General features: G+C 73.9%; 53 protein-coding genes and 1 pseudogene (1 of these 54 only partly in view). 21 read left to right on the top strand and 33 right to left on the bottom strand.

Annotated elements, in window-relative coordinates; genetic code table 11:
* The 5 genes from ACGFIR_RS12040 to ligA form a co-directional block, all read right to left on the bottom strand.
* Window positions 1–497, bottom strand: a 497-nt coding sequence (locus ACGFIR_RS12040) for a putative Ig domain-containing protein (protein ID WP_393144618.1), incomplete at its 3' end; no start/stop codon positions are given.
* A 251-nt stretch (window positions 498–748) separates the two neighbouring features.
* Entirely contained in the window at window positions 749–2,224 is a 1,476-nt protein-coding gene (gene gatA / locus ACGFIR_RS12045; RefSeq protein ID WP_393144620.1) for an Asp-tRNA(Asn)/Glu-tRNA(Gln) amidotransferase subunit GatA, read from the bottom strand.
* 67 nt (window positions 2,225–2,291) lie between these two features.
* Window positions 2,292–2,597, bottom strand: a complete 306-nt coding sequence (gene gatC, locus ACGFIR_RS12050; protein WP_350926882.1) for an Asp-tRNA(Asn)/Glu-tRNA(Gln) amidotransferase subunit GatC — start codon at window positions 2,595–2,597, stop codon at window positions 2,292–2,294.
* A gap of 189 nt (window positions 2,598–2,786) precedes the next feature.
* Window positions 2,787–5,612 carry an EAL domain-containing protein gene (locus ACGFIR_RS12055; protein ID WP_393144622.1) on the bottom strand — a complete coding sequence of 942 codons (2,826 nt, stop codon included), beginning with the start codon at window positions 5,610–5,612 and terminating at the stop codon, window positions 2,787–2,789.
* A 175-nt stretch (window positions 5,613–5,787) separates the two neighbouring features.
* Window positions 5,788–7,923 carry an NAD-dependent DNA ligase LigA gene (gene ligA, locus ACGFIR_RS12060; protein ID WP_393004586.1) on the bottom strand — a complete coding sequence of 712 codons (2,136 nt, stop codon included), beginning with the start codon at window positions 7,921–7,923 and terminating at the stop codon, window positions 5,788–5,790.
* A 199-nt stretch (window positions 7,924–8,122) separates the two neighbouring features.
* Between ligA and ACGFIR_RS12065 the strand changes: the two genes are divergently transcribed.
* Entirely contained in the window at window positions 8,123–8,641 is a 519-nt protein-coding gene (locus tag ACGFIR_RS12065; RefSeq protein WP_393144624.1) for a type II toxin-antitoxin system PemK/MazF family toxin, read from the top strand.
* Window positions 8,642–8,882: 241 nt separating this feature from the next.
* Here the strand turns inward: ACGFIR_RS12065 and ACGFIR_RS12070 are convergent, their stop codons facing one another.
* The 8 genes from ACGFIR_RS12070 to ACGFIR_RS12105 all read right to left on the bottom strand — a co-directional run bounded on the left by ACGFIR_RS12070 (window position 8,883) and on the right by ACGFIR_RS12105 (window position 16,987).
* Window positions 8,883–9,884 carry an ADP-ribosylglycohydrolase family protein gene (locus ACGFIR_RS12070; RefSeq protein ID WP_393144626.1) on the bottom strand — a complete coding sequence of 334 codons (1,002 nt, stop codon included), beginning with the start codon at window positions 9,882–9,884 and terminating at the stop codon, window positions 8,883–8,885.
* A 182-nt stretch (window positions 9,885–10,066) separates the two neighbouring features.
* Window positions 10,067–11,275 (bottom strand): RNA-guided endonuclease InsQ/TnpB family protein, encoded by a 1,209-nt coding sequence (locus ACGFIR_RS12075; protein WP_393144628.1) that lies wholly within the window; start codon window positions 11,273–11,275, stop codon window positions 10,067–10,069.
* 56 nt (window positions 11,276–11,331) lie between these two features.
* Window positions 11,332–11,562: a VOC family protein gene (locus ACGFIR_RS12080; RefSeq protein WP_393144630.1), complete on the bottom strand. Its 231-nt coding sequence runs from the start codon at window positions 11,560–11,562 to the stop codon at window positions 11,332–11,334.
* Window positions 11,563–11,597: 35 nt separating this feature from the next.
* Window positions 11,598–12,602: a methionine synthase gene (locus ACGFIR_RS12085; protein ID WP_393144632.1), complete on the bottom strand. Its 1,005-nt coding sequence runs from the start codon at window positions 12,600–12,602 to the stop codon at window positions 11,598–11,600.
* A gap of 64 nt (window positions 12,603–12,666) precedes the next feature.
* Complete coding sequence (gene mnmA, locus ACGFIR_RS12090) at window positions 12,667–13,740, bottom strand: tRNA 2-thiouridine(34) synthase MnmA (protein ID WP_393144634.1); 1,074 nt, start codon at window positions 13,738–13,740, stop codon at window positions 12,667–12,669.
* A 355-nt stretch (window positions 13,741–14,095) separates the two neighbouring features.
* Window positions 14,096–15,271: a cysteine desulfurase family protein gene (locus tag ACGFIR_RS12095; RefSeq protein ID WP_393004600.1), complete on the bottom strand. Its 1,176-nt coding sequence runs from the start codon at window positions 15,269–15,271 to the stop codon at window positions 14,096–14,098.
* A gap of 223 nt (window positions 15,272–15,494) precedes the next feature.
* Window positions 15,495–16,160, bottom strand: a complete 666-nt coding sequence (locus tag ACGFIR_RS12100; RefSeq protein WP_393144636.1) for a class F sortase — start codon at window positions 16,158–16,160, stop codon at window positions 15,495–15,497.
* The gene (locus ACGFIR_RS12105; RefSeq protein ID WP_393144638.1) at window positions 16,157–16,987 is read right to left on the bottom strand and encodes a DUF4397 domain-containing protein; all 831 of its coding nucleotides are present in this window, start codon (window positions 16,985–16,987) and stop codon (window positions 16,157–16,159) included. The genes ACGFIR_RS12100 and ACGFIR_RS12105 overlap by 4 nt, the downstream gene beginning before the upstream one ends.
* 230 nt (window positions 16,988–17,217) lie before the next feature.
* Between ACGFIR_RS12105 and ACGFIR_RS12110 the strand changes: the two genes are divergently transcribed.
* Window positions 17,218–17,820 (top strand): RNA polymerase sigma factor, encoded by a 603-nt coding sequence (locus tag ACGFIR_RS12110; RefSeq protein ID WP_393144640.1) that lies wholly within the window; start codon window positions 17,218–17,220, stop codon window positions 17,818–17,820.
* Entirely contained in the window at window positions 17,774–18,565 is a 792-nt protein-coding gene (locus ACGFIR_RS12115; protein WP_393144642.1) for an anti-sigma factor, read from the top strand. The genes ACGFIR_RS12110 and ACGFIR_RS12115 overlap by 47 nt, the downstream gene beginning before the upstream one ends.
* 199 nt (window positions 18,566–18,764) lie before the next feature.
* Here the strand turns inward: ACGFIR_RS12115 and ACGFIR_RS12120 are convergent, their stop codons facing one another.
* From ACGFIR_RS12120 to ACGFIR_RS12140, 5 genes are all read right to left on the bottom strand, one after another.
* Window positions 18,765–21,473, bottom strand: coding sequence for an HAD-IC family P-type ATPase (locus ACGFIR_RS12120; RefSeq protein WP_393144644.1), 2,709 nt, complete (start codon window positions 21,471–21,473; stop codon window positions 18,765–18,767).
* Window positions 21,474–21,642: 169 nt separating this feature from the next.
* Entirely contained in the window at window positions 21,643–22,602 is a 960-nt protein-coding gene (locus ACGFIR_RS12125; RefSeq protein ID WP_393144646.1) for an electron transfer flavoprotein subunit alpha/FixB family protein, read from the bottom strand.
* A gap of 11 nt (window positions 22,603–22,613) precedes the next feature.
* A complete protein-coding gene (locus tag ACGFIR_RS12130; RefSeq protein WP_393144648.1) occupies window positions 22,614–23,393 on the bottom strand; it encodes an electron transfer flavoprotein subunit beta/FixA family protein in 780 nt (259 codons plus the stop codon).
* Window positions 23,394–23,792: 399 nt separating this feature from the next.
* Window positions 23,793–24,200, bottom strand: a complete 408-nt coding sequence (locus tag ACGFIR_RS12135; RefSeq protein WP_393144650.1) for a hypothetical protein — start codon at window positions 24,198–24,200, stop codon at window positions 23,793–23,795.
* A gap of 2 nt (window positions 24,201–24,202) precedes the next feature.
* A complete protein-coding gene (locus ACGFIR_RS12140) occupies window positions 24,203–25,000 on the bottom strand; it encodes a GNAT family N-acetyltransferase (RefSeq protein ID WP_393144652.1) in 798 nt (265 codons plus the stop codon).
* 40 nt (window positions 25,001–25,040) lie between these two features.
* Between ACGFIR_RS12140 and ACGFIR_RS12145 the strand changes: the two genes are divergently transcribed.
* From ACGFIR_RS12145 to ACGFIR_RS12155, 3 genes are all read left to right on the top strand, one after another.
* Complete coding sequence (locus ACGFIR_RS12145; RefSeq protein WP_393004620.1) at window positions 25,041–25,424, top strand: YidH family protein; 384 nt, start codon at window positions 25,041–25,043, stop codon at window positions 25,422–25,424.
* Between the two features lie 71 nt (window positions 25,425–25,495).
* A complete protein-coding gene (locus tag ACGFIR_RS12150) occupies window positions 25,496–25,804 on the top strand; it encodes a DUF202 domain-containing protein (protein WP_393144654.1) in 309 nt (102 codons plus the stop codon).
* 27 nt (window positions 25,805–25,831) lie between these two features.
* Window positions 25,832–26,266 (top strand): PLD nuclease N-terminal domain-containing protein, encoded by a 435-nt coding sequence (locus ACGFIR_RS12155; RefSeq protein WP_393144656.1) that lies wholly within the window; start codon window positions 25,832–25,834, stop codon window positions 26,264–26,266.
* A 45-nt stretch (window positions 26,267–26,311) separates the two neighbouring features.
* On the opposite strand, the gene ACGFIR_RS12160 is transcribed toward ACGFIR_RS12155, so the two are convergent.
* Complete coding sequence (locus tag ACGFIR_RS12160; RefSeq protein ID WP_393144658.1) at window positions 26,312–27,934, bottom strand: acetolactate synthase; 1,623 nt, start codon at window positions 27,932–27,934, stop codon at window positions 26,312–26,314.
* 88 nt (window positions 27,935–28,022) lie between these two features.
* Window positions 28,023–28,796 carry an enoyl-CoA hydratase/isomerase family protein gene (locus tag ACGFIR_RS12165; RefSeq protein ID WP_393004628.1) on the bottom strand — a complete coding sequence of 258 codons (774 nt, stop codon included), beginning with the start codon at window positions 28,794–28,796 and terminating at the stop codon, window positions 28,023–28,025.
* A gap of 99 nt (window positions 28,797–28,895) precedes the next feature.
* Here ACGFIR_RS12165 and ACGFIR_RS12170 point away from each other — a divergent pair, with 99 nt between their 5' ends.
* Window positions 28,896–29,372 (top strand): DUF6232 family protein, encoded by a 477-nt coding sequence (locus ACGFIR_RS12170; RefSeq protein ID WP_393004630.1) that lies wholly within the window; start codon window positions 28,896–28,898, stop codon window positions 29,370–29,372.
* A 61-nt stretch (window positions 29,373–29,433) separates the two neighbouring features.
* Here the strand turns inward: ACGFIR_RS12170 and ACGFIR_RS12175 are convergent, their stop codons facing one another.
* Complete coding sequence (locus tag ACGFIR_RS12175; protein WP_393144660.1) at window positions 29,434–29,835, bottom strand: nuclear transport factor 2 family protein; 402 nt, start codon at window positions 29,833–29,835, stop codon at window positions 29,434–29,436.
* A 334-nt stretch (window positions 29,836–30,169) separates the two neighbouring features.
* On the opposite strand from ACGFIR_RS12175, the gene ACGFIR_RS12180 reads away from it, so the two are divergent.
* Window positions 30,170–30,649, top strand: a complete 480-nt coding sequence (locus ACGFIR_RS12180; protein ID WP_393004634.1) for a DUF6232 family protein — start codon at window positions 30,170–30,172, stop codon at window positions 30,647–30,649.
* Between the two features lie 60 nt (window positions 30,650–30,709).
* Entirely contained in the window at window positions 30,710–31,459 is a 750-nt protein-coding gene (locus tag ACGFIR_RS12185) for a hypothetical protein (protein WP_393144662.1), read from the top strand.
* Window positions 31,460–31,526: 67 nt separating this feature from the next.
* Here ACGFIR_RS12185 and ACGFIR_RS12190 read toward each other — a convergent pair whose 3' ends face one another.
* Window positions 31,527–32,423: a ribokinase gene (locus tag ACGFIR_RS12190; RefSeq protein ID WP_393004638.1), complete on the bottom strand. Its 897-nt coding sequence runs from the start codon at window positions 32,421–32,423 to the stop codon at window positions 31,527–31,529.
* A gap of 80 nt (window positions 32,424–32,503) precedes the next feature.
* Window positions 32,504–33,310 (bottom strand): ABC transporter ATP-binding protein, encoded by an 807-nt coding sequence (locus ACGFIR_RS12195; RefSeq protein WP_393004640.1) that lies wholly within the window; start codon window positions 33,308–33,310, stop codon window positions 32,504–32,506.
* Between the two features lie 119 nt (window positions 33,311–33,429).
* Here ACGFIR_RS12195 and ACGFIR_RS12200 point away from each other — a divergent pair, with 119 nt between their 5' ends.
* Together ACGFIR_RS12200 and ACGFIR_RS12205 are read left to right on the top strand one after the other, a co-directional pair.
* The gene (locus ACGFIR_RS12200; RefSeq protein WP_393004642.1) at window positions 33,430–34,440 is read left to right on the top strand and encodes an ABC transporter ATP-binding protein; all 1,011 of its coding nucleotides are present in this window, start codon (window positions 33,430–33,432) and stop codon (window positions 34,438–34,440) included.
* A complete protein-coding gene (locus tag ACGFIR_RS12205) occupies window positions 34,437–35,450 on the top strand; it encodes an ABC transporter permease subunit (RefSeq protein ID WP_393144664.1) in 1,014 nt (337 codons plus the stop codon). Before ACGFIR_RS12200 ends, ACGFIR_RS12205 begins: the two co-directional genes overlap by 4 nt.
* Before the next feature lie 184 nt (window positions 35,451–35,634).
* Here the strand turns inward: ACGFIR_RS12205 and ACGFIR_RS12210 are convergent, their stop codons facing one another.
* Window positions 35,635–36,810 (bottom strand): ROK family protein, encoded by a 1,176-nt coding sequence (locus ACGFIR_RS12210; RefSeq protein WP_393004646.1) that lies wholly within the window; start codon window positions 36,808–36,810, stop codon window positions 35,635–35,637.
* A 167-nt stretch (window positions 36,811–36,977) separates the two neighbouring features.
* Between ACGFIR_RS12210 and ACGFIR_RS12215 the strand changes: the two genes are divergently transcribed.
* Window positions 36,978–38,429 carry a glycoside hydrolase family 3 N-terminal domain-containing protein gene (locus ACGFIR_RS12215; RefSeq protein WP_393144666.1) on the top strand — a complete coding sequence of 484 codons (1,452 nt, stop codon included), beginning with the start codon at window positions 36,978–36,980 and terminating at the stop codon, window positions 38,427–38,429.
* A 306-nt stretch (window positions 38,430–38,735) separates the two neighbouring features.
* Here the strand turns inward: ACGFIR_RS12215 and ACGFIR_RS12220 are convergent, their stop codons facing one another.
* Window positions 38,736–39,398 carry a GNAT family N-acetyltransferase gene (locus ACGFIR_RS12220; protein WP_393144668.1) on the bottom strand — a complete coding sequence of 221 codons (663 nt, stop codon included), beginning with the start codon at window positions 39,396–39,398 and terminating at the stop codon, window positions 38,736–38,738.
* A gap of 332 nt (window positions 39,399–39,730) precedes the next feature.
* Here ACGFIR_RS12220 and ACGFIR_RS12225 point away from each other — a divergent pair, with 332 nt between their 5' ends.
* Together ACGFIR_RS12225 and ACGFIR_RS12230 are read left to right on the top strand one after the other, a co-directional pair.
* Entirely contained in the window at window positions 39,731–39,922 is a 192-nt protein-coding gene (locus tag ACGFIR_RS12225) for a DNA repair protein (protein WP_393144670.1), read from the top strand.
* Window positions 39,923–40,046: 124 nt separating this feature from the next.
* Window positions 40,047–40,565 (top strand): hypothetical protein, encoded by a 519-nt coding sequence (locus ACGFIR_RS12230; RefSeq protein ID WP_393004653.1) that lies wholly within the window; start codon window positions 40,047–40,049, stop codon window positions 40,563–40,565.
* A gap of 6 nt (window positions 40,566–40,571) precedes the next feature.
* Here the strand turns inward: ACGFIR_RS12230 and ACGFIR_RS12235 are convergent, their stop codons facing one another.
* The gene (locus ACGFIR_RS12235) at window positions 40,572–41,297 is read right to left on the bottom strand and encodes a Clp protease N-terminal domain-containing protein (RefSeq protein ID WP_393004655.1); all 726 of its coding nucleotides are present in this window, start codon (window positions 41,295–41,297) and stop codon (window positions 40,572–40,574) included.
* Window positions 41,298–41,503: 206 nt separating this feature from the next.
* Between ACGFIR_RS12235 and ACGFIR_RS12240 the strand changes: the two genes are divergently transcribed.
* Entirely contained in the window at window positions 41,504–42,472 is a 969-nt protein-coding gene (locus ACGFIR_RS12240) for a peptidoglycan DD-metalloendopeptidase family protein (RefSeq protein ID WP_393144672.1), read from the top strand.
* A gap of 9 nt (window positions 42,473–42,481) precedes the next feature.
* Here ACGFIR_RS12240 and ACGFIR_RS12245 read toward each other — a convergent pair whose 3' ends face one another.
* The 7 genes and pseudogenes from ACGFIR_RS12245 to ACGFIR_RS12275 form a co-directional block, all read right to left on the bottom strand.
* A complete protein-coding gene (locus ACGFIR_RS12245) occupies window positions 42,482–43,087 on the bottom strand; it encodes a DNA-binding response regulator (RefSeq protein ID WP_393144674.1) in 606 nt (201 codons plus the stop codon).
* Window positions 43,084–44,277: a sensor histidine kinase gene (locus ACGFIR_RS12250; protein ID WP_393144676.1), complete on the bottom strand. Its 1,194-nt coding sequence runs from the start codon at window positions 44,275–44,277 to the stop codon at window positions 43,084–43,086. The genes ACGFIR_RS12245 and ACGFIR_RS12250 overlap by 4 nt, the downstream gene beginning before the upstream one ends.
* A complete protein-coding gene (locus ACGFIR_RS12255) occupies window positions 44,274–45,116 on the bottom strand; it encodes an ABC transporter permease (RefSeq protein ID WP_393004663.1) in 843 nt (280 codons plus the stop codon). Before ACGFIR_RS12255 ends, ACGFIR_RS12250 begins: the two co-directional genes overlap by 4 nt.
* Window positions 45,113–46,042, bottom strand: a complete 930-nt coding sequence (locus tag ACGFIR_RS12260; RefSeq protein ID WP_393004665.1) for an ABC transporter ATP-binding protein — start codon at window positions 46,040–46,042, stop codon at window positions 45,113–45,115. Before ACGFIR_RS12260 ends, ACGFIR_RS12255 begins: the two co-directional genes overlap by 4 nt.
* Window positions 46,043–46,328: 286 nt before the next feature.
* A pseudogene (locus ACGFIR_RS12265) lies at window positions 46,329–46,416 on the bottom strand (cytochrome P450); the annotation flags it as partial.
* A gap of 18 nt (window positions 46,417–46,434) precedes the next feature.
* A complete protein-coding gene (locus ACGFIR_RS12270) occupies window positions 46,435–47,916 on the bottom strand; it encodes an amidase (RefSeq protein WP_393004667.1) in 1,482 nt (493 codons plus the stop codon).
* Between the two features lies 1 nt (window position 47,917).
* Window positions 47,918–48,148 (bottom strand): hypothetical protein, encoded by a 231-nt coding sequence (locus ACGFIR_RS12275; RefSeq protein ID WP_393144678.1) that lies wholly within the window; start codon window positions 48,146–48,148, stop codon window positions 47,918–47,920.
* A 217-nt stretch (window positions 48,149–48,365) separates the two neighbouring features.
* Here ACGFIR_RS12275 and ACGFIR_RS12280 point away from each other — a divergent pair, with 217 nt between their 5' ends.
* From ACGFIR_RS12280 to ACGFIR_RS12305, 6 genes are all read left to right on the top strand, one after another.
* Entirely contained in the window at window positions 48,366–49,310 is a 945-nt protein-coding gene (locus ACGFIR_RS12280; RefSeq protein WP_393144680.1) for an ABC transporter ATP-binding protein, read from the top strand.
* On the top strand, window positions 49,310–50,047 hold the full coding sequence (locus ACGFIR_RS12285; protein WP_393004673.1) for an ABC transporter permease: 738 nt from the start codon (window positions 49,310–49,312) through the stop codon (window positions 50,045–50,047). The genes ACGFIR_RS12280 and ACGFIR_RS12285 overlap by 1 nt, the downstream gene beginning before the upstream one ends.
* Before the next feature lie 64 nt (window positions 50,048–50,111).
* Window positions 50,112–50,933: a hypothetical protein gene (locus ACGFIR_RS12290; RefSeq protein WP_393004675.1), complete on the top strand. Its 822-nt coding sequence runs from the start codon at window positions 50,112–50,114 to the stop codon at window positions 50,931–50,933.
* Between the two features lie 4 nt (window positions 50,934–50,937).
* A complete protein-coding gene (locus ACGFIR_RS12295; RefSeq protein ID WP_393144682.1) occupies window positions 50,938–52,728 on the top strand; it encodes an amino acid adenylation domain-containing protein in 1,791 nt (596 codons plus the stop codon).
* A gap of 2 nt (window positions 52,729–52,730) precedes the next feature.
* The gene (locus ACGFIR_RS12300; RefSeq protein ID WP_393144684.1) at window positions 52,731–55,757 is read left to right on the top strand and encodes a condensation domain-containing protein; all 3,027 of its coding nucleotides are present in this window, start codon (window positions 52,731–52,733) and stop codon (window positions 55,755–55,757) included.
* A gap of 51 nt (window positions 55,758–55,808) precedes the next feature.
* Window positions 55,809–56,370: the 5' portion of a TauD/TfdA family dioxygenase gene (locus ACGFIR_RS12305; RefSeq protein ID WP_393004681.1), read on the top strand. It continues 434 nt past the right edge of the window; only the first 562 of its 996 coding nucleotides appear in the window; the start codon lies at window positions 55,809–55,811; its stop codon lies beyond the right edge, outside the window.

The raw sequence follows: 56,370 nt of genomic DNA on the forward strand, positions 1-56,370 counted from the left end.
GCGCCCCCGAGGGACGTCCCGACCACGAGCATGCCCGACGGCAGGCTGCCCGACACCACCGACAACCGGTACGGCCCGGTGCCACCGGTGGCCTCGACAGTGTGGATCGCGTACACCTGCCCGAGATACATAAGCGACCGGGGCTTGCCCGAGGTGATGACCACCTTCGGTTCGCGCACCTCGATCGTCGCCGTCTGCTCGTCGTAGCGGTCGTTCTCGTCGGTCATGCGCAGCGTGAACGTGTACGTGCCCGGCGAGTCCGGAGCGCCCCCGAGGGACGTCCCGACCACGAGCATGCCCGACGGCAGGCTGCCCGACACCACCGACAACCGGTACGGCCCGGTGCCACCGGTGGCCTCGACGGTATGGATCGCGTACACCTGCCCGAGATACATGACCGACCGGGGCTTGTCCGAGGTGATGGTGACGGTCTCGGTGGCGGCGGTGGCCGGCTGCACGGCGCCCAGCAGCAACGCGACGACCATCGTCAGGGCCATGACCGGGCGAAGTGTCCCCATCGCACATCCAGGTCTTGATCGGAACCGCTCGCGTCCGCCAGCGGACCGGGATCCAGTCGATCCAGCAGGCTTGGAGCCTATTCGACCAGTGCCACCGAACGCGGACAATCCCCTGATCGGAGATCGTCGTGTCGTCGCGACGACAGCCGCGCCCGGCGCGGTCGTGGTGACCGCGCCGGGCGCGGGACGATCCGGGGCTCAGGCGGTGGTCCCGCCTCGCCCCGTGCGGCTCACAGTGCCGGCGGGGTGAGCGTGCCGACGACGCTCTCCAGCGCGGCGGCGACCCGGTACATCCGGTCGTCGGCCATCGTCGGGGCCATGATCTGGAAGCCGACCGGCAGCCCGTCGGAGAGCCCGCACGGCACCGAGATGCCCGGCCCGCCGTACAGGTTCGTCGGGATGGTGAACAGGTCGGCCAGGTACATCTGGTACGGGTCCGAGGTGCGCGCGCCGAGCGGGAACGCCACGAACGGGGTGGTCGGCGAGATCAGCGCGTCGACCCGCTCGAACGCGGCGGTGAAGTCCCGCGTGATCAGCGTACGGACCTTCTGCGCCTGACCGTAGTAGGCGTCGTAGTAGCCCGACGAGAGCGCGTACGTGCCGATCATGATCCGGCGCTTGACCTCGGCGCCGAAGCCGGCCTCCCGGGTCAGCGACATGACCTCCTCCAGCGACCGGTTGCCGTCGTCGCCGACCCGCAGGCCGAAGCGGACGCCGTCGAACCGGGCCAGGTTGGAGGAGGCCTCGCTCGGGGCGATCAGGTAGTACGCCGGCAGCGCGTAGCGGAAGTGGGGGCAGGACACCTCCACGATCTCGGCGCCCAGCTTGGTCAGCGCGTCGACCGACTCGCGGAACGCCGCCATCACGCCCGGCTCGGCGCCCTCGCCGGTGAACTCGGTGACGATGCCGAGCTTCACGCCGGTCAGGTCGCCGGTCGCGCCGAGCCTGGCGGCGGCCACCACGTCCGGCGCGGGCTGCGGGATGGAGGTGGAGTCGCGCGGGTCGTGCCCGCCGATCACCTCGTGCAGCAGCGCCGCGTCCAGCACGGTGCGGGCGCAGGGGCCGGGGGTGTCCAGCGACGACGAGAACGCCACCAGGCCGTAGCGGGAGGTGCTGCCGTAGGTGGGCTTCGCGCCGACGGTGCCGGTGACCGCGCCGGGCTGACGGATCGAGCCGCCGGTGTCGGAGCCGATCGCCAGCGGTGCCTCGTACGCGGCCAGCGCCGCGGAGCTGCCGCCGCCCGAGCCGCCCGCGATGCGGCTGAGGTCCCACGGGTTGTGCGTCGGCCCGTACGCCGAGTATTCCGTGGAGGAGCCCATCGCGAACTCGTCCATGTTCGTCTTGCCCAGCATCACCGTGCCCGCGGCCCGCAGCCGCTGCACGATCGTCGAGTCGTACGGCGGGCGCCAGCCCTCCAGGATCTTCGACCCGACGGTGGTCGGCACGCCCTTGGTGGTCAGCACGTCCTTGACGGCGACCGGCACGCCGGCCAGCGGCCCCAGTTCCTCGCCGGCGGCGCGGCGGGCGTCCACCTCGGCGGCGGCGGCGAGCGCGCCCTCGGAGTCGACGTGCAGGAACGCGCGCACCCGGTCGTCGACGGCGGCGATCCGGTCCAGGTGTGCCCGGGTGACCTCGACGGCCGAGGCCTCGCCGGTGGCGACGAGCCCCGCGATCTCCGTCGCGGTCATTCTGGTCAGGTCCGTCATGCCGTCGCCTCGCTTCGCTCACCGGCGCACTGAGCGCCGCGCACACCGCGCCTGATGATCAGCCCGCTCATGACGCCACATCCTCGTCCAGGATCCGCGGTACGCGGAACCGCTGCTCCTCGGCGTCGGGCGCACCCGACAGCGCCTCCTGCGGGGTCAGCCCGGGCACCACGACGTCGTCCCGCAGGACGTTGGTCAGCGGCACCGAGTGCGACGTCGGCGGGATGTCCGCCGCGGCGACCTCGCCGACCTGCGCGACCGCCTGGAGGATCACGTCGAGCTGGCCGGCGAAGGTGTCCAGCTCCTCCTCCGTGACGGCGAGCCGCGACAGTCGCGCCAGGTGCGCGACCTCCTCGCGGGAGATGGCGGCCATCGGTGCCCCCTTCGTGACGGTGCTGCGGGTCGGACCGGGTGTCGGCCGCGCGGCCGAACTGCGTGACGCGCGGTGACCGGAGCGAGTCTATTGTTCCGCCCTGGCGGCGCGTCCCCGACTCCCCCTCCGGCGCGGCGGAAGGGCGTCCCGCGCCGACGGGAGGGCGTCCCGCGCCGACGGGCGGATGACTCAGCGGGCGTGCCGGCGGGGAATCTCCGCGTCGGGGCTGGGCGTCGGGCGGACCGGGCGGTAGCGGGCCAGCCAGCCGACAAGTTCCTCGGCCGGCATCGGCCGGGCGTAGAACCAGCCCTGCGCCGCGTCGCAGCCCGCCGCGTACAGCATGCGCCAGGTGCGCTCGTCCTCGACGCCCTCGGCGACCACCCGCAGCCCGAGCGCCTTCGCCAGTTCGATCGTCGACTTCACGATGGCCGCGTCGTCGGCGTCCTCGGCCATCCCCAGCACGAACGAGCGGTCCACCTTGACCTCCGACAGCGGCAGCCGCCGCAGGTGCTGGAGGGAGGAGTAGCCGGTGCCGAAGTCGTCCAGCGAGATGCCCACGCCGATCCGGTGCAGCCGGGTGATGGTGGCCAGCACCCGACGCGGGTCGGCCATCAGGGCACCCTCGGTGATCTCCAGTTGCAGCCGCTGCGGCGGCACGCCGAAACGGGCGAGCCGGTCGGCGATCTGGTCGGCGATCTCGCCGGTGTGCAGGTCCCGCACGCTGACGTTGAGCGCCGCCGGCAGGCTCATCCCGGCAGCCGACCACTTGGCGAGCTGCTCGACCACGTCGTCCACCACCCGGCGGGTGAGCAGCCGCATCACCGCGCTCTGCTCGGCGACCCGGATCAGCTCCTCCGGGTCCACCATCCCCCGGCGGGGGTGCCGCCAGCGCAGCAGCGCCTCCACGCCGACCACCTCGCCGGTCGCGATGGCGATCTGCGGCTGGTAGTACATCGTGATCTCGCCCGCGTCGACGGCTACGGCGGGGTCCGCGTCCCGCCGGCGGGTCGCGTCGTGCCGGGCGCCGCGCCGGCCCGTCGGGGCCCGGCCGTCGCCGCCGTCCCGCGCGCCGTCGCCACCGTGCCGCGCGGCGTCGTCGCCGTGCCGCGCGGCGTCGTCGCCGTGCCGCGCGGCGTCGTCGCCGTCCCACAGGCCGTCGCCGGCGTCCCGCACGCCGTGGTCGCCGGGCGGGTCCTGTCGGCGTACGACCGCGCCGCCCTGCCCGCCCCGCCGCCCGGCGCCGTTGCGGCGGCCGGGGCCGTCGCCCCGGTCGGGGCCGGTCTCCGCGGCGGCCGCCGGCCGGCGGCGGATCGGGTCGGCGGCGGTGACGATCCGGTTGATCAGCTCGTCGTCGGTCGACGGCCCGGGCCGCTGCCGGCGGCGGCGCAGCCACCAGCGGCCGGCCCCGGTCAGGTCAGCCCAGCGGCCGGCTCCGGCCGGGTCGGCCCAGCGGCCCGAACCGGCCAGGTCAGCGGGGAGTTCGGCCCCGTCGCCGCCCCGCGCGGCACCGGCCCGCCCGGCACCCCGCAGGCGACCGGCCGGCGCCGCTGCCGCCGGAGCGCCCACCGCCCCGTCGCCCGGGGAGCCGTCAGCGCCCACGCCCGCCACGGTCGCGTCGCCGGCCTTCGGCGGCTGCGCGCCGTCGTCCGCCGGCTCGCCGTCCTCCGTCAGCTCGGCCGCGCCCGCCGGCCCGGGCGGGACGGTCGTCCGACGGCCCGCCTCCAGCACCCGCCGCAGGTCCGCGAGCAGGGCGAGCCGCTCGGCGGAGTTGTGGTCGGACTCGGCCGTGTAGATCGCCACCGTGTCGTTGCGGTGCTTGGCGTCGTACATGGCCACGTCGGCGTGGCGCATCAGGGTCGCGAAGTCCTCGCCGTGCTCGGGGAAGAACGCGATGCCGATCGAGCCGCCCACGTCGAGCGGCAAACCGTCCAGCGACACCGGCTCGGCCAGCGCGCGGACCACCCGCCCGGCGAGCTCACGGGCCTCGTCGACGTCCTCCAGGCCGGTCATCACGATCGCGAACTCGTCCCCGCCCAGCCGGGCGACCATGCCCGCGCCGACCACGCCGGTCAGCCGGGCGCTCACCTCGACCAGCAGCCGGTCCCCCACCGCGTGCCCGAGCGCGTCGTTGACGTTCTTGAACCGGTCGAGGTCGATCAGGAGCAGCGCCAGCCGGGCGCCGGGCATGCCGCGGGCCGCCCGTTCGGCGTGCACATGCACCTGCTCGCCGACCTCGGCCAGCAGCGCCTTGCGGTTGGGTAGGCCGGTGAGCGGATCCAGGGAGGCGAGCTGCTGCTGCTCGACGCTGAGCCGGGCCATCCGGTAGACGGCGAACAGGGGCACCAGCACCAGCGGGATCAGCGCCGCGCTGGCCCGCGCCGCCGCGACCAGCACCGGGGCGAGCAGCAGCAACGAGCCGGTGGAGAGCAGCTCGAAGCCGAGCCCCTGCCGCAGGCTGGGCCACCACCGGTCGCCGAAGCGCAACCGGACGGCCGCGCTGACCAGCGCGTAGTTCACGACGAACCAGGCCACCGTCGCACCGCCCACCGCCAGCACGTCGGTGCCGCGCAGCCGGCCGCCGTCGAAGATGCTCCCGGGCCCCAGCCAGGTGACCGCGTACGCGGCGCCCAGGGCCGCCGCGTACTGGGCGGCGTTGAAGGCCGTCCGCCACGGGGCGTGGCCCATCCGCCAGCCGGAGACGACGACGGCCACCGCCTGCACCAGGATCGCCGGCCCGAACCCCCAGCCGAGCAGGATGGCGAAGGTGAAGCAGGTGGACGGGAAGACCGCCGAGGTCTGCCGCCGCCCGGGCGGCACGAACGGGCGCGCGTCACAGCCGACCGCCAGGGCCGCCATCACCCAGAACGCCACCGGCAGTCGCGGCAGCTCGGCCGGCAGTTCGATCAGCGGGCGTACGCAGAACGCCGCGGCCAGCGCGACCACGGTCCAGACGAAGGCGAAGAACGGGCGTGCCCGGCCAGGCGGAACGGAGTTTCGCGAGTCCGCGGCCCCCATCACACCTCCCGAGCACTCGGTCCACGAGGGCGTGACCCGGTGGCACGCCGTGCCACCAATGAAACGCCCTCCGTGTCGCAATGCCCGGCACGACAGTCGCGAATCGGTCCTAGTCGTAATTAAGTTGGTATCTCGACCTGCCCCGCCGGCCGGTGGCCCGCTCGTCCCCCGCGCGTCACTCCTCGATGCGGGCGACCTCCCGGGCGGCCTCCGGGCCCGCGTCGAGCAGCACCCGGAAACCCTCCTCGTCCAGGACCGGCACCTTCAGGCTGGCCGCCTTGTCGGCCTTCGAGCCCGGGTTCTCGCCCACCACGACGAAGGAGGTCTTCTTGGACACCGACCCGCTGACCTTGCCGCCCCGGCTCTGGATCGCCTCGGACGCCTGGTCGCGGCTGAACCCGGGCAGGGTGCCCGTCACCACGACGGTGAGCCCCTCCAGGGGGCGCGGGCCCTCGTCGACCGTCTCCTCGGCCATCCGTACGCCGGCCTCGCGCCACTTGCGGACCAGCTCGCGGTGCCAGTCGACGGCGAACCACTCCCGGATGCTCGCCGCGATCGTCGGCCCGACACCGTCGACCGAGGAGAGCTCCTCCTCGCTGGCCCCGTCGATCGCCTCGATGGAGCGGAAGTGCCGGGCGAGCGCCTGCGCGGCGGTGGGGCCGACGTGCCGGATGGACAGGGCCACCAGCACCCGCCACAGGTCGCGCTCCTTGGCCACGGCGAGGTTGTCGAGGAGCTTGACGGCGTTGCTGCCGAGCGTGCCGTCCTTGTTGACGAAGAAGGGCGAGCGGGCGAGCTGCTCCTCGTCCAACGAGAACAGGTCGCCCTCGTCGGTGATGACCTGGGCGTCGAGCAGCGCCGCCGCGCCCTTCTGGCCGAGTGCCTCGATGTCGAACACCTTGCGGCCGGCGAGGTGGAAGACCCGCTCCCGCAACTGACCGGGGCAGGTGCGGGAGTTGGGGCAGCGGATGTCGACGTCCGCCTCCTTCGCCGGGGCGAGCGGCGTGCCGCAGGCCGGGCAGGTGGTCGGCATGACGAACGGTCGGGCGTCGGCGGGGCGCAGGTCGACCACCGGGCCGAGCACCTCGGGGATCACGTCGCCGGCCTTGCGCAGCACCACGGTGTCGCCGATCAGGACGCCCTTGCGCTCGACCTCCCGCGCGTTGTGCAGGGTCGCGTACGCGACGGTGGAGCCCGCCACCTTGACCGGCTGGAGGACGGCGCGGGGCGTGACCCGGCCGGTGCGGCCGACCTCGACGTCGATGTCGAGCAGCTTCGTGTTGACCTCCTCCGGTGGGTATTTGAAGGCGATCGCCCAGCGCGGCGCCCGGCTGGTCGAGCCGAGCCGCCCCTGGATGGAGACCGGGTCGACCTTGACCACCACGCCGTCGATCTCGTGCTCGACGTCGTGGCGGTGCTCGGCGTAGTGGGCGATGTATCCGGCGACACCGGCCAGGTCGGGCACCACCCGCCAGCGGTCGCTGGTGGGCAGCCCCCACGCCCGCAGGGCCGCGTAGGACTCGGACTGCGTCACCGGCTGGAAGCCACGCCGGGCGCCGATGCCGTGCACCACCAGCCGCAGCGGCCGGGACGCGGTGATCCGCGGGTCCTTCTGGCGCAGGCTGCCGGCGGCGGCGTTGCGCGGGTTGGCGAACGGGGGCTTGCCCTGCTCGACCAGCCCGGCGTTGAGGTCGGCGAAGGCGGCCACCGGGAAGTAGATCTCGCCCCGGACCTCGACGAACTCCGGCACGGCGCCGAACTCGTCCGACGTGGCGAGCTGGCCCGGCACGTCGCGGATGCTGCGCACGTTGGCCGTGACGTCCTCGCCCGTGCGCCCGTCGCCCCGGGTCGCCGCCCGGACCAGCCGCCCGCGCTCGTAGGTGAGGTTGATGGCGAGGCCGTCGACCTTCAGCTCGCAGAGGTAGGGCACCGGCCCGCCCGCGTCCCGCTCGACCCGCTCGGCCCACGCCGCCAACTCCTCGTCGGCGAAGGCGTTGTCGAGGGAGAGCATCCGCTCGGCGTGGGCGACCGGGGTGAAGTCGGTGGAGAAGGTGCCGCCGACCCGCTGGGTCGGCGACTCGGGGGTGCGCAGCGCCGGATACTGCTCCTCCAGCGCCTCCAGCTCCCGCAGCAGCCGGTCGAACTCGGCGTCGGGGATGGTCGGGGCGTCCAGCACGTAGTAGCGGTACTGGTGGTCCGTCAGCTCCTGGCTGAGCGTGGCGTGCCGTTCCCGGGCATCGGGGGTCGGCTCGGCGCCCGCGGCCGCCTCCTGCGCCGGAGTGACCTGCTGGGCGATGGCTTCCTCGGACACCTTGCGACCTCCCGTGATTCCGCTACCTCGGCACCGTATCGGTCCGGTGGGACAATCCGCCGGCCGCCCGCCGCGCCCGAGCGGCGACGGGGCCACCGCCGTGCGAGGATCGCCGGACGGCGGTGCCCGCGTGGGCGGTCCGCGCCGCCGTCGAACCCGCGGCGTCCGCGCCGCACCCACTGACCAGGCGGGGGTACGGATGCCGGAGTGGCTGCTCTGGGCGGCGGCGATCGTGTTGGCCGTGGCCGCCGGCTGGGCGTGGAACGAGCGCCGGCGGGGCGGGCGCGACGCCACCCGGCCCCCGGACGCCCGGCCCGGCCGCAGGACGTCACGGGGCGGCCCCGGCCGGTCCACGGCGCCGCCCCGACCGCGTACCGCCGAGCGGGCCCCCGCCGGTACGCCGCGTCCCGGCGAGATCTGGTGGGCCGACGTCCCGTACGCCGACGGCACCGGCTCGAAGGTGCGGCCCTGCCTGGTGCTGCGCGCCGACGCCCGGGGCGCGGACGTCCTGAAGATCACCAGTCAGGACAAGAGTTCCCGGGACGACCACGTCCGCATCCCGACCCGGGAGTGGGACCCCGACGCCGACCACGACAGCTTCGTGGACCTGGCCGAGCCGGCGCACGTCCCGCTGGCCGGCTTCTCCCGCCAGGCCGGCGACTGCGACCCCACCCTGTGGCGTCACATCCGCCGCCTCCCCCACCTGCCGGGCGCCTGACCCGCGCCACCGTCGGGCCGACCAGGAGGTCGGGCCGACCAGGGGTCGCGGGCGTCGCCCCCGACCAGGGTCCGGGCTTCGCCGGTGCGCCAGTGCCGCCGATGCGCCCCTGTCGCCGGTGCGCCGTTGTCGCCGGCGCGCAACCCCTTGGATCCGGGGTACGCCGACGCGGCGGTCCGGTGTGCCGGTATCGCCGATGCGCCGGTCCGGTGTCGCCGGACGGTGGGCGGCGCGGCCGGGGTCAGTCCCAGGCTCCGGCCAGGGTGGCGAGCTGGTCGGCGTACTCGATGCGGGCGGCCCACGGGGCGGGCCAGGCCGCCATGCCCCGCGCCGTGCCGACGAAGGCGCCGGCCAGCGCGGCGATCGAATCGGAGTCGCCGGCGGTGGTGGCGCCCCGGGCCAGCGCGGCCACCGGGTCGTCGGCGTGCCGGATCGCGCAGAACAGGGCCGTGGCCAGCGCCTCCTCGGCGATCCACCCCTCGCCGGTGTGCCGGCACGGGTCGCCGCCGTCGTCCGGGCCGGCGAGCGCGGCGTCGAGGCGACCGAGGACGGCGAGGCACTCGTCCCAGCCCCGGGCGATGAACTCCTCCGGCGCGTCCACTCCGGGGCGCTGCCAGAGGTCGCCGAGCCAGTCGGCGCGGTAGACCCGCCGCTGCTCGCGGGCCCGGTCGACGAGCAGCCGGGGCAGCTCCGCCAGCGCCGCCCCGTCGCGCAGCAGCCGCACCGCGTACGCGGTCAGCTCGCTGGCGGCGAGACCGGTCGGGTGGCCGTGGGTCAGCCCCGCCTGGAGCTGGGCCAGCCCGGCGAGGGTGTCGAGGTCGACGTCGACCAGGCCGACGGGGGTGACCCGCATGTTGGCCCCGCAGCCCTTCGAGCCGGCGACCGTCGCGTCCTGCCACCGCACCCCGCGCCCGAGTTCGGCGCAGGCGCGCAGGCAGGTCATGCCCGGCGCCCGGTTGTTCTCCGGGCTGGCCGCCCAGTCGAGGAAGCGGGCCCGCAGCAGCGGCTCGACCGCCTCCGGGGTCAGCGCCGGCGCGTCGTGCAGCGCCCAGCCGACCGCCAGCGCCATCTGCGTGTCGTCGGTCACCAGCGCCGGATCGCCGGTCAGGTCGCGCGGGCCGGCCGCCCCGTAGCGACGGACGATCTCGGCGACGGTCAGGAACTCGGTCGGCTTGCCCAACGCGTCACCGTAGGCGAGGCCGAAGAGGGAGCCGGCGGCCCGCCGGAGCGAGGTGTCGATCATTCCGCGATCATGCCGCCCGGCCGCAACCCGCACCACCGGGCGACGAGCCGCCCCCTGGCCGCCCGCCGCCCGCACCGCCCCGGCGCCCCGCGCCACGCGGCATCGAGGTCGGCGTGCCGGTCGCCCGGTGGTCGGGTCAGCCGGAGAGAAGACCAGGCAGAAGGGTTGACATCCTCCCCGCCCTAAAGGGCGGGGATTCCCTGGGTCACCCCAAAGGTTTCCTGCTTCACCGACGGACGCCCCGTCCGAGAGGACTCTCGTTGAGGTCTTACACCGCCTCCACAGGCAATCACGGAGAGCCCCTCCGCGAGAATGTTGCGGGCCGCGTTGACGTCGCGGTCGTGGGCGTTGCCGCACCGGCAGGTCCACGACCGCACGTTCAGCGGCATCCGCTCAGCGAGCGCACCACACGCCGAGCACAGCTTGGACGACGGGAACCAGCGGTCCACAACAACGAGGTTGCGGCCGTTCCAGTCGGCCTTGTATTCGAGCAGGGTGCGGAACTGTCGCCAAGCCGCGTCGCTGATAGCACGAGCCAGGCTGCGGTTTTTGACCATGTTGCGCACGGTCAGATCCTCGATCACGATCGTTTGGTTCTCACGAACGAGCCGAGTGGTCAACTTGTGCAGGTGATCCCGCCTGCGGTCGGTGATCCGGGCGTGCACGCGGGCGAGGTTGAGTCGGGCCTTGTCCCGGTTCGCGGAGCCCTTCTCCTTCTTGGACAGGTTCCGTTGGGCGCGGGCGAGCGCGGCCCGGTCACGGCGCTCATGCTTCGGGTTTACGACTTTCTCTCCGGTGGAGAGGGTCAGCAGGCTGTCAAGGCCGGCATCGACCCCGACGGCCGGGCTCGGCGCCGGCGCCTGCTCGATTCGGTCGTCGCACAGCAGCGACACGAACCAGCGACCGGCCGCGTCCTGCGACACGGTCACCGTGGACGGCTTCGCGCCCTCGGGCAGTGGTCGGGACCACACGATGTTCAGCGGCTCAGTCATCTTCGCCAGGGTGAGCCGGCCGTCGCGGTAGCGGAACCCGCTGGTGGTGTACTCCGCCGACCGGCGCGACTTCTTCTTGCTCTTGAAGCTCGGGTACCGGGCTCGTTTGGCGAAGAAGTTCGTGAACGCGACTTGCAGGTGCCGCAGGCACTGTTGCAACGGCACCGACGACACCTCGCTGAGGAAGGCCAGGTCGTCGGTTTTCTTCCACGTGGTCAACATCGCCGACGTGGCGTTGTAGTTGACCCGTTCCTGGCGCAGCGTCCACGCCTCGGTGCGGGCCTGCAACGCCATGTTGTAAACCAGCCGGACACACCCGAACGTGCGGGCAAGCTCGGAAACCTGCGCGTCGGTCGGGTAGAAGCGGAACTTGAACGCCCGCTTCACGGTCTTGGGCACGTCTCACAGTCTAGCAAGCTAGTCAGTAAGCCTTGCGGTGGCATGCGAGTGGACGCCTATCCGCCTTGGCGGCGGATGGGCTTTTCCTGCCCTGCTCCGCAGGGGCTCCGTTTCCTCTCCGGCCTGAAGGCCGAAGTATCCACGGAAGGAATCCGATGACCGGCCGGATCGGCGTAGACGCGGAAGTCGTTGCCGTCGAGGGGCAGGCCCAGCAGCTCCGAGTAGAACCCGGCCAGGGTCCGAGGGTCAGGGCAGTCGATGACCACTGTGCGCAGTTGTCCGATCATGTCGGCATCCTGCCCCGCCCGTACGACGGCAAACGTCAATCCTCGGCGAGCCGCCGCCCCGCGTCCCGGCAGGCGGCGAGCACCGCGCGCGCGTACTGGCCGGTGGCGTTGGCGAGACCGCAGGCCGGGGTCACCACGACCTGCTCGGCGAGCTGGCGGCGGGGGAACCCGAGGCGGTCCCAGAGCTTGCGTACCCGGTCGGCGACCTGTGCCGAGGTCGGCGCGCGACCGGCGGGCGACGGCGCGGTGGGCACGGCGCCGGCCAGCAGCCCGAGCCCCGCGTCGATCGCCTCGCCCAGCGGATCCAGGTCGGTGACGAGGCCGAGGTCGAGGGCCACGCCGGCGGCACCGGTCGAGCGGATCAGCTCCAGCGGCACGTCCGGCGCGCAGCAGTGCACCAGGGTCGGCACCCCGACCGCCTCGACGACCGTGCGCAGCAGCGACGCGGCGACGCCCGACTCCATGGCACGGTACGCGCCGAGCCCACTCTCGGTGGGCACCCGCCCGGCGAGCACCGTCGGCAGCGACGGCTCGTCGAGCTGGAGCAGAACGGAGGCGCGGGGCAGCCGGCGAGCGACCGCCGCGACGTGCCCGCGCAGCCCCTCGGCGAGCGAGCCGGTGAGATCCCGGACCGCGCCGGGGTCGCGCAGCATCCGGCCGCCGATCGGCAACTCCAGGGAGGCGGCGAGGGTCAACGGGCCACCGGCCTGGATCTTGACCGGTCCCGCGTACTCCTCGGCCTGCTCCGCGAGCTGGTCCAGGTCGCGTTCCATCAGGTCCCGGGCGCGGCGCAGGTCCCGTCCCGGGCGCGGGGCGATGCGCCAGCGGCTCGCGTAGAGCTCCACCGGCAGCTCGACCAGGAGGCCGGCGGTCCGGCCGATCAGGTCGGCGCCGGGGCCCCGGGCCGGCAGCTCCGCCAGGTGGGGCAGGGCGGGAAACTCACCGAGGACGATCCGCTGCGCCTCGGCGATGTCGGTGCCGGGAAGCGAGCCGATGCCGGTCGCCGCGCCGGCCGGCCACGGCCACGCCTGATCTGTCACGGGCGAAAGACTATCCGGTACGCCGGCCGGTCCCGCCCGACGCCCGCTACACCGGGCCGGCCGGTCAACCGGCGATGGTGGCGGAGCCGAGCACGACGTCGCCGGCGGCGTCCGGCCGGTACGCCACGATGGCCTGCCCGGCGGCGACCCCACGGACCGGGCGGCGCAGTTCGGCGCGGAGACCGCCGGCGGTCAGCTCGACCGTCGCCGGCACCACGTCGCCGTGTGCCCGCAGCTGCACCTCGCACTCCAGGGGCGCGTCCGGTGTCGGACCACCCGTCCACACCGGGCGCTCGGCGCGCACCCGGGAGACCTCCAGCGCCTCGGCCGGACCCACCGTGACGGTGTTGGTCTTCGGCGTGATCGACAGCACGTAGCGCGGTCGGCCGTCCGGGGCCGGGCGGTCCAGGTGCAGCCCGCGCCGCTGCCCGACCGTGTACGCGTACGCGCCGGTGTGGCTGCCCACCACTGCACCGGTGGCGGCGTCCACCACGTCGCCGGGGGCCTCGCCGAGCCGCCCGGCGAGGAAGCCACGGGTGTCCCCGTCGGCGATGAAGCAGATGTCGTGCGAGTCCGGCTTGTCGGCCACGGCCAGCCCACGCCGGGCGGCCTCCTCGCGGACCTGCGCCTTCGTCGAGTCGCCCAGCGGGAAGATCGACCGGTCCAGCTGTTCGCGGGTGAGCACCGCCAGCACGTACGACTGGTCCTTCGGCAGGTCGACGCTGCGGCGCAGCAGGCCGTCCGCGCCGAGCCGGGCGTGGTGGCCGGTGACGACGGCGTCGAAGCCCAGAGCCACGGCCCGGTCCAGCACCGCCGCGAACTTGATCTTCTCGTTGCAGCGCAGGCAGGGATTGGGCGTACGACCGGCCGCGTACTCGGCGACGAAGTCGTCCACCACGTCGGAGTGGAATCGGTCGGCCATGTCCCAGACGTAGAACGGGATGCCGATGACGTCGGCGGCCCGCCGGGCGTCCCGGGAGTCCTCCAGCGTGCAGCAGCCGCGCGCGCCGGTGCGGTAGGTCTGCGGGTTACGGGCCAGCGCCAGGTGCACGCCGGTCACGTCGTGCCCCGCCTCGACGGCTCGCGCCGCCGCGACCGCCGAGTCCACCCCGCCCGACATCGCCGCCAACACCCTCACCGGCTCACTCCCTTCGCCCCACCGACCTTATCCCCGCCCCCACCCCACCCCGGTCCCCCACCCACACCCACCACCCGACTCCCCCGCCCCCAACCCTGGCCCTCAATCCCCGGCCCCGGCTCCCCGCCCTCCGCCCTGGCTCCCGCCCCTGGCTCCCGCCCCCGGCTCCCGGCCCCGGCGCTCGCCCCGCACGAGCAGCCCCGCGCGGGCCCCGTCGCGCCAGCGGCGAGTCGATCATGCAGTTGTGGTGGGGCACGAACGCTGCATAAGCCATGTTCCGGGCACCACGACTGCATGATCGACCGCATTGGGAGGGGGCGCGGGCGTGGGGCAAAGGGCGGGGGGCGGGGGTGGGTCAGCGGGGGGTGCGGAGGGCGGCGGCGCGGCGGGCCCGGTCGACGGCGGCCGGGAGGGCGGCGATCAGGGCGTCGACGTCGGCAGGGGTGCTGGTGTGGCCGAGGGTGAAGCGCAGTGACGAGCGGGCGCGGTCGTCGTCGGCGCCCATGGCGAGCAGCACGTGTGAGGGCTGGGCCACCCCGGCGGAGCAGGCGGAGCCGGTCGAGCAGGCGATGCCCTGGGCGTCCAGCAGGAGCAGCAGGGCGTCGCCCTCGCAGCCCGGGAAGGAGAAGTGCGCGTTGCCCGGCAGCCGGTCGGTCGGGTCGCCGTTGAAGACGACCTCGGGCACCGCGTGCCGGACGCGCTCGACCAGGTCGTCGCGGAGCGCGGCGATGCGGGCCGCGTACTCCTGCTGGCCCTTGACCGCCGCCTCCACGGCGACCGCGAAGGCCACGATGCCGGCGGTGTCGAGGGTGCCGGAGCGTACGTCGCGCTCCTGGCCGCCGCCGTGCAGCAGCGGCGTGGCCGCCACGTCGCGGGCGAGCAGCAGGGCGCCGACCCCGGTCGGCCCACCGAGCTTGTGCCCGGTGACGGTCAGCGCGGCGACCCCGGCGGCGGAGAAGTCGACCGGCACCTGCCCGACGGCCTGGATGGCGTCGGTGTGGAACGGCACCCCGTGCTCGGCGGCGACGGCGGCCAGTTCGGCGACCGGCTGCACGGTGCCGACCTCGTTGTTGGCCCACATCGCGGTGACCACCGCGACCCGGTCGCCGTGCGCGGTCAACTCGGCGCGCAGCTCGTCGGGGCTGAGCCGGCCGGTGGCGTCCACGGAGAGCCACCCCACGCCGGCCCCCTCGTGGCCGACCAGCCAGTCCACCACGTCGAGCACGGCGTGGTGCTCGACGGCGCTGGAGACCACCCGGTCCCGCCGGGCGTCGGCCGACCGGCGGGACCAGAAGATGCCCTTCACCGCGAGGTTGTCGCTCTCGGTTCCGCCGCCGGTGAAGACGACCTCGGAGGGCCGTGCGCCCAGCGCGGCGGCCACCCGCTCCCGCGACTCCTCCACCCGCCGCCGGGCACGGCGACCGGCCGCGTGCAGGGAGGACGCGTTGCCGACCTCGCGGGCGGTGGCGACGTACGCCTCCAGCGCCTCGTCGAGCATTGGAGTGGTCGCCGCGTGATCCAGATAAGCCATCACGGTTCAGCCTACGACCCGGCGCCCGACCCGCCGGAGGCCGGAGGGTCCCGTGCGACGCCACGGATGCCGGCACCGGACGGGAAGGGCGCTCCCCACCGCCCGCCGCCGGGCCCGTCCGGCGCCGGGCCCCGTCCGGTGGGGCGCCCCGCCCGGTGTCGGACCCTGCCGGTGGGGCGGCCCCGGTTCCGTGCGCCGGGGCCGGCGATCCGGTTCCGCCCGATCAGGCGGGCACCGCCGTGACCACGATGTTGTCGCGGTACTTGCGGGCCCTGGCGTCGAACGGCCCACCGCACGTGATCAGGGTCAGCCGCGGCTTGCCGTCACGGGCGAAGTACCGGTCCAGCGGGATCCTGGTCTTGTCGTACTCCTCCCGGGCGACGACCCGGTACGCGCGGGCCCTGCCGTCGCTGCCGGTCGCGGTGACGGTGTCGCCCTCGTCGAGCTCGCGCAGGCGGTAGAAGGCGCCCTTGCCCTGCGTGGCGCTGTCCACGTGGCCGGCGACGACCACCGAGCCGGCGTCGGCCTCCAGGCCCGGCCCGTACCGGTACCAGCCGATCTGGTCGACGCTGGGCGGCACCTCGAACTCGTTGGTGCGCCGGTTGATGCCGACCGCGTTCACCGTGGCGGTGACGTCGATCGCCGGGATCTCCAGCCGTACCGGCGGGACGGTCTTCGTACCGTCGGGCAGGTCCCCCGCGGTGACCGGGACCGAGGCGGCGTCACCGGGGGTGACCGACGGGGCCGGCGCGGCGCTGGCCAGGGCCGCCGCCTCGTCGGCACCGACGTCCTCGGCCGGCCGGGAGCCGCAGGCGACGACGGTTGCGACGGTGAGCGCGGCGACGCCGGCGGCCATCGCCGCCAGCGCCCCGCGGTGACGCACCGTCACCTGCGACCGGTCCGGGCGGTGGCCACCCGCGTCCCGCCACCGACGAGGAGCAGCGCGCCGGCGCCGGTCAGCACGTACCACCAGGTGTCCACGCCGGTGCCGGCCCGGCCGCCGTCGCCGCTGGGCACCCCGGCCGGGGCCGAGTGCAGGCCGGTGATGGTCTGCGCCACGACGGCGAGGTTCTTCGCCTCGGCCGAGCCGATGGCGTAGACGATCGTCGCGGTGCCCTCCTTGAGGTTCAGGTCCGCCGGCCCGATCGCCACGGTGTCGGTGCCGGCGAGCACCACGTCGGCCTTGACGGCACCCGCGTCGACGTCGCCCTTGGCCTCGTTCGGGTTGGTCAGGTCCTCGAAGACCGGGGTGCCACCGGCGCGCACGTCCACGGCCGGGGCGGCAGCGGTGTGCCGGACGACCAGCCGGGCCTTGCCGGCACCGACCTTGCTGGTGTCGTTGACGAACGGGGTGATCTTCGGCTTCCCGGCCGCGTCGAGGTGGGCGGCGATGCTGATGTTCGCCCCGCCCGGAACCGCGGCGTCGTCGACGCTGAGGATGGCCTGGGCGATCGGCTCGCCGGGCTTGGTGAGGGCGATGTCGTACGCGCCCTCCTCGAGGTTGAGCGGGCCGGCCACGTCGCCGGGCTTGAAGTTGTCCAGCGTCTTCTCGCCGTTGACGTACACGTCGACCGGGGTGTCCGGGATGCCGTGCACGACGGACACCTTGGACGTGGCGGCGTACGCGGGGGTGGCCGTGAGGGCGCCGGCTCCGGCGAACGTCAGCGCGGCGACCGCGCCGCCCGCCGCGACCCGGCGGAAGTACGAGAGCTGCATGTCTGCCTCCTGGTGATTGGTGCTGGTTCGTCACGCCTGGCGTGCAAAACGAGTTACGCCCGGCCCGCCACGGCTGGATGCGGCCGGGAGCAACTTCTTTTCGTCCGCCGGATCCGCATCCGCGCACCGCCACCGGAGCGAATAGCCACCGAGACCAGACCGACCGGAAAGGTGGGGCGATGGCTGTGGGAGTTACAGTCGGGCATGCCCCCTGGAAGGCGAGCCGCCCTGTGACAGCGGCACGGCAGGAGCCGTACCCACCCGAGGACGACCTCCCCGCCCGCTTCCGCGCGGGCGACGAACTGGCCCTGCGGGAGGCCTACGACCGGTACGGCCGGGCGGTCCTGCACCTGGCCACCAGCACGCTGGCCAACCGCAGCGACGCAGAGGACGTGACCCAGACCACCTTCGTCGCCGCCTGGCTGGCGCGGGACACCTTCGACCCGGCCAGGGGCTCGCTGGTCGGCTGGCTGCTCGGCATCGGCCGACGCAAGGTCATCGACCGGCTGCGGGCCTCCGCCCGGGAGACCCGGGTGGTCGAGACGGTCCGGCAACTGCCGGAGCCGGCGCGCACGGGCCCTGATCCCGACACGGTGGTCGACCGGCTGGTCGTCGCCGACGAGCTGGCCCGGCTGCCCGACGACCAACGGCGCATGTTGGAGTTGGCGTTCTTCGACGACCTGACCCACCAGCAGATAGCGACGGTAACCGGGGTGCCGCTCGGCACGGTGAAAAGCCACATCCGCCGCGGCATGGCGAGCTTGAAACGCAGATGGGAGGTGGACGGTGTCGCATCTGGACCACGACCGGCTGGTCTTCCTGGCGCTCGGTGAGACCGAGGCGGACGCCGGAGAGAGCACCCACCTCGAGAGCTGCACGCACTGCCGGACCGAGATGGACACCCTCCAGCACGTGGCCGGCCTCGGCGCCGGCGCCCAGGGCCTGCACGACCTGCCGGACCCGCCGGAGCACGTCTGGCAGGGCATCGTCGCGGAGATCCGCGCGGCGGAGGCCCTCCCGGCGCTGCCCGCCCCCCGCGCCGAGCGGCCCACCCACGAGCGTGCCTCCGGCGACCGGCCGTCCGACGCCGTGGGCGGGGTCGTCTCCGCGCGGTCGCGCCGGCGTGGCCGGTGGTCGCGCTGGGCGGTGACCGCCACGACCGCGGTGGCCGCCGCCGCGGCCGGCGTCGTCGGCACCCTCGTCGTGCTCGACGCGACCGGGTCGACGCCGGAGCCCGACCCGCAGCGGGTGGTGCTGGCCAGCGCTCCGCTGAAGGCGTACGGCACGACGCCACCGGACGCCAACGGGGAGGCTCGGGTCTTCGACAACGGCAGGCTGCACCTGCACCTGACGAATCTCCCGGACGTCCCGGGGTACTACGAGGTCTGGCTCATCAACCCGCGGAACATGGAGATGCTCTCGGTGGGCGTACTCGGCGACGCGACGGACGAGTTGCTGCCGTTGCCACCCAACGTCGACCTTGCGACATACTCGGTTGTCGACGTCTCCGCCGAGGCGTACGACAACAACACCGCCCACTCCGGCAACAGCCTGCTGAGGGGCACCCTGACGGGCTGATCGGTGGGCCGGCTCAGCTCCCCGGCCCACCGATCAGCTCCCATCGCCACCGTGGCCGCAGCGGCGCGGCCGAAGCCCGCCTGTGGCCGCAGCGGCGCGGCCGAAGCCCGCCTGTGGCCGCAGCGACTCGGCTGAGGCCCGCACGTGGCCGCCGCAGCGACTCGGCCGTGGCCGGCAGCGTGGCCGCCGCCTGCGCAGTTCAGCCGAGGCGGCGGCCGAACCAGCCGAACCGCTTGTCGAGCGCGACGATGGCGGAGACCACGACGGCGATCCCCAGGATCCGCAGCCACGCCTGCCCACCGATCGGAGCCGTACGGAACAGGTCGTTCATCACCGGCAGGTACGTCAGGGCGAGCTGGCCGAGGGCCTGCACCAGCACCCCGACGATCAGCCAGCGGTTGCTGAACAGGCCCAGGCGCCACGGCGAGCGGGTCAGGGAGCGGCAGCTGAACAGGTAGAACGCCATCACCGTGACGAAGAGGTTCACGGCGGCGGTGCGGGCCTGCGCCAGTTCCGCCCCGCTGGACAGTTCCCACTCGAACAGCCACCAGGCGCCCACCACCAGCAGCGCGGAGACCAGCAGCACCCGGACCACCAGCGCGACGGTCAGCAGGGGCTGGCCGGGGTCGCGCGGCGGCCGGTCCATGATCCCGGGTTCCTTGGGCTCGAAGGCGAGCGTCAGGCCGAGGAAGACCGCCGTGGTCATGTTGATCCAGAGGATCTGGCTCGGCAGGATCGGCAGCGCCGAGCCGAGCACGATCGCCACGAGGATGACCAGTCCCTCGGCCGCGTTGGTGGGCAGCGTCCAGGTGATGAACTTGGTCAGGTTGGCGAAGACGCCGCGCCCCTCCGAGACGGCCGCCTCGATGGTGGCGAAGTCGTCGTCGGTGAGCACGACGTCGGCGGCCTCCTTGGCCACCTCGGTGCCGCTGCGGCCCATGGCCACCCCGATGTTGGCCTGGCGCAGCGCGGGGGCGTCGTTGACCCCGTCACCGGTCATCGCGACCACCTGGCCGTCGGCCTGCAACGCCTCCACCAGCCGCAGTTTCTGCTCCGGGGAGACCCGGGCGAACACCGACGCCCGCCGTACCGCCTCGGGCAGTTCCCCGGCGGGCAGCGCCGCCAGGTCGGCGCCGGTCAGCACGTCCCCGGGGCCGGGCTCGGTACGCAGCAGCCCGATCCGACGCGCGATGGCGCTGGCGGTGGCCAGATGGTCCCCGGTGATCATCTTGACGTCGATCCCCGCGCGGTGGCAGGAGGTGACGGCCGCCGCCGCCGCGGCCCGGGGCGGGTCGAGCATCGCGTGCAGCCCGGTGAGGACCAGGGTGCCGGCCAGTTCCTCCTCCACGAGCCCGTCCGTCGGGCCGACCGGCCGCATCGCGGTGGCGAGCACCCGCAGCCCCTCGGCGGCCAGCTCGTGGGCGGCGGCCAGCACGGCCGGGGCGTCGAGCGGCCCCGTCGAGCCGTCGGGGCGCAGCGCCGAGCCGGACCACTCGACCACCCGCTCCACCGCGCCCTTGACGAGCATCACCCGCCCGCCGTCGGGCCGGTCGTGCAGGGTGGCCATGAACTGCCGCTCCGAGGTGAACGGGACGCACGCCACCCGGGGCAGCTCGGCGGCGACCTCCTGCGCGTGCAGCCCCACCTTGGCGCCCACCACCAGCATCGCCCCCTCGGTGGGGTCGCCCAGCACGACCCAGCGGCCGTCCTGCTCGTCCAGCCGGGCGTCGTTGCAGCCGACGCCGGCCAGCAGCGACCAGCGCAGCGGGCCCTCCCCGGTCGGGGCCGGCCCACCGGTGGCGTCCCGGATGCCGCCGGTCGGGACGTAACCGGCCCCCTCGACCTCGTAGCGGCCCTGCGGCGTCCAGAGCACCTGGACCGTCATCTGGTTCTCGGTGAGGGTGCCGGTCTTGTCGGTGCAGATGACCGTGGTGCTGCCCAGCGTCTCCACCGCCGGCAGCCGCCGGATCACCGCCCGGCGGCGGGCCATCCGGGACACGCCGATCGCCAGGGTGATCGTCACGGCGGCGGGCAGGCCCTCCGGGATCGCGCCCACGGCCAGCGCCACGGCGGCGGTGAAGGTCTCCCCGGCGTCCTGCCCCCGCACCACGCCGATGCCGAAGGTCACCGCGGCGAGGAGCAGGATCGCCACGGTGAGCAGCCGGCTGAACCGGGCCAGCTTCACCGTCAGCGGCGTGTCCAGCACCTCCGCGCCGCCGACCAGCCGGTGGATGCGGCCCAGTTCCGTCTCCGCCCCGGTGGCCACCGCGACGCCGACCGCCGTACCGGAGGTGAGCAGGGTGCCGGAGTAGAGCAGGTTGCGGCGGTCCGCCACCGGCGTCTCGACCGGTACGACCACCTCGTCCTTGCGTACGGGCAGTGACTCGCCGGTCAGCGCCGACTCGTCGGCCCGCAGCTCGGCGGCGCGCACCAGCCGTAGGTCGGCGGGCACCTTCTCCCCCGCCTCCACCAGCACCATGTCCCCCGGGACCAGGTCGTCCGACGACACGTGGCGCTGCCGGCCGGCGCGCAGCACCCGGGCCTGCGTACGCACCATCGCCCGCAGCGCGTCGAGGGCCGCCTCGGCACGGGACTCCTGGAGGAAGCCGACGACGGCGTTGACGAGCACCACCCCGAAGATCACCGCCGAGTCGACGTACTCGGCGAGCAGCAGGGTGACCACGCCGGCGGCGACCAGCACGTAGATCAGGGGGTTGTGGAACTGCCGCAGCAGGCGACGCAGGGCTCCGCCCCCGGCCGCGCGGGGCAGCACGTTGGGCCCGTACCGCTGGAGCCGGGCCGCCGCCTCCTCGTCGGTCAGCCCGTGCTCGGTGTCGGTCCCGAGCAGCAGCACGAGCTCGTGCACGGCGAGCGCGTGGTGTTCGCCCTCGGACGTCCTGGCCGGCATCGACACACTCCTGTTCCGCGCGGGGAGGGCCGGGCCCGGGAACCCTTGAAGAGCGTCTCCATCGTCGCAGGCCGACGCGGGGCCCGGGGCTCGTTCGGGCGTGGCCCGGAGACGGCGAGGGCCGGGAACCGTGTCACGGTTTCCGGCCCTCGCCCGGGCGGGCGTCAGCTCACTTGCGCTTGCGGATCTCGTCGGCGGCCTGTGGGACGATCTTGAACAGGTCGCCCACGACGCCGAAGTCGGCCAGTTCGAAGATCGGCGCTTCGCCGTCCTTGTTGACCGCGACGATGGTCTTCGAGGTCTGCATACCAGCCCGGTGCTGGATCGCCCCGGAGATACCGAGCGCGATGTACAGCTGCGGGGACACCGTCTTACCGGTCTGGCCCACCTGGAACTGGTGCGGGTAGTAGCCGGAGTCCACGGCGGCCCGCGACGCGCCGACAGCACCACCGAGCAGGTCCGCCAACTCCTCGACCAGCTTGAAGTTGTCGGCGTTGCCGACACCGCGTCCGCCGGAGACGACCACACCGGCCTCGGTGAGTTCCGGGCGGGAGCCCTTCTGCTCGGCGACCCGCTCCACGACCTTCGCCAGCTTGTCGGCCTCCGCCACCGCGACGGTGAGCTGCTCGACGGCCGGGGTCGCCGCCGCCGGGGCCGGGGTGACCGAGTTCGGCCGCACCGTCACCAGCGGCAGACCACGGGTCACCTTCGACGTGACGATCGCGGAACCGGCGAACGCCACCTGCGTGGCGGTGCCATCCGCGGCCAAACCCACCACGTCGGTCAGGATGCCGTTGTCCAACTTCACCGCCAGGCGGGCGGCGATCTCCTTGCCCTCCTGCGACGACGCCAACAACACCGCGGCCGGCTGGGTCCGGGAGACCAGATCAGCCACGACGGTCGCCTTCGGCGCCACCAGGTAACCGTCGATCTCCTCACTCTCGGCCGCGTAGATCTTCTCCGCGCCGTACTCACCCAGCTTGGCGCTCAACGCCTCCGCGGCGCCCGGGCCACCGAGCACCACCGCACTCGGGGTACCCAACTCGCGCGCGAGGGTGAGCATCTCCAGGGTGACCTTCTTGACGCCGAACTCCCGAGTAGCTTCGACGACGACGAGAACCTCAGACACGTTCACACCCCTCACACGAACTTCTCGGTGGCCAGGAACTCGACCAGCTTCACGCCGCCGTCGCCCTCGTCGGTGACCTTCGCCCCACCGGAACGCGGCGGACGCTTGCTGTGCTCCAGCACGGCACTGGTCGCACCCTCGAAACCCACCTCGGCCGGAGCGACACCGAGGTCACCCAGGGAGAGCGTCTGCACCGGCTTCTTCTTCGCCGCCATGATCCCCTTGAACGACGGGAAACGCGGCTCGTTGATCGTGTCCCAGACGGACACCACCGCGGGCGTCGAAGCGGTCACCACCTCGTAGCCCTCCTCGGTCTGCCGCTCGACCGTGAGGGTCGAGCCGTCGACGGTGAGCTTGCGGGCACCGGTCAGCGCCGCGATGCCCAACCGCTCGGCGATCATGTGCGGCATCACCTGCACCCGACCATCGGTCGACTCGCTGCCGCACAACACCAGGTCGGCGTTCAACTGACCGAGCGCAGCGGCAAGGACCTTCGAGGTGGCGACGGCACACGAACCGTGCAGGGCGTCGTCCACCACATGCACCGCCTTGTCCGGACCCATGGACAACGCCTTACGGATCGACTCGGCCGCCCGGTCCGGACCCATCGTCAGAACCGTCACCTCGCCCCCGTGCGCCTCCTTGACCTTCAACGCCTCCTCGATGGCGTACTCGTCCATCTCGTTGATGACATTGTTCGTCGAACCGCGGTCGACGGTGTTGTCGTCACTACGCAGGCTGCGGTCCGCGCCCGAATCGGGCACCTGCTTGACGAGTACGACGATGTTCATCGCGCTTCGACAACCCTCCTGTTGGTGTTGCGATCGCTCGCCCGGTCTGGGCCGCAGCCTCGCGCGTCCGTTGACGCCGGTCAACCGCGCGGCGCTGTGCAGTTGCCCACGGCGCAATGTTACCTGCCAGTAGCATTCGCCTCCGACAGCCTCAGGGTGACACAGCTCACGGACGGCGTAGCGGGCAGGTAATCTAGCAAACACGGAGGTGTCACGAAATGTCCGAACCTGCCAGCGCCGTCGCGTGGAGCACCGTCTCCGGCGTCGACCACGGCCGTCCCGACGTCCCCCGGCACCTCTGCCGCCGGACGCGACCCGAGGCCTACCGATGCGCGTGCGGCCGGCTCCGCGACCGGTGCGTCCGCGCCGCCGTCCGGGCGCTCTGGTCGCCGCAGCGGCTCACTCCGGCTGGTCCAGCGCGTCCCTGATCCGCTCGATGGCCGCCGCCTCGGCCGGGGCCACCCCCCGGTGCGCGTGGGCCACCCGCTCGGCCGCGGCCAGCACCACCTCGCGGTAGCCCGCCACGTCCCCGGGCGACTTCTCCCGCAGGATCCGTACGGACCGGCCCAGCGCCGGCAGCACCACCGACTCGACCTCCAGGACCGAGTCCCGGGGCAGCTTCGGCAGTGGGCCGCTGGTCAGCGCCTCCTTCACCACCCCGCTGCTGTCGGCCATCGCACCGGAGGCGGCGAAGCTCTCCCGGAACAGGGCGAGCATTCCCGGATCCGCGTTGGCGACCAGGAACACCGCCCCGAACGCGCCCGTCTTGAGAGTCAGCCGCTCCTCGGCCGTCAACCGCTGTTCCATGATCACGGAGTGTAGACGTACGGGGTGGTGGTCGTGACCGGGACGAGACCGAGCCGCTGAAGGATCGGCCGGCTGTCCGGCGAGCAGTCCACCTGGAGCAGCGTCCGGCCACGCTGCTCGGCCAGGCGCGCCCGGTACGCGACCAGCGCCCGGTAGATGCCCCGCCGCCGCCACTGCGGCAGGGTCGAGCCGCCCCAGAGGGTGGCGAAGGCGGTGTTCGCCTGGTAGCGGACCCAGCCGGCGCTGACCACCGTGTCGCCCGCCTCGGCGACGACGACCGTGATGGACTGCGCGTCGGCCTCGATCTCCTTCGCCAGGCCCGTCACCAGGTGGCTGCGGTCGTCGAGCCAGACCGCCTCCTCCATCGCGGCGATCCGCTCCAGGTCCTCCCGGGCACTGACCTCGCGCAGGCGTACCCCCTCGGGCAGCACGGGCACGGCGGCGGCCAGCGCCGCGACCGGACCGACCACGACGGTCTCCTGCGCCTCCGCGACGAACCCGGCGGCGCGCAGCCGGTCGGGCAGGTCGGCCGGCTGGTCGTGACCGTTGAGCTTCCACTCCACCGCCTCGCCGCGCCGGCGGAAGAACTCCACCTGCCGGGCGATCAACGCGTCCAGCTCGGCCCCGGCGAGCCCGTCCAGCGTGCGGTACGTGAGGAAGCCGCGCTGGTCGAGGCCGAGGACGCGGACCAGCGGGCCGTCCCGTTCCACGGTGACCCCGGCCGGCAGCGGGTCCGGAATCTCCGGGCGGATCTGGGCGTCGTAGGCGTCGCGCAGCATGCGGGCGTCAAGATCGGTCATCATTAGAGGCTACGACCGGCCGGAAACGGATAATGACCACGTGTGGCAGGCGATCAGACGCTGGTTCGACCCGCGCGAACTGCGGGCTGTCGGCGAAACCCCCGACTACCGCTTCTCGCTGGCCAACGAGCGGACCTTCCTGGCCTGGCTGCGTACCGGGCTGGCGCTGGTGGCGGGTGGCCTGGCCGCCGCGCAGTTCCTACCGCCGGCACCCCTGCGGGAGGTGATCGCCATCGCGCTGCTGCTACTCGGCGGCGCGGTCGCCGTGCGGGCGGTCGACCACTGGGCGCGTACGGAACGGGCCATCCGCCTCGGCGAGGAGCTGCCCGCCTCCCGCTTCCCGGCGGTGCTCGCCCTCGCCGTCGGCCTCGGCGCGCTGCTGCTGGTGGCGGCGGTGCTGGCGCGGGCGGTCGGCGGCCGGTGAGCCGGCGGGTTCCGCGCCGGCCCGACGGATCCGGTCGCCACGGCCCGGGATCGCCACGGCCCGGCCGGCCGATGCGCGACCCCGGGCTGCAACCGGAGCGGACCCGGCTGGCCTGGCGGCGTACGGCCCTGGCACTCACCGTGATCATGGTGCTGACCGTGCGACTCGCGTTCACCGGCCCGCCCGCCGGTGGGGCGTTCGGCGCGCTGGTCGCCGGGGTGGCCGTGCTCGGCTGGGGCGCGGCGCTGGCGGTCTGCTGGCGGCGGGCCACCGGCACCGGCCCGTCCCCCGGCTACGGGCGGTCGCTACCCCTGGTCGCCCTCGCCACGGCCGGCTTCGCGCTGCTCGGCACCCTGCTGGCGGCGCGCGGACTGGGTTGACGGGAGCCGGTAGGCCATGATTGACGCATGGCCCGGCTCTACGTCCTCCTCTTCCTCGTGCAGATCGTCCTCGCCGTCTGCGCGCTGATCAGCTGTCTCTCCGCCGAGGAGGGCGAGATCAAAGCCCTGCCCCGGATCGCCTGGGTGCTGATCATCCTGTTCTTCCCGCTGCTCGGCTCCCTCGCCTGGTTCGCCGCGGGGCGCGAGCGCGTCGCCGGCCGCCCCGCCGGCGGGTCACCGAAGGGCGGGATCCTGCCGGGCCGGGAACGGCCCCGCCCGGTCGCCCCCGACGACGACCCCGAGTTCCTCCGCTCGCTCGGCGAGCGCTCCCGGCGGGAGGACGGGGAGCTGTTCCGCCGCTGGGAGGAGGACCTGCGCCGCCGCGAGGACGAGCTGCGCCGCCGCGACGGCAAGCCGCCGCGCGAGGAGGACCGCCCCGAGGAATCCACCCCCGGCGCCTGAGCCCCGCGCCGTCGCCGGTCGCCCGACGACGGCGGCGGGTTCGACTCAGGCCAGGTTCGACGAGCGGGGGTACGCGTCGGCCGGGTCGGTGAGCACGTTGACCAGGTATGGCACGCCGGCGTCGAAGGCACGCCGCAGCGCCGGCCCGAGGTCGCCGGCCTTCGCCACCGTCTCGCCCGCCCCACCCAGGGCGCTCACCACCTGGTCGTAGCGCAGCTCCGGCTGGAGGTCGGCGGCGACGTCGTAGCCGTACATCGCGCGCATCGGGTGCTTCTCCAGGCCCCAGATGCCGTTGTTGCCGACCACGATCACCACGGGCAGCTTCTGCCGCGCGAGGGACTCCACGTCCATCAGCGAGAAGCCGGCCGCGCCGTCGCCCATGAGGACGCAGATCTGCCGGTCGGGGTGGCTGACCCGGGCGCCCATCGCGTAGCCCATGCCGGTGCCGAGGCAGCCGTACGGGCCGGGGTCGAGCCAGGTGCCGGGCTGCGCGGGCTCCAGGTAGCGGCCGGCGTACGAGACGAAGTCCCCGCCGTCGCCGATGGTGATGGCGTCGCGGTCGAGGACCTTGCGCAGTTCGCCGTAGACCCGGGCGGGACGGATCGGGTCGGATTCGGCGGCCATCTCCTCGGCGTCGCGCGCCTTCGCGGCATCCTCCGCCGTACGCAGGTCGGCGATCCAGTCGGCGTGCTCGGCCCGGTCGCCCGGGTGCTCGGCCAGGGCGGTGAGGATCAGCCGGAGGTCACCGGCGGGGGCGGCGGCCGGCTGCACGTGCCCGGCGCGCTGGCTGGGCGCGTCGACGACGTGCACCACCTTCGCGTCGCCGAAGTCGCCGAAGCTGAGCCGGAAGTCCAGCGGGGTGCCGATCACCACGACCACGTCGGCGCCCTTGAGCGCCACCCGGCGGGCCTTGGCGAAGGCCAGCGGGTGCTCCGGCGGCAGCGCGCCCCGGCCCATCCCGTTGGTGAAGACCGGCACCTGGAGCGACTCGGCGGCGGCCCGCAGGGCGTCGACGGCGTCCCCGGCGTAGACGTCGGAGCCGGCGATGATCACCGGGCGGTGGGCGGCGGCGATCAGGTCGGCCGCCTTCGTCACCTCGTCGGCGTCGGGCTCGACCGGCGCGATGCCCGGCAGCGCGGGCAGCTCGGCGTCGGCGACCGAGAAGACCGCCTCGAGGGGGAAGTCGAGGAAGACCGGGCCCCGGTGCGGGGTGAGCGCGGTGGTCAGGGCCGCGGTCACGGCGCGCGGGATGTCGTCGGCGCTGAACACCGTCTCGGCGTGCTTGGTGACCGGGGCGACCAGCGGCAGGTGGTCCATCTCCTGGAGGCTGCCCGAGCCCCAGCGGAACTGCGGGGCCCGGCCACCGAGCACCAGCACCGGCGAGGCGTTGAAGTACGCGCTGGTCAGCCCGGAGATGCCGTTGGTCACGCCGGGGCCGGCGGTGAGCACGGCGAGACCGGGGCGGCGCTGGAGCTTCGCCACCGCCTCGGCGGCGAAGACCGCCGACTGCTCGTGCCGCACGTCGTAGAGGGGGAACCCGGCCTTGTGCGCCGCGTCGTAGAGCGGGAAGACGTGCCCGCCGGAGAGGGTGAACATCTCCCGCACCCCGTACGCGCGCAGCGCCGCGAGCGCGAGCTCCCCGCCGTGACCTTCGATCCGCTCCGTCATCGTCTTCCCTTCGTCCGCTCGGCCGGAGTCACACGCTACTTACCGGTAGGCCAAATGTGAACAGTTCTCGATTCGCCGGCCGGGCCGGTCAGCGGCCGGTGAAGTCCGGCTTGCGCTTCGCCACGAACGCCGCCATGCCCTCGCGCCGGTCGTCGGTGGCGAAGAGTGCCGCGAAGAGCTGGCTCTCCCAGGCCAGGCCGGAGTTCAGGTCCATGTCCAGGCCGCCGTCGACGGCGAGCTTCGCGGCGCGCAGGGCCTGCACCGGACCGGTGAGGTACGGACGGACCAGCTCGACCGCGGTGTCGTAGACCTCGGCGGCCGGGGCGAGGCGGTCGGCCAGCCCGATGCGCAGCGCCTCCTGGGCGTCGACCATCCGGCCGGACATGATCAGATCCTTGGCGCGGGCCGGGCCGACCAGCCGGGCCAGCCGCTGGGTGCCGCCCGCGCCGGGGATGATGCCGAGCTTGATCTCCGGCTGGCCGAGCTTCGCGTCCTCGGCCACCACCCGCCAGTCGCACGCCAGCGCCAGCTCGCAGCCGCCGCCGAGGGCGTAGCCGGTGATCGCGGCGACGACGGGCTTGGGGATCCGGGCGATCGCGCCGAGGGCGCTGGACAGGTCGGCCGCCCGGTCCGCCATGTCCACGTAGGACATGTCGGCCATCTCCTTGATGTCCGCGCCGGCCGCGAAGACCTTCTCCCCGCCGTACACGATGACGGCGCGGACGTCCGGGTCGGCGGTGGCCGCCGCGGCGGCGGCGCGCAGTTCCTCCTGCACCTGGGTGTTCAGGGCGTTCATCGGCGGCCGCTCCAGCCGGATGGTGCCGATGCCGTCCTTGGTCTCCAACCGCACGAACTCGCCCACGCTGGCCCTCACTTCCTCGTCGAAGTCGCGTGCCAACCTTACGGCCCGGATCGTTGGGGTAAGTACTGTGGTCTCAGGCCCGCCACCGGGAGTACCGCCATGATCACGTACTACGACGACAGGTCCGTGCAGGTCACCTCGACCGCCGTCCGGGTGGACGGTCGGACCTTCCGGCTGGCCGACATCAGCATGGTCTGGCACCAACGCGGCAGCCGGTCCTGGCGGGTGCTCGCCGGCCGGGGCGCGATCGGCGCGGCGCTCGCCGGCCCCCTGGTCGCCGCCGCCCTCGGCATCGCGCTGGCACTCTGGCTGGACCGCTCCCTCACCGTCACCATCGCCATCGTCGGCGCCTCGGTGCTGGTCGGGCTCGCCGTCGGTCCGGTCGCCGACTTCCTCTTCGAGCACCTCGACCGCTCGTACGCGCGGGGCAGCCGGCAACTGGAGATCTGGGCCCGCTGGCGCGGCCAGCCGGTACGACTGCTGCACACCGGCGACGCGCTGCGCTTCGGGCAGATCTACCGTGCGGTGCAGCGGGCGGTGGAGGCGAGCCAGCCGGTGTCGCCGCGCCGGCGCTGACCGTCGCTCCGCCGTCACTCCGCCGCCGCTTCGGTGCCGCTGCGGTACCGGTGCGGTGCCGCTAGAACTCGATCGGCTCGTCCGGCAGCATGGCCAGGCCCCGCAGCAGCCCGAAGAGGTCCTGCTCGCCCCAGAACTGCACGATCCGCCCCTGCGCCAGCCGGTACATCTTGCAGGTGCTCTGCACCGCCGTCGCGCCCGTGGCGTCGCGCCGGTACGTCTGGGCCAGTGACACCACGACGCGGTCGTCGGCGGCGAAGATCTCGACGAACTCCTGGTCGAGCACGGTCAGGCCCGGCGAGGTCACGGCCCCCTCGACGTACCGCCGTCCCCGCACCTGACGGCCGGAACCGTAGATCAGCACGTCCTCGTCGACCACCGCGCGCAACTCCGTCACGTCCTTCGTGACGAACGTCCGCAGGTAGCGGCGGACCACCTCGACGTTGTGCTCCTGCTCGGTCATAGCCGGTCACGGTACCCACCCCACGCGACCCGCCGCCCGCCCCGCACTGCCCACACCACGCTGTCGAGCTGCCCCACCTGGCGGGGCGGAGTCCGACGGGTCCGCGCCCAGCGAAGCGGATCGAAGGCCGTGACGTCGGGGCGGCGGCAATGGTCGCCCCTCGCGCCCTGTCGAGCTGATGTCGTAGACGAGTCAACCGGCGAAGGGCAGGCCGCCGGGCGCCGGGCGATGTCGTAGACGATTCAGCTCGACAGCGGGCGAGCGGTCACCCCCTCGCCCGCGGACGGGGCGCGGACACTCGCGGGGGATCGCCCACGAGTGGTTAGGCTTAGTGATGACCCTCTATTACCGGGACGACGCGGTGCAGGTGACGTCGGAGTCGATCCGGGCGGGCGGGCACGCCGTGGCGATCGCCGACGTGACGTACGTCTGGCACGCGCAGGGCCCGAAGACGCTGGCGGTACGGGGGCGGGTGCTGGGTCGCGGCGTGCTGGTCCTGCTCCTCTCCCTGCCACCGCTGGTCGCGGTGGTCTGCGTGCTGTCGCTGGCGTGGTCGGCGCAGGACCGGGGCGAGTGGCAGCTCGCGTTGATCATTCTCGCCGCGTGCGTGGTCGGCGCGCTGGCCCTGACCCCCTTCCTGGAGATCCCGCTCGGCTGGCTCGACCGCTCCTACGAGCGGGGCAGCAAGGTGCACGAGCTCTGGGTCCAGCACCACGGCCGGGAGGTGCTGCTGCTGCGTACGCCGGACGCGCTGCGGTTCGGGCAGATCTACCGCGCGGTGCAGCGCGCGGTCGAGCAGCACACGGACTCCTGAACCGCCGAAGCCGGGCTGCCCTGTCCGGCGGTACGGGCGCGGGCGACGCACACTGGTGCCATGGTGATTCCCCTCCCCCGGCCCGCCGCGGTCGTCGGTCTGACCCGTTCCGCCCTCGACCAGGCCCTCGGCTCGGCGGCCTCGTTCGCCGCCGTGCCGGCCCGCGCGTTCGCCGTGCTGGACTCGGTGGAGGCCCTGCTGAGCCGGGTCAACGCCACGGTGGACCGGATCGACGGCATGGTGGACCGGATCGAGCAGACCCTCGACCGCACCGACCGGGTGCTCACCGACGCCGAGGGCGCCGTCCGGGAGGTGGCCGTCATCAGCGCCGCCGCGACCACCGCGATCGAGACGGCCACCGAGGTGGCCGCCGCCGCGGCCGTCGTGGTCGGCGAGGCGGAGAAGGTGGCCCGCACGGCCGGGGCGGTGGTCGCCGAGGCGGACGCGGTGGCCGGCCGGGCCGCCGGCACCGTGGGCACCGCGGCGGAGGCGGCGGCCACCGCCGCCGAGCTGCTGACCGCGTACGAGCCGACGCTGCGGCGGGGCGCGCCGATGGCGAACCGCTTCGTCGAGCAGCTCAGCCACGAGGAGGTGACCGCCGCGATCCGGCTCGTCGACGAGCTGCCCAAGCTCAAGCAGCACCTGACGGCGGACATCCTGCCGATCCTGGCCACCCTGGACCGGGTCGGCCCGGACCTGCACGACCTGCTCGACGTCACCCGCGACCTGAAGCTCGCCGTCGCCGGCATCCCCGGGCTGGGCATGCTCCGCCGCCGGGGCGAGAAGCTCACCGACGACCCCGAGGCGTGACCGACGGCACCGGCCGTCAGGCGTGACCGGCCGTCAGGCGTGACCGGCGGTCGCCACGTCGCCCGGATCAGGCGGGGACGTACAGCTCGTCGATCTCCGCCCGGCTGGGCAGCGCCACGGAGGCGCCGAGCCGGCGGGCACAGGCCGCCCCGGCCGCCGCCGCCCAGCGCACGGCGTCGACCACGTCCCGCCCCTCGCCCCAGGCGACCGCGAGGGCGGCGGTGAAGGCGTCCCCGGCGGCCGTGGAGTCCACCACGTCCACCTTGACCGCCGGCACGTGCACGGCGGTGCCGTCCCGGTCGCCGTACCAGGCACCCTCCGCCCCGAGGGTGAGCACCGCCCGGGGCGCCAGGTCGAGCAGGGCCGACGGCTCGTCCCGGCCGCGCCCGGTGAGCGCCTGCGCCTCGGTCTCGTTGACCACCAGCAGGTCCGTCGCCGCCAGCAGTTCCGGCGGCACCGCCACGGCCGGGGCGGCGTTGAGCACCACCCGGGTGCCGGCCGCCCGGGCGACGACGGCCGCCTCGGTCACCGTGCCGACCGGGATCTCCAGCTGCGCGATCAGCACGTCCGCCCCGCGTACGGCGGCCAGCTCGGGCTCGGTCAGGCCGGTCATCGAGGCGTTGGCACCCGGGCTGACGAGGATGGCGTTCTCGCCCTCGGCGTTGACCATCACCAACGCCACGCCCGACGTGCCGTACGTCGTGCGGAGCTGCCCGGTGTCGACCCCGGCGGCGGTGATCCGGGCCCGCAGGGTGACGCCGAACGAGTCGGAGCCGATCGCCCCGAGGAAGGCGCACGAGGCGCCGGCCCGGGCGGCGGCGACGGCCTGGTTGGCGCCCTTGCCGCCGGGCACCATGACGAAGTCGGTGCCGAGCAGGGTCTCCCCCGGCCGGGGCAGGGCGGGGGCGGTGCCCACCAGGTCCATGTTGGCGCTGCCCACCACGACGACCCGGGTCTGCCGCATCGCCACCTCCTCGCCGCCGGGTTGCGCTGCGGCGAAGTCTAGGACCCCGGCGGCGGTTCCCGTCCGGGCCGGGGCGTCGCTCAGGCGGCGCGGGCGGTGAACCGGTCGCCGGAACGCTCGACCACCAGCGGCAGCCCGAAGGTCTTGGAGAGGTTGTCGCCGGTGAGCGTGTCGTCGAGGAGCCCCTGCGCCACCACGGCGCCCTCGCGCAGCAGCAGCGCGTGGGTGAAGCCGGGCGGGATCTCCTCCACGTGGTGGGTCACCAGCACCAGCGCCGGGGCGTCCGGGTCGTACGCCAGCTCGGCCAGCCGGGCGACCAGGTCCTCGCGCCCACCCAGGTCGAGCCCGGCGGCGGGCTCGTCGAGCAGCAGCAGCTCCGGGTCCGTCATCAGCGCGCGGGCGATCTGCACCCGCTTGCGTTCCCCCTCGGAGAGGGTGCCGTAGGTGCGCTCGGCGAGGCCGCCGATGCCGAGCTGGTTCAGCAGGGCGCGGGCCCGGGCCTCGTCGCTGCTGTCGTAGCTCTCGCGCCAGCGCCCGAGCACCGACCAGGCGGCCGTGACGACGACGTCGCTGACCCGCTCGTCGGCGGGCACCCGCTCGGCGAGCGCGGCGGTGGAGAGCCCGATGCGGGTACGCAGCTCGTTGACGTCGGTGCGGCCGATCCGCTCGCCGAGCACGTGGGCGGTGCCGGTGGTGGGGTGCAGCCGCCCTGCCGCGAGGTTGAGCAGGGTCGTCTTCCCGGCGCCGTTCGGCCCGAGCACCACCCAGCGCTCGTCCAGCTCGACCCGCCAGTCGACGTCGTGCAGCAGTGCGGTGCCAGCCCGGCGTACGCCGACGCCGTCGAGGCTGACCACCAGATCCTCGTCCCCAGTCACCCGACCATCCAACCACGCACCGCCGAGGCACCCCCCACGGGCGGCGCTGCGGCCATAGGGTGAGGCGCCGTGTCGTTGGTCACCACAACCGGAGGACGGTCCATGCCCGGTCGGAGCACGGAGCCGCGCGGATGAGCGCGGTCATCGAGATCGAAGGGCTGCGCAAGACGTTCCACAGCCTGCGGCAGGGCCGCCGGGTGGCGGTGGACGGCTTCGACCTGCTGGTGGAGGCCGGTCAGATCCACGGCTTCCTCGGCCCCAACGGGTCGGGCAAGACCACCACGCTGCGCGCCCTGCTCGGGCTGGTACGCGCCGACGCGGGCCGGATGACGGTGCTGGGCGTCCGCTCGCCGGACGGGCTGTCCCAGGTGGCCGGGCGGGTCGGGGCGATCGTGGAGAGCCCGCAGTTCTTCGGCAACTTCACCGGCCACCGCACCCTGCGCCTGCTCGCCCGGGCCGGCGGCGTGCCGACCGCGCGGGTCGACGAGGTGCTGGAGCAGGTGGGCCTGCGGGACCGGGGCGACGAGCGGGTCAAGGGCTACTCGCTGGGCATGAAGCAGCGACTGGCGGTCGCGTCCGCCCTGCTCAAGGACCCGGAGCTGCTGATCCTCGACGAGCCGGCGAACGGGCTGGACCCGGCCGGCATCCGGGAGATGCGGGACCTGATGCGCTCGCTGGCGGAGGCCGGCGTGACCGTGCTGGTCTCCAGCCACATCCTCGCCGAGATCCAGCTGATCTGCGACCACGTGACGATCATCTCGCGGGGGCGGCGGGTGGCGGCCGGGCGCGTCGACGAGGTGCTGGCCGGCCACGACCGGCACGAGCTGCTGGTGCGGGTGGACGATCCGCAGCGGGCCGTGGAGCTGCTGACGGCGGCCGGGCTGGCGGCGACCGGGCACGACGACCACCTGGTCGTCAGCGACGTGGACGACGCGACCGAGGTCAGCCGCACGCTGGGCGAGGCGGGCCTCTGGGTACGCGAGCTGACCCCGCTGCGGCCCGACCTGGAGAGCGTCTTCCTCGAACTGACCGGCACGGCGACGCACCCGTCGCTGCCCCGGCAGGTGGACGACTCGGTACTGCCCGACGACGGGCCCTCCGAACCGGTGCTCGACCTCGACGTGCGGGGAGTGGACGCGTGAACCTGGTCCGTGCCGAGCTGGAGCGCCTCGGCGCCCGGCGCTTCGTGCAGCTCATGCTCGTCCTGCTGGTGCTCGCGTTCGGCGTCACCGCGGCGACCACCCTGGCGAGTTCGCACCGGCCCACCGACGTGGAAGTCTTCGAGGCCCAGCGCGACGCCGCCGTCGCGCGCGGCGAGTTGGAGCGCACCCACCAGCTCTGCCTGGACCGGCAGCGCGGGATCGTCGTCGGGGACGACGTGCAGGAGTACCTCCCCGACGACTGCAGCGAGATCGACCCGGCCCTGATGGAGCGGGCCCCGGTGACGTCCGACTTCCTCACCGGGGTGTTCACCTTCGCCGAGGAGGCCGAGCCACTGCTCTACTTCCTCATCGGCTTCCTGGCGCTCTTCGGTTTCCTGGTCGGCGCCTCCTACATCGGCGCCGACCTGAACTCGGGCGGCGTGGTCAACCTGCTGCTCTGGCGCCCCCGGCGGATGACCGTCCTCGGCACCAAACTGGGCACCCTGCTCGGCGGCATGACGCTGCTGTCGCTGGCCGCCTCGGCGGCGTACCTCGGGACCTTCTGGCTGATCGGCCGGTTCGCCGGGCGGCCGGGGCGACTCGACGGGGAGTTCTGGGGCTCGCTGGGCGTGACCTGGGGGCGCGGCCTGCTGCTGGTGCTCGTGCTCACCGCGATCGGGTTCGCCGTCGCGACCCTGGGCCGGCACACCTCGGCGGCGCTCGGCACCGTCGCCGGATACCTGGTGGTGTGGGAGCTGGGCGCCCGGCTGGTGATGGAGATCCTGGACGTGCTCAAGGTGGACCGCTACATGCTCTCCAGCTACGTGGCCGCCTGGCTGAACGGCCGGGTCGAGTTCTGGGACTACCAGCCGTGCCTCAACCCGTCGGCTGCCTCCTGCACCGGCCTCTACACGGTGACCTGGCAGTCGTCGCTGGTCCTGCTGCTCGGGCTGACGGGCGCGCTGACCGTCGCCGCCTTCGTGGCGTTCCGCCGTCGCGACCTGATGTGACGCCCGGAGGGTCATCGAGGTCGCGGGCACCGGGCGCGGCACGGACCCGCACGCGGCAGGACCTTGCAGCATCGCAGCCGACGATGAAATATTCCTTCACATGACGCGCGCCGTCCGCCGACCCCGCCGACCCTGCCCGGCGGCGGACGGCGGGCGGTGCGTGTCGGCGGGCGAGCGGCCCCGGTCAGCCGACGGTCGAGCCGAAGACCTCGTCGCGGACGGCGTCCAGCGCGGTACGCAGCGCCCCCCGCAGGATCGGCTCCTCGGTCAGCCCCGTGGGCACCACCCGGGGGCGGACCAGCGTGATCGCCGCGACCTCGTGCTGCACCCGCTCGGCCAGCGCCGCCCCGCCGGCCTGGCCGACCTCGCCGGCGAGCACCACCAGCGGCGGGTCCAGCACCACGCAGGTGCTCGCCACACCGAGCGCCAGCCGGCGGGCCACCTCGTCGAGCATCGGACCGCCGGCGGTGCCGTCGGCCACCGCCGCCCGTACCGCGGCGGCGCCGCTGTCGTCGGGGTAGCCGTGCGCGCGGGCCAGGTCGCGGACCGCATCCGCGCCGATGAGCTGCTGGAACGCCGGCTTCGCCCGGCGGGACACGTCGCGCGGGATGGGCGCCCCGGGCACCGGCAGGTAGCCGATCTCGCCGGCCGCGCCGCTGCTGCCGTGGTGCAGCCGGCCACCCAGCACGATCGCCAGGCCGACGCCGGCGCCGACCCAGACGAGCACGAAGTCCGTCAGCCCCTGGGCCGCGCCCGACTGTGCCTCGGCGACGGCGGCCAGGTTCACGTCGTTCTCGAAGACCACCGGGGTGTGCAGGTCGTCCCGGAGGGCGGCGAGCAGGCCGGTGTGCCAGCGGGGCAGGTTGAAGGCGAACGTGATGTCGCCGGTGCCGGGGTCGACGAGGCCCGGGGTGCCCAGCACGATGCGCCGTACGCTCGACAGCTGCGCCCCGGCGCTGCTCGCGGCCTGGACCACCGCGTTGTGCACCACCCCGACGGGATCGTCGGTGTCGTGGGTCGACTGCTCGACGCGGCCGATCACCTCCCCGGTGATGTCCGCGCAGGCGGCGACCACGCGATCGGCGCCCACGTCCACCCCGACCACGTGCGCGCTGCCCGGCCGCACCGCGTAGAGCTGGGCGTTCGGCCCTCGCCCGCCGGCCTGCTCGCCGACCCGGGTGACCAGCCCCCGCTCCTCCAGCCGCTCGACGAGCTGGGAGGCGGTGACCTTGGACAGCCCGGTCAGCTCGCCGAGCCGCGCCCGGGTCAGCGGCCCCCGCTCCAGCAACAGCTCCAACGCCGCGCGGTCGTTGAGTACCCGCAACAGGCGGGGGGTGCCGGGCAGCCGGGTCGCACTCATGCCACGTCCTCTATTTTTGATAAACCTTGCTAACTGTAGACCGACCTGCGAGCGGGTAGCCGCTAGCGTATCGGCCGCCCGGGGGCCGGCTGCTCGGCCGACCCGGTACGTCACCGACCCCCGCCGGTACGACATACGTGCCGCCGGGGACGAAAGGGGGAGATCACGTGGGGCTGGATCCAGGACTGCGCCGGCTCGCGCTCGGCACGCTGCTCGCCGCGTACCCGGGGCCGGTCCCCCCGGACTGGGCGGTCGAGCTGGTCGGCGAGGGGCTCGCGGGGCACACCCTGTTCGGCACCAACGTGCACGACCCGCAGCAGGTGGCGGCGAGCACCGCCGCCCTGCGGGTCGGCCGCCCGGACGTGCTGGTCGCGATCGACGAGGAGGGCGGTGACGTCACCCGGCTGGCGCACGCCACCGGCAGCCCGTACCCGGGCAACGCGGCGCTCGGCGCGATCGACGAGGTGGAGCTGACCCACCGGGTCTACGCGGCCATCGGCGCGGAACTGGCCGGGCTCGGCGTCACCGTCAACCTCGCGCCGACCGTGGACGTGAACAGCGCCGACGAGAACCCGGTGATCGGCACCCGCTCGTTCGGCGCCGACCCGATCCGGGTGGCGGCGCACTCGGCCGCGGCCGTGGCCGGGCTCCAGTCCGCCGGGATCGCCGCCTGCGCCAAGCACTTTCCGGGACACGGGGCCACGGTCGCCGACTCCCACCACGAGCTGCCCACCGTGGACGTACCGCTCGACGTGCTGCGCCGCCGCGACCTGCCGCCCTTCGCCGCGGTCGTCGAGGCCGGCGCGCGGGCCGTGATGACCGCGCACATCCGGGTGCCGGCCCTGACCGGTGACGGCCCCGCCACCTTCAGCCGGGCGGTCCTGGTCGACCTGCTCCGCACCGAGTACGGCTTCACCGGCACCGTCATCACCGACGCGCTGGAGATGAAGGGCGCCGCGGTGGCGGCCGGCGGGGTCGGGCCGGCCGCCGTACGGGCGCTGGCCGCCGGCGCCGACCTGCTGTGCATCGGCGCCCAGGTCGACGCCGGGCTGGTCGAACACGTGGTCGCGGAGATCGTCGGGGCGCTCGGCGACGGCCGCCTGGACCGGGCGCGGGTGGAGGAGGCGGCCGGTCGCGCCGCCGCGCTCGCCGCCTGGACCCGGCCCTCCGGCGCGACCGCGGCCACCCCCGACGGGCTCGGGTACGCCGCGGCGCGGCGCGCCGTACGGGTGGAGGGGGACCTGACCGGGCTGGACCGCCCGCTGATCGTCCAGCTGCACGCCACCTCGACCATCGCCGAGGGGCGGGTGCCGTGGGGCCTCGCCCCGCACCTGGACGGCGCGGAGGAGCTGCGCGTCGTCGCCACCGAGACCGGGCCCGCAGCCCTGCGGCAGCTCGCCGGTGACCGGCCGATCGTGCTGGTCGGCCGCCACCTGCACCGGTTGCCGGGCGGCATGGAGCTGGTGACCGCGCTGGCCGCCGAGCACCCGGTGACCGTGGTCGAGATGGGCTGGCCCTCCAGCTGGCGCCCGGCGGGCGTACGGGCGTTCGTCACCACGTACGGCGCCAGCCACGCCTGCGGCCGGGCCGCCGCCGAGGTGCTCGGCCTGGCCGGCTGACACCGCCACTGCTCGCCGGTCGGGCGGCGCATCGACGCCATTCGTACGCTGCGTCACCAAACCTTCAGGGCGCCATCTTTCGAATAGCCGCAGGTCAGAGTCCGTTATTCGACAGCCGGACCACACCTGCGGCACCTTGCCGTCGCTCCAGCAAATACGTAGCGTGATGGGCACGCACACCACCCGCGGGCCCTGGGGGAGACTGCGGACCGTGGATCCGGCCCGGGAACCACGGTCCGCGCCCCCACCGCCCGGGGTGAGCCGCGCCGGTCGCCGTTCCCCCGCGACGGGCACCGGCACGCCCGCTCAGGGCGGGTAGACGCCGAAGGACCGCCAGCCCCGGTCGGGGAAACCGGCGGCGGTCGCCACCCTGGCCGAGGCGGTGTTGGCGGGGTCGTGCAGATAGGTCGGCACGGCCCCCTCGTCGAGCACCCGGCGGGCCGCCTGGGCGACCAGCCGCCGGGCCAGCCCCCGCCCCCGGGCCGCCGGCGCGGTGCCGACCGCCAACTCGTGGCCGTACGTGTCGTGCCGTTTGATCCCGACGCCGGCCAGGTAGCGCCCCCGGGCGTCGCGCACCACCAGCACCGGCCGGTCGAACAGTCGCAGCCAGGACGGCAGCCCGGCGGCGGCCGGGGGTGTCCACTCCCCCACGTCCGGCAACGGGGCCGGCGCCACGCTCCACCGGAACACGTCGTCGTGGACCGCCCAGCCGGGTCGCCCCACCGCGGCGGGCAACGCCGGAAGCGGCGGCCCGCCCGGCCGCCGGACCAGGTCACGGACCGCCGCGACCCGGTCGGGGGCGACGGAGAGCACCGTGCTCGCGCCGGCGGTCACCGCGACGGCCGGCCGGAGCCGGCCGTCCCAGGCCGGTCGGGCCCGTCGGTGCGAGCCGACCACGTGCAACCCCGACCCGGCCGGCCACTGGCCGAGCCAGCTCGCCAGGTGCAGGTGCAGCCGCCGGTCGAGCATCGCCGCCCACCTCCCCCGGCCGTCGACGGTCCTCCCTGGAGGGCGGTCCGCCGCCGGCCCGCCTCGCCGACGATCACCGTACGCGGGCCGGGCGCCCCTCGCGACGGAACCCGTCGGCGGCGGGCCCGCCCGGCATCGGACGGCCCGCCGGGCCGGCGTCGTGTGGTGCGGGGCCGGCGCGAGGGTTGGACTGCGCGGCGGGCGGGTAGACACACCCGAACACCGACGACCGTCGATTCGAAAGGTGACAGCGAATCACGGGAACCAGAGACGCCGATCAGTCGTCATATCCATTTCCATACATGGACAACTTTGTTTGGGACGGTAAGGTCATGCCGATTCAGCCGAACGACCGCTACCACCAGGACCCCGAGCGACTCTGGCGGTGCACCGAAGCCCCCGGGCGGTTCCCGGCACAGTCGGCGTACCGGGGCAACCGCGCGGGCAACGGCGCGGTCCGGTGGAGCGAGGTCGACAAGCAGCCCGCCGGCGCCTCCTCGCGCGGCGGCTCGAACACCCGCTGAGCATCCCGCGCCAGGCCGGGCGGCTCCGCGACACACCCGGACGGTCCACCGGCGGCTTTCGCACACCTGTCGGGTAATTTCTTCTGGTCCGGAATCCCGGCCTACGACAGGAGAAGCTCCGCGCATGGGCAAGAAGACGATCCACGTCTCCGACTTCAGCGGCACGGTCATCCAGCCCGACGACGAGGTGGTCCGCGTCGTCGTCCTGGAACACCCGGACCTGGTCGCGGGGCCCGTGCGGTTGGACGCCACCCCGGTCGAGGTGGAGAGCATCGACGACGCCGCGCTCGACGTCGCGGTGGTCGAGATCCACGACCGGCACGGCGACGGTGAGCCGCGCCGGGTGGTCCTCACCGCGAGCGAGTTCGACGCGCTGGCGACCGACGTGCCGATGGCGCAGCTGCTGAAGACGGCCGAGCGGGTCCGCCCGCCGAAGGCCCGCAAGGGCGCGGAGCGGGTGGACTACGGCACGATCGAGCACGCCGGCAGGCCGCACCGGGGCCGGGTCACCGAGGAGGAGGCCCGGCTGGTGCGCGAGCGGCTCGACGAGGTCAACAAGCGGCTCGCCGACGCCGGGATCCGTCAGGTCGACCCGACGGATCCCGAGCACGCCGCCCGCTACGGCTTCCCCGCCGCGCCCTGAGGCGGGTCACTCCCGAATCTGCATGGTCCGCAGGGCCGCGGCCACCCACTCCTCGGTCGCGGCCTTGGTCACGCCGAGCCCGCTGAGGGGCCCCGCGCCGTTCTCGTGCTCCAGCAGCGCGAGCAGGACGTGCTCGGTGCCGATGTAGTTGTGCCCGAGGCGCAGGGCCTCCCGGAAGGTCAGCTCCAGCGCCTTCTTGCCCTGGGCGTCGTACGGGATCAGGTCGGGCACCTCGGCGGTCGAGGGCGGCAGCGCGGCCGTCGCGGCCTCGCGTACGCGCTCCAGCGGCACCCCCTGGGCGACGATCGCCTTCGCGGCCAGGGCCTCGGGCTCGCTGAGCAGCCCCAGCACGAGGTGCTCGGGGCGGATCTCGGCGTGCCCGGTGGCCCGCGCCTCGTTCTGCGAGGCCATCACCACGTTGCGGGCGCGGGGGGTGAAGCGGCTGAAGCCCTGCTGCGGGTCGAGCGGCGGGTCGTCGGCCTTCGGCACGAAGCGCTTCTGCGCCGCCTGCTTGCTGACGCCCATGCTGCGGCCGATCTCGGTCCAGGAGGCGCCGGAGCGGCGGGCCTGGTCGACGAAGTGGCCGATCAGGTGGTCGGCGATGTCGCCGAGGTGGTCGGCCGCGATGACCGCGTCGGTGAGCTGGTCGAGCGCGTCGGGATGGGCCTTCTTGATCGCCTGGATCAGGTCGTCGAGGCGTACGGGGTTGCTCATCTGCACCGGTTCCGTCATGCGTCAACCATAGGTTGACGTCAACCTGTCGTCAACCCGAAGTTGACGACAGGGTTCGCGAACGCCTGCGGTTCGTCGACCTCAGGGGATGACAGCACGTGACGGCCCGTAGGAAAGTTTCAGCATTGCCTCGCTCGATATAGAAGATTTACGATTCGGCCTCCACCGTCAAACCCACCCGCACGGTACGAACATCGGAGGCCACAATGTGTGACGCACCGGAGACAGGCAGACTGCTCCACGTACCGGCCCGCCGACGCGCCCTGTTCGCGGCGCTGGGCGTCGGCGCCGGCATCGGGGTCCTCGGCCTGCCCAGCCCCGCGCTGGCCGCCGTCGCCGGCTGGAGCAACCCCACCCGCGGCACCCTGACCTCCGGCTACAAGAGCTCCAGCCGGCCCGGCCACCTGGGCTGGGACGTGGCCAACAGCCAGGGCACCCCGGTCTACGCCACCGCCGACGGCACCGTCCGGGACATCAAGACCAACTCGTACCCGGGCGACACGACGAGTGGCCCCCTGGCCGGTCGCACCGGCAACAGCGTCCACATCAACCACGCCGACAGCTACTTCTCCTACTACGGCCACCTGCACCGGGTGCTGGTCAGCGACGGCCAGAAGGTCAGCTGCGGCCAGTTGATCGGCCTGATGGGCACCACCGGCAACTCGACCGGCCCGCACCTGCACTTCGAGATCCACCTGCCCCGGTTGAGCACGTTGGACCCCCGGGTGTTCCTGGCCAACCGGGGCATCACCCTCGGCTCGACGGCGCCGGTGGGCAGCACCGGCTACCCCAGCGTCAGCCAGGGCGCCTCGGGCTGGGTGCCCCGGGTGATCCAGTACCTGGTGCGGGCGCGTGGCATCTCCGTCGTCGTGGACGGCGTCTACGGAGCCGGCACCACCAGCGCGGTACGCAGCTTCCAGAGCAGCAAGGGACTCTACGCCGACGGCCTGGTCGGCCCGATCACCTGGACCGCGCTCGTCCTGCCCCTGCGCGAGGGCAACTCCGGCGACCTGGTGCGCGGCCTGCAGACCGCCCTCAACGCCCGGGGCGCGAGTCTCCTCGTCGACGGTGACTTCGGTTCGGTCACCACCAGCGCGGTGCGCGCCTTCCAGAGCCGCAACAGCCTCGTCAGCGACGGTCTCGTCGGCCCGGTGACCTGGAGCGTGCTCATCTGAGCGGCACCGTCAGAGCCAACCGTTGTCCCGGGCGGTACGGAACGCCTCGGCCCGGTTGGCCACGCGCAGCTTGCTGACGGCGGCGGAGAGGTGGTTGCGGACCGTACCGGCGGAGAGATGGGTACGCCGCGCCACCTCCGCCACCGGGGTGTCGTACTCGGCCAGCCGGAGCACGTCCAGCTCCCGCGGTGTGAGGGGGCACTCCGGCGCGGTGAGCGCGTCGGCGGCCAGGGCCGGGTCGACGTACCGGCCGCCGGCGTGCACCCGGCGGATGACGTCGGCGAGCGTCCCACCCGGCGCGCCCTTGGGCAGGAACCCCTTGGCCCCGGCGGCCAGCGCGCGTTGCAGGTGCGGCGGGCGGCCGTGCCCGGTCAGGATCACCACCTTGCAGTCGGGCAGGACGCGAGCCAGCTCCGCGGTCACCTCCAGCCCGTCCAGGGCCGGCATCTGGAGGTCCACCACGGCGACGTCCGGCCGGTGGGCGAGCGCGGCGGTCACGGCGGCCCGCCCGTCCGGCGCCTCGCCCACCACCTCCAGGTCGGACTCCAGCCCCAGCAGGGCCGCCAGCGCCGCCCGGATCAGGTCCTCGTCGTCGGCGAGCAGCACCCTGATCACGGGCGGGTCCGTACCGTCACGTCGAGGCGGAACACCCCGTCGTCGATCCGGTGGCGCAGCGTCCCCCCGGCCTCGGCCAGCCGCTCGGACAGCCCGCGCAACCCGAAGCTGTACCGGTCCGGCGACGCCCCCTCGGCGCCGTCGTTCGTGATGGTCATCCGTACCTCGTCCTCGTCCTGGCTGATCTCGATGGTGCACCAGGTGGCCCGGCTGTGGCGCAGCACGTTGGTGCTGGCCTCCCGCAGCACCGCGACGAACTGCCGGGCGATCTCCGGCGGCACGTCGTCCGGGGGCAGCGCCACGGCGCAGCGGATGCCGGAGGAACGCAGCACCTGCTCCACCGCGGCGATCTGGTCCCCGAGGTCCACCGCACGGTACCCGTGCACCACCTCGCGCAGTTCGACCAGCGCCGACGCGGCCAACCGCTGCACCTCGGCCGCCTCCCGGCTGGCCCGTCCCGCGTCCGTGGCCGCCAGCCGGGACGCCAGTTCGGCCTTCAGCGCGATGACCGAGAGGCTGTGCCCGAGCAGGTCGTGCACGTCGCGGGCGAACCGCAGCCGCTCCTCGGTCGCGGCCAGCCGACCCTGGGCGGCCCGCCCCCGCTGCGCCTCGACGAGCAGCCCCCACAGCCAGAGCTGGAGGGCGTTCCACGCGGCCGTGGAGAGGCCGGCGACCACCACGACGGTGACCTGGTCCCGGACCGGGGCCCCGTTCCAGGCCGCCACCCCGGCGGCCGTCGCCACGGACAGCAGCACCGCCGGGACCGCGACCCACCACTGCCGCAGCAGGGACACCGAGCCGATCAGGGACGCGCCCAGGAATCCCCAGGTCGCCCACTCCGGCCCGCCCACGGGCCCGACCAGCGGAACGGAGAGCACGGCGGCCGAGGCGAACCCCGCGAGCAGGCGGCGCCGCGTCGACTCGGCCAGCCACGGGGTGATCGCCCCGTAGAGTGCTCCGCTCTGCCCGACGACGAAGAGGACGACCCCCACCGTCCCGGCCACCGCCCAGCGTGGATCCTCCTCCCGCGCCAGCCCGACGGCGGCCAGCAGCGACGTCACCAGGACCCCGCTGCCGACGGTGCTCAACGTGACGGCACGGGCGCGGCGCAGGCCGAGCTCCCGCTCGACCTGCGCTTTGTCCATGCGCATGCCCCCGATACCGGAGGGCGCGACGGCTGCCTCGATCATCCGTGCCGGGGCTCCCACCGGAAGTAGCGGTCGGCCAGGAACAGCGCCACCGCCAGCCAGACCAGCAGCACCCCGAAGGAGGGCAGCGTCTCGACGAGCACCCCGGCGAACCCGAGGGCCTGGCCCTCGTCGGTGCTGCCGAGCCAGCCGACGCGCATGACCTCGGTGAACGGCCCGTTCGGCAGGAACCACAGCACCCGCTCCACGGACTCCGGCAGCGCGCCGAGCGGCACCATCGCACCCGGGGTGCCCAGGAAGATCACCACGGTCGGCAGGGTGGTCAGCATGGCGGCCTCGGAGCTGCGGGTGACGGCGGAGAGCGCGGCCGAGAACCCTGCCATGATCGCGGACCCGAACAGCAGGGCCACCGCCATGACCAGCGGGTTTCTGGGGACCGGCAGGCCGGGTACGAGGACGGCGTAGATGACCAGCAGCACGAACTGGGCGAGGAAGATCGCCACGGTGCTGCTGGCCGTACCGAACAGGATGGTGCGGTCCGAGGCGAGCCCGGCGCGCAGCCGCTTGAGCACCAGCTCCTGGCGGCGCGACGCGTACACGGTGGTCAGGTGGTGGTGCACCAGGAAGACCATGATCAGGGTGGTGACGCTGACGACCCGGCGGACGCCCGACACCGTCTCGCCCCCGTACTCGCTGACGAGCAGGACGGCGATGATCAGGGGGGTCACCACGGACATCGCGGTCGCCGTCCAGTTGCGACGCAGCGCCAGCAGTTCCATCTTCAGCATCGCGACGATCTGCCAGATCGGCTTGGTGGCCCGGTCGTTGGACGCGGCGGGCACGGTGGCGCCGGGCATCCGCGTCGTGGTGGATTCGCTCATCGGGCGGCCTCCGCTTCCGCGTGCTGGTCGGTCAGGTGGTCGGCGGCGATGTCCAGGAAGACATCCTCCAGGGTGGCCGGTCGCGCCGACAGCGCGGCCAGCCGGACGTCGCCCGCGTTCGCCCAGTCGAGCAGCTGGGTGAGGTCGGCCTGAAGCTGCCGGGACTCGTAGATCACTCGGTCGCCGTCGACCAGGCGGGTGGAGTGCGCCAGCTCCGGCAGCGAGTCCGTCGCCGGCCGCCGGAAGGTGATCCGGGCGGGCAGGGTGCGGACGACGTCCTCCGGCGCCCCGGTGGCGACGACGTGCCCGCCGCGCATGATCGCCACCCGGTCGGCGAGGACCTCCGCCTCCTCCAGGTAGTGCGTGGTGAGCAGGACCGTGGTCCCGCCCGCCTGGAGTTCGCGGACGACGTCCCAGGTGCGGCGGCGGGAGGCCGGGTCCATGCCGGTGGTCGGCTCGTCGAGGAAGAGCACTTCGGGCCGGCCGAGCACGGCCAGCGCCAGTTCCAGTCGGCGGCCCTCGCCGCCGGACAGCTGGTCGACCGCCACGTCCATCCGGCCGGTCAGGTCGACCAGCTCCAACACCTCGGCGGCGGTGTGCGGGCGGACGGTCAGGGACCGCCAGATCTCCACCGTCTCGCGGACGGTCAGCGCGCCGGTGAAGCCGCCGTGCTGGAGCATCACCCCCGTGCGGGGGCGCAGGGCGGCCCGCTGCCGCACCGGGTCCAACCCGAGCACCCGGACCCGGCCCGAGGTGGCCGGTTGCAGCCCCTCCAGCACCTCGATGGTGGTGGTCTTGCCGGCACCGTTGGTGCCCAGCAGGGCGAACAGCTCACCCCGGCGGATCCGCAAGGATATCCCCCGGACCGCCTCGAAATCCCCGTAGCTGCGGCGCAGCTCGTCCACTTCGATCACGACGTCATCCATGGCTATCAGGCTGCCGGCGACCGACGACAGATCCAACCCCCGCCGTGTCATGTTCCGACCGTGTCGTCCTCATGCCCCACCCGTGCGTCGCACGCGGCACGCCTGGGCTGTCCGCCGGCACGGGCCGGGACGGCGCGCCGTGGTCCGCCCGCGCCGTCCCCGCGCGTACGCGTACGCCGCCGCACCTAGCGGGCGGTCATTTGGGCGTGCACCGGGCGCAACGTCAGCAGGGGCGTGAGGGTCATGTCGTGGCCGGTCGTGTCCACCCGGGAACGCGTCGGCAACGCCGTGAGCACCACCGTCGCCTCCTGCAATGCGAACTGCATGCCGACGCACGCCCGGGCCCCGCCGCCGAAGGGCAGGTACGCGTGGCGCGCGGCCCGGAACGGCGCTCACCGTCCGGTCAGCGGACCGGCCCCGATCGGCGCGACGTCCACCGGAAGGTCCGGCAGCACCCCTGCGAGCGCCTCGACCTTCGTCCACGTCATGGTCACCTGGTCGAGGTCGCTGTCCCCGAGCGGGACGCCCAGCTCGTCGAACGCCCGGGAAAGGCGCTCCCGCCGGACGGGGTCGACGCCGTCGGCCGGCGCCTCCGGCGCGCAGACGGGCGCGAGGTCCGTGACGAGTTCCAGCTTCGGCTCGCGCTCGTGCCAGCCCGTACGCCGCTGGTAGACGTCGGCGACGGCGGCCAGCTCGAAGTCGCGGCCGGGAGCGGCGGCCAGTTGCAGCGACAGCGGCAACCCGTCGCCGTCGGCCCCCATCGGCAGCGCCAGCGCCGGGAAGCCCACCGCGCTCCAGATGCTGGGCAGGAAGGAGATGGTCTGGAGGCTGGCCTGGTCGTCGTAGCGGGGGGCGGCGGACGGCCAGGCGGGCGTGGCGATCACGTCGACGTCGCGCAACCGCGCCCGCAGGGCCTCGGCTCCCCAGCCGCGTACCCGCTGGGCCCGCAGGTAGGTCTCCGCCGGCAGCACGCCGCCGAGCGCGACGTTCCACCGGAACGGCCGGCCGTAGTCGCTCCAGCGCGCCCGGAAGTGCGCCCCGTGCACCTCGAACGCCTCCACCAGCATCGTCACGAGCTGTGCGGCGAAGAGCGGGAAGGCCTCGTCGAACGGCACGTCGACGACCTCGGCGCCGGCGGCCCGCAGCTCGTCGAGCGCGGCGTCGAAGGCGGCGGCGGTGTCGTCGGTCAGCGCGGCGGCGTACCGCACGAGGTCACCGGGCACGCCGACGCGGACGCCCGCGAGATCGGCGAGCGGCGGCCGGGACAGCTCCTCGGGCCGGTCCGCCATGACGGCGAGCAGCCGGGCGCACTCCCGGGCCGTACGCGCCAGCGGACCCGCCGTCTCGACCGACCGTGCCAGGGGGCGGACGCCCGCCGCGGGCAGGAGGCCCTGCGTCGGCTTCAGCCCGGTCACGCCGCACAGCGCGGCGGGGATCCGGATGCTGCCGTTGCTGTCGGTGCCGACACCCGCGTCGAAGAACCCGGCGGGGATGCCGTTGGCGCTGCCGCAGCTCGACCCGCCGGTCCACCGGTGGGGGTCCCACGGGTTGCGGGGCACCGGGAAGGGCGCGTCGGGGTCCGGCCGGGACAGCGCGTGCTCCGCCATCGTGGTCTTGCCCACGATCACGGCGCCCGCCGCCCGCAGCCGCGCCACGACGGTCGCGTCGCGGTCGGCCCACCAGGCCGCGTCGTGCACGCTGCTCTGGCAGGTGCTCGGCGCGCCGGCGACGGCGACGACGTCCTTGACGCCGACCAGCGTGCCGCGCAGCGGACCGTCCGTGCCCGGTCCGTCGGTCGGGAAGCGGTGCAGGAAGGTACCGAGCATCGGCCCGAGCCGGTCGGCCCGCTCGGCCGCGGCGGCGAGGCGCCGCATGTCAGCTCACCACCGGGTGCCCGTGCCGGCCGGTCGCGACGACCGCCGGCGGGCAGGGGGTGGCGGAGCGGTTACCGGTCAATTCCACTCCGGTTCCCTCGGCGGTTTCCCGGAAGAAGTCGATGTGTGGAAAGGCGAACAGTTCAGCCGTGACGTCGTCACGGACCGCGTCGCCGATCGACGAATGACGGTCACCGTTTCGCTGCTGGCGTGTCACGAACACCTCCCCCACACGGGCCGCGGATATGCGCAGCCCAGGACCACGACAGGTCCGACGATGGCGGGTACGGCCGGCGCGGGGTAACCCCTACGGTCACCCCTCAGTACCCCGGAATGATGCGCCACGTACGCCAATTCTCGCGACGGCGGCCCCGGAATTCCTGGCTCCCCACTCGGCGGCGCTGCTAAATACTATTCGCATACCCGCACCGATCTAAATGGGGAAATCAATGAGCAACGCAATTGCGAACCTCGTGGCGACACCCACGCTCGGTGCGGTGCAACCGCAGGCGATCGACGTGTCCGACGTGCACAAGAGGTACGGCGACGTACGGGCCGTCAACGGCATCGACCTGCGGATCGCCCCCGGCGAGGTGGTCGCGCTGCTCGGGCCCAACGGCGCGGGCAAGTCCACGCTCGTCGACATGATCCTGGGGCTCAGCCGCCCCGACCGCGGCGAGATCCGCGTCTTCGGGCACACCCCCCGGGAGGCCATCACCCGGGGCGTCATCGGGGCGACGCTCCAGGACGGCGCGCTGCTCGACGACGTGTCGATCCGCGAGCTGCTCACGATGGTGGCGTCGCTGCACGCCGCCCCGCTGCCCATCGCCGAGGTGCTGCGCCGCACCGACCTCACCGACATCGCCGACCGCCGCACCCGGCTCTCGGGTGGGCAGCGCCAGCGGCTGCGGCTGGCGATGACCCTCGTGTCCGACCCGAAGCTGCTGGTGCTGGACGAGCCGACGGTGGCGATGGACGTCGAGTCGCGCCGCGTCTTCTGGGCCGCCATGCGGGAGTTCACCGACTCCGGGCGCACCGTGGTGTTCGCCTCCCACTACCTGGAGGAGGCCGAGGAGTTCGCCGACCGGGTGGTGCTCGTACAGGCCGGCAGGATCATCGCCGACGGCACGGTCGCGGAGATCCGCTCCGTGGTGGCGGGCCGCTCGCTGTCCGCCACCGTGCCGGACACGACCGTGCAGCAGTTGCGCCTGCTGCCCGGCGTGGTGAGCGTCGAGTCCCGCGGCCAGCGCTTCGAACTCGTCTGCTCCGACTCCGACGCCGCCGCCCGCGAGCTGTTCGCCCGCCATCCCCGGGCACGCGACGTGGAGATCGGCGCCCTCGGCCTGGAACAGGCGTTCCTGGCCCTCACCGCCACGAAGGACGGGGCCGCCTGATGAGCACGGGCTTTCTCAAGATCGAAGTCAGACGGGTGGTCCGGGCCCGCAAGTTCTGGATCGTCGCGTTCCTCTTCCCGACGCTGCTCTACCTCATGCAGGCCAACCTGTTCCGCGGTGAGGTCGTCGCGAGCACCGGCATCGACTTCAGCGAGCACCTGCTGGGCGGCCTCGCCGCCTTCGGGGCGCTCTTCGTGGCGCTGAACGTGGGCACCAGGGTGGCGATCGAGCGGTCGACGGGGTGGCAGCGCCAGCTGCGCATCACCCCCCTGTCGCCCACCTCCTACCTGACCGCGAAGCTGGCCGCGGCGATGGTGGTGGCGCTGCCGGCCATCACGGCGGTGGCGCTCACCGGCGCGCTGTTGCAGGGCGTCGAGCTGCCGCTGGGCGGCTGGCTCCAGCTGGTCCTCGGCGTCTGGGTCGGCACCCTGCCCTTCGCCCTGCTGGGCGTCTTCATCGGCCAGGTCGCCACGGCCGAGAGCGTGCAGGTCCTCACCTCCGTCTCGCACATGCTGCTCGGAGTGCTCGGCGGCGCGCTGTTCCCGTCGGTCGCGTTCCCCGGGTGGCTCCAGAAGGTGTCCGCCGTGATGCCGAGCCACTGGCTGGCCGAGGTCGGGCACAGCCCGTTCGAGGCCGACTCCCGGCTCGGGCTCGCGGCCCTGGTGCTCGCCGGGTGGACCGTCGTGCTCGGCGGCGCCGTGACCCTGCGCTACCTGCGGGACAGCGCCCGCGTCTGAGGCCCGCGACCGCCCGGACCTCCGCACGACGAACGTACGCATCGCTACGACGAGGGATTGCATCGTGAAGAAGAACTCCTGGCAGATACTGCGCAAGGGCGGGCAGGGCGGTCTCACGCTCACCGTCGACTTCACCAGCACCGGCCGCACCCAGGCGTGCTTCCGCGACCTGGTCCCCCTGTTGAGCGCGCCCGGCGAGATCTGGGAGACCGTGGCGCCAGCCAACGGCGCCGAGGAGACCATGTCCGGCGCGGACTACGTCGAGCGGTGGGCGAAGGGCGTCCGCCGGCGGGAACGCACCGTCGACACCGTGATCGGCTACTGCGTGGGCGCGGTCTTCGCCGCTCCCCTCGCGTCCCGGCTGGCCGAGACGCAGGACGAGGCGCCCCGGCTGATCCTGCTCGACCCGGAGCTGCCGAACATCGTCGGGCTCTACCGGGACTTCCACGCCGCCGCGGACGCGCTGCGCAGCATCCTCTCCCCGGAGGAGATAGCCGCGTTCCACGCCGACGGCCAGGCCGTACGGGAGAAGCACGGGATCGAGGACCTCACCCTCATCGGTCCGGCGCTCGCCGGGATCTTCCGCGACGCGATCGACGTGGCGGGCCGCAGGCTCGGGCTGGACGACGACGTCCGGGGCGATCTGGGCGGCAGCTTCGCGTCGTTCGTCGGCTACCTGCGGGCGGCGGCGGAGATCGACCCGATCCCGCGGTGGGAGACGGCGACGGCGATCACCTCCGCCCACTCCACGCAGCGGGAGCAGGTCTTCGGGCAGACCATCCGGCTCGACGTCGACCACGACCAGATGCTGCGCCACCCCGACGTCGCCGCCGCGGTCTCCGGGCTGATGACCGGTGCGGACGCCGGCCTGCGAGTGGCGGGGTAGCGCGGTGGCACCGGGCTCCGCGGGCCACGAGCCCGCGCTCTTCACCGACCTGTTCGCCGAGCAGGTGCGGCGGACCCCGGACGCCACCGCCGTCGTGTGGGGCGAGCACCGCAGGACGTACGCCGAACTGGACGCCGAGGCGAACCGGCTCGCCCACCGGCTGGTGGCGCTCGGCGCGGGACCGGAGCGGCTCGTCGCGATCGGGATCCGTTCGGCGCACCTGGTGGTGGCCGCGCTGGCCACCCTCAAGGCCGGGGCGGCCTACCTGCCGCTGGACCTGAGCCACCCGCCGCAGCGGCTGGAGCACATGCTCACCGACGCGCGGCCCATGCTGCTGCTGACCACCGCCGCCGACCGGCACGCCCTGCCGGCGTACGACGTGCCGCAGCTCCTGCTCGACGACCTGCAGGCGTACGCCGGGCAGCCGGACACCGACGTCACCGACGCCGAGCGGCTCGCCCCGCTGCGGCCCGCCAACACCGCGTACGTCATCTACACCTCCGGCTCCACCGGCAGCCCGAAGGGCGTGGTGATCGAACACCGCCAGCTCGGCACGTACCTGCGCCACGTCGTGCGGTCCTACCCCGGCGTACGCGGCCGGGCGCTGCTGCACTCCTCGTTCGCGTTCGACCTGACGGTCACCGCGTTCTACGCGCCGCTGATGACGGGCGGCTGCGTGCACCTCGGGGCCCTGGAGGAGATGGGCACGCCCGCCGCCGGACCGGCCGGGCAGCAGCGCCCCACCTTCGTGAAGGTGACGCCCTCGCACATCCCGCTGCTCACCGCGCTGCCGGCCGAGGCGTCCCCGACCGGGGAGCTGATGGCCGGCGGCGAGCTGCTGCTCGGCGAGACCGTCGACGCGTGGCGCCGCCGGCACCCCGGCGCGCGGGTCATCAACGAGTACGGCCCGACGGAGACGACCGTCGGGTGCAGCACCGTGGTCATCGAACCCGACCAGCCGGTGCCGCCGGGGCCGCTGCCCATCGGCCAACCCATGCCCGACGTGCGCTACCACGTGCTGGACGACGAGCTGCGCCCCGTGCCGCCCGGCGAGATCGGCGAGCTGCACATCGCCGGTGGCCAGCTGGCCCGGGGCTACCTGCACCGGCCGGGCCTGACCGCCGAGCGGTTCCTGCCCGACCCGTTCGGCCCACCCGGCTCGCGCATGTACCGCTCCGGCGACCGGGTCCGCCCCACCCACGACGGCGAGTACGAGTTCTGCGGGCGGGTCGACAACCAGGCCAAGATCCGCGGCTACCGCATCGAGCTGGGCGAGATCGAGGCGGCGCTGCTGCGCCGTCCGGAGGTACGGCACGCGGCGGTGGTGATCCGTACCGACGCGCCGGAGGTCAAGCAGCTCGTCGCGTACGTCGTGCCAGGGGAGGGCGTGCGCGTCGACGCGCAGCAGGTGCGCAAGGACCTCGCCGAGACGCTGCCGGAGTACATGGTGCCGAGCGCCGTGGTGAGCCTCCCGGCGCTGCCGCTGACCGTGAACCGCAAGCTCGACACGGCGGCCCTGCCGGCGCCGGAGGTCGAGGCGGCCCCGGGCGGGCGGGCGCCGGCCGACGAGTTGCAGGCGCTGCTGTGCGAGCTCTTCGCCACCTACACGGCCGTCTCCTCGATCGGCGTCGACGACGACTTCTTCGTCCGGGGCGGCACCAGCCTCGGCGCCGCCCAACTGGTCAACGAGGCACGCCGGCGCGGGCTCACCCTGTCCCTGCGCGACGTGCTGGAGAACCGGACCGTGGCGCGACTCGCCGAGGTCTGCGCCGACACCGACCGAGGGGACGAGTGAGCATGAGCATCGCAGCCAGCAGGAAGGAAGCAGCCATGTGGCTGCTGGAGCGGCTGGTGCCGGACACCGGGGTCAACAACGTCGCCGTCGCCTTCGAGGTGACCGGCCGGATCGACCGCGGGCTGTTCACGGCGGCGCTGCGGGCGGTCCTGGCCCGCCACGAGGTGCTGCGCACCGTGTTCCGCTCCGACGACGCGACGCTGACCCGGGAGGTGCTCGCCGCCGACCAGCTCGACGTGCCGGTGGTGGACGTCCCGGCCGGCGACGACGGGATGGACGCCGACCTGACCGCGTTCGCCGCCGAGCCCTTCGCGATCGACGGTCGCCCCCTGGTGCGGGCGGGGATCCGCGCGGGATCGGACGCCGACGTGTGCTGCGTCGTCGTGCACCACCTGAACTTCGACGCCATGTCGACCACGATCCTGCTCCGCGAGCTGCTCGTCGCGTACGAGAGCCTGGCGGCGGGCGGCCGGCCCGACGACGCCCCGGTGGCCGCGCTCGCCGAACGCGCGCCGAACGAGCGCAGCGTCGCGTACTGGCGGAAGAACCTCGACGGGCTGCGGGCCGCCGAGGCGGGCCTGTGGTGCGCCCGGCCGCCCGTCGGGGCGCCGTCCCTGCGGGCCCGGACCGTCCACCACGAACTCTCCGCGCCGGCCCGCGCCGTGGTACGCCGGTTCCAGCGCGAACTGCGCGCCTCCGAGGCGGTGGTGCTGCTCGCGGCGTACTCGCTGCTGCTCGCCCAGCACGGCGCGGGCTCCGACGTGGTCATCGGCACGCCGGTGAACATCCGGGACCAGCGCAGCATGAACGCCATCGGCTACCACGCGAACCTGGTGCCGCTGCGGGTACGGCTCGACCCGGACGCCGACTTCCGCGCCGTCGTGAAGCAGACGCGCAGCACCTTCCTGGAGGCGATCAGCCACGCGGACGTACCGCTGGAGCACGTCTCCCCCGCCGTGCTCGGCGACGCGCCGTCGTCGTGGCGCAGCTCGTTCTTCCGGCACCTGTTCAACTACGTGCCCGGCACGGTCGACGCCTCGCTCACGCTGACCGGGATGCCGCTGCGGCACGTCATGGTGGAGAACGGCTACAGCCGCTTCGACCTGGAGTTCTTCATCATGCCGGGCCCGGACGCGACGACCGTCCGTGCGGCGTTCTGCGTCGACGCCTTCGACGCCGCCGACGTCGAGCTGCTGCTGGAGCGCTACGACGCGCTGCTCGTACAGCTCGGCGAGGAGCTGGACCGGCCGGTGGCGCGGCTGTCCCGCCTCGGCGCGAGTGACCTCGCCCTGCCGGCGTCGCCGACGCCGGGGGCCGCCACGGCGTCCGTACTCGACGCGGTGCACGCGACGGTCGCCGCGAACCCGGACCTCGTCGCCGTGCAGGACGACGGCGACGCCGTGTCGTACGGCCGGTTGTGGTCGGCGGCGCTCGCCACCCGGGACCTGGTCGCGGCCTCGGGCGGGGACACGGTCGCCGTGCTGGCGCCGCGCGGCGCGCAGCTGGCCGCGGCGTGGCTCGGGGTGTGGCTGGCGGGCGCGCGCTGCGTCCTGCTCGACCCGGCCCAGCCGATCCCCGACCTCGCGGCGCGGCTGGCCGACTCGGGCGCCGCCCCGGTGCTGGCGGCCGAGGGCCTCCCCGTGCCCGGCGCCGTGCCCATCCCCGCCGTCCCCACCGCCGCCGACGCGATCCGCACCGAGGCGCCGTCCGGTGCCGACCTCGACGCCGTGGCCTACCTGGAGTACCACCTCGACGCGCCCGCGCCGCTCGCGGTGACGGTCACCCACCGGGCCCTGGCCGGGGCCGTCGCGCGGCTCGTCGAGCGGGTCGCCACCGGGCCGGCCGTCGCCGCCTGGCTGAGCAGCGCCGCGACCGACGCGGCGCTGACGGAGCTGCTGGTCGCGCTGACCACCGGCGGCCGGGTCGTCGTCGCCCCCGACCGGGCCCGCGCCGACGGCCACGAGCTCGGCGAGCTGGTCCAGCGGCACGGGGTGACGGTGGTGCAGGCGCCGCCGGCGGCGTGGCGTCAGGTGGTCGAGCACGCCGGTGACCGGCTCGCGGGACGCGCCGTCCTGGTGTCGCACGAACCGCTGCCCCGCCCGCTGGCCGCGCAGGTGCGCGCCGCCGGCGGCACCCCGCACCACGGTTACCGCACGCCCGGCGTCGCCGGCTACGCCGCACTCGGCGGCGGGGACACGGCGGGCGTCGTCCCCACCGGCCCCGTGTTCGTCACCGAGCCCGGCACCGGGCACGAGCTGGGCATCGGCGTACGCGGGGAGCTGTGCGTCGCGGGCGACGCCCTCGCCTCCGGCTACCACAACCGGCCGGAGCTGACCGCCGCGCGCTTCGGCGAGCACCCGACGTACGGGCGGTTCCACCGCACCGGCGACCTCGCGCGCCTGCTTCCCGACGGCCGGATCGACGTCGTCGGCCCGCTGTCGGCCCACGTACGCGTCGCCGGCCAGCGGATCCACCTCCGCGACGTCGAGTCCGTCCTCGCCGCCCACCCGGACGTGGAGGCGGTCGCGGCCGTCGGGTCCCCGGCCCACACGCCGGACGCCACGGACGCCGGTGACACGCCGGACGTCACGGTCGTCGCGTTCGTCGAGTCCCGCAAGCCCGACATCGCGGAGCGGCTGCGTGAGCACGCCCGCGCCGCCCTGCCGCTCACGCCCGAACTGGTCGTGCTGAACCAGCTGCCGGTGACGGTGGCGGGCACCGTGGACCGCACGGCCCTCGTCTCACTCGCCGCCACGAGGGCGTCGGCCGACGTCGAGCCGCCGGACGAGACGACCGCCGCCCTCGTCGGGATCTGGACCGAGATGCTCGACCGGCCGGGCCTGCACGCGGACTCGAACTTCTTCGCCAGCGGCGGTCACTCCCTGCTGGGCGCCCAGCTCGTGCAGCGGGTGCGGACCGACCTGGCGATGCCGGTCCAGCTCGCCGACCTGTTCGCCAACCCGACGCCACGGCAGCTCGCAGAGCATCTGCAGGACGCGTTCTGGGACGACGACGAGGACGACGACTGACCGATCGCTCAACCCACACACCGTCTCGAACGTCAGCAGAGGAGGCTCGGCGTGACCGTCGACGTCCAGCCCACACGCAGTACCGACCGTTCGATCGTCCTGACCCGCGAGGAGAACATCGAGGTCGACACGATCGCCCGCTACCTGGCGGGCCGGCCGCCGCGCCTGGTGGACGCGGCCGCCTGGCTCGCGTCGGCCCGTGAACTGTCCAGCAACCTGCCCGTACGGCTGCGTCAGATGGTGCGGCGCTTCGCCTGGGATCCGGGGCCCGACGCCGTGCTGCTGGTGCGGAACCTGCCCGTGGACGCCGACGAGCTGCCCGCCACGCCCACCGTGGCCGGCTCGGCGCAGCGGGAGTCCACCGTGTCCGCCGCCGCGCAGGTGCTCCTCGGGCTGCAACTCGGGGAACTCATCGCCTTCAAGGAGGAGAAGAGCGGCGCGCTGGTGCAGGACGTCGTGCCGGTGCCCGGCATGGAGAAGTTCCAGGGCAACGCGGGCTCGGTGATGCTGTCCATGCACGTGGAGAACGCCTTCCACGTCTACCGCCCGGACTACGTCGGGCTGCACTGCCTGCGCAACGACCACGACAACGTGGCCGGTCTCCAGGTGACGT

The organism is Micromonospora sp. NPDC049051, from assembly GCF_043197575.1.
Classification (GTDB): domain Bacteria; phylum Actinomycetota; class Actinomycetes; order Mycobacteriales; family Micromonosporaceae; genus Micromonospora.

Coding starts and splice junctions, on each gene's coding strand:
- ACGFIR_RS12280 (WP_393144680.1), top strand. CDS start 48,366: ATGAGCAACGCAATTGCGAACCTCGTGGCGACACCCACGCTCGGTGCG.
- ACGFIR_RS12220 (WP_393144668.1), bottom strand. CDS start 39,398: ATGCTCGACCGGCGGCTGCACCTGCACCTGGCGAGCTGGCTCGGCCAG.
- ACGFIR_RS12055 (WP_393144622.1), bottom strand. CDS start 5,612: ATGGGGGCCGCGGACTCGCGAAACTCCGTTCCGCCTGGCCGGGCACGC.
- ACGFIR_RS12240 (WP_393144672.1), top strand. CDS start 41,504: ATGTGTGACGCACCGGAGACAGGCAGACTGCTCCACGTACCGGCCCGC.
- ACGFIR_RS12185 (WP_393144662.1), top strand. CDS start 30,710: ATGGTGATTCCCCTCCCCCGGCCCGCCGCGGTCGTCGGTCTGACCCGT.
- ACGFIR_RS12080 (WP_393144630.1), bottom strand. CDS start 11,562: ATGATCGGACAACTGCGCACAGTGGTCATCGACTGCCCTGACCCTCGG.
- ACGFIR_RS12260 (WP_393004665.1), bottom strand. CDS start 46,042: ATGGATGACGTCGTGATCGAAGTGGACGAGCTGCGCCGCAGCTACGGG.
- ACGFIR_RS12135 (WP_393144650.1), bottom strand. CDS start 24,200: ATGGAACAGCGGTTGACGGCCGAGGAGCGGCTGACTCTCAAGACGGGC.
- ACGFIR_RS12200 (WP_393004642.1), top strand. CDS start 33,430: ATGAGCGCGGTCATCGAGATCGAAGGGCTGCGCAAGACGTTCCACAGC.
- ACGFIR_RS12230 (WP_393004653.1), top strand. CDS start 40,047: ATGGGCAAGAAGACGATCCACGTCTCCGACTTCAGCGGCACGGTCATC.
- ACGFIR_RS12255 (WP_393004663.1), bottom strand. CDS start 45,116: ATGAGCGAATCCACCACGACGCGGATGCCCGGCGCCACCGTGCCCGCC.
- ACGFIR_RS12120 (WP_393144644.1), bottom strand. CDS start 21,473: ATGCCGGCCAGGACGTCCGAGGGCGAACACCACGCGCTCGCCGTGCAC.
- ACGFIR_RS12235 (WP_393004655.1), bottom strand. CDS start 41,297: ATGACGGAACCGGTGCAGATGAGCAACCCCGTACGCCTCGACGACCTG.
- ACGFIR_RS12270 (WP_393004667.1), bottom strand. CDS start 47,916: ATGCGGCGCCTCGCCGCCGCGGCCGAGCGGGCCGACCGGCTCGGGCCG.
- ACGFIR_RS12180 (WP_393004634.1), top strand. CDS start 30,170: ATGACCCTCTATTACCGGGACGACGCGGTGCAGGTGACGTCGGAGTCG.
- ACGFIR_RS12105 (WP_393144638.1), bottom strand. CDS start 16,987: ATGCAGCTCTCGTACTTCCGCCGGGTCGCGGCGGGCGGCGCGGTCGCC.
- ACGFIR_RS12150 (WP_393144654.1), top strand. CDS start 25,496: ATGCGCGACCCCGGGCTGCAACCGGAGCGGACCCGGCTGGCCTGGCGG.
- ACGFIR_RS12160 (WP_393144658.1), bottom strand. CDS start 27,934: ATGACGGAGCGGATCGAAGGTCACGGCGGGGAGCTCGCGCTCGCGGCG.
- ACGFIR_RS12175 (WP_393144660.1), bottom strand. CDS start 29,835: ATGACCGAGCAGGAGCACAACGTCGAGGTGGTCCGCCGCTACCTGCGG.
- ACGFIR_RS12300 (WP_393144684.1), top strand. CDS start 52,731: ATGAGCATCGCAGCCAGCAGGAAGGAAGCAGCCATGTGGCTGCTGGAG.
- ACGFIR_RS12210 (WP_393004646.1), bottom strand. CDS start 36,810: ATGAGTGCGACCCGGCTGCCCGGCACCCCCCGCCTGTTGCGGGTACTC.
- ACGFIR_RS12250 (WP_393144676.1), bottom strand. CDS start 44,277: ATGATCGAGGCAGCCGTCGCGCCCTCCGGTATCGGGGGCATGCGCATG.
- ACGFIR_RS12170 (WP_393004630.1), top strand. CDS start 28,896: ATGATCACGTACTACGACGACAGGTCCGTGCAGGTCACCTCGACCGCC.
- gatA (WP_393144620.1), bottom strand. CDS start 2,224: ATGACGGACCTGACCAGAATGACCGCGACGGAGATCGCGGGGCTCGTC.
- ACGFIR_RS12140 (WP_393144652.1), bottom strand. CDS start 25,000: ATGACCGATCTTGACGCCCGCATGCTGCGCGACGCCTACGACGCCCAG.
- ACGFIR_RS12155 (WP_393144656.1), top strand. CDS start 25,832: ATGGCCCGGCTCTACGTCCTCCTCTTCCTCGTGCAGATCGTCCTCGCC.
- ACGFIR_RS12190 (WP_393004638.1), bottom strand. CDS start 32,423: ATGCGGCAGACCCGGGTCGTCGTGGTGGGCAGCGCCAACATGGACCTG.
- ACGFIR_RS12130 (WP_393144648.1), bottom strand. CDS start 23,393: ATGAACATCGTCGTACTCGTCAAGCAGGTGCCCGATTCGGGCGCGGAC.
- ACGFIR_RS12070 (WP_393144626.1), bottom strand. CDS start 9,884: ATGATCGACACCTCGCTCCGGCGGGCCGCCGGCTCCCTCTTCGGCCTC.
- ACGFIR_RS12225 (WP_393144670.1), top strand. CDS start 39,731: ATGCCGATTCAGCCGAACGACCGCTACCACCAGGACCCCGAGCGACTC.
- ACGFIR_RS12095 (WP_393004600.1), bottom strand. CDS start 15,271: ATGGCTTATCTGGATCACGCGGCGACCACTCCAATGCTCGACGAGGCG.
- ACGFIR_RS12285 (WP_393004673.1), top strand. CDS start 49,310: ATGAGCACGGGCTTTCTCAAGATCGAAGTCAGACGGGTGGTCCGGGCC.
- ACGFIR_RS12065 (WP_393144624.1), top strand. CDS start 8,123: ATGCCGGAGTGGCTGCTCTGGGCGGCGGCGATCGTGTTGGCCGTGGCC.
- gatC (WP_350926882.1), bottom strand. CDS start 2,597: ATGGCCGCCATCTCCCGCGAGGAGGTCGCGCACCTGGCGCGACTGTCG.